At 51.3% G+C, this 57081-nt stretch carries 58 protein-coding genes (1 of these 58 only partly in view); 31 read left to right on the top strand and 27 right to left on the bottom strand.

Annotated features, from left to right (window positions below; translation table 11 throughout):
- Window positions 1–182: 182 nt before the first annotated feature.
- The 3 genes from AGRI_RS11580 to lepB all read left to right on the top strand — a co-directional run bounded on the left by AGRI_RS11580 (window position 183) and on the right by lepB (window position 1968).
- Window positions 183–893 (top strand): SIMPL domain-containing protein, encoded by a 711-nt coding sequence (locus AGRI_RS11580; RefSeq protein ID WP_008985124.1) that lies wholly within the window; start codon window positions 183–185, stop codon window positions 891–893.
- An 86-nt stretch (window positions 894–979) separates the two neighbouring features.
- Window positions 980–1189 (top strand): hypothetical protein, encoded by a 210-nt coding sequence (locus AGRI_RS11585; protein WP_008950694.1) that lies wholly within the window; start codon window positions 980–982, stop codon window positions 1187–1189.
- A 47-nt stretch (window positions 1190–1236) separates the two neighbouring features.
- Window positions 1237–1968, top strand: a complete 732-nt coding sequence (gene lepB / locus AGRI_RS11590) for a signal peptidase I (protein WP_008985125.1) — start codon at window positions 1237–1239, stop codon at window positions 1966–1968.
- 261 nt (window positions 1969–2229) lie between these two features.
- On the opposite strand, the gene AGRI_RS11595 is transcribed toward lepB, so the two are convergent.
- The 4 genes from AGRI_RS11595 to AGRI_RS11610 all read right to left on the bottom strand — a co-directional run bounded on the left by AGRI_RS11595 (window position 2230) and on the right by AGRI_RS11610 (window position 5204).
- Window positions 2230–3135, bottom strand: a complete 906-nt coding sequence (locus AGRI_RS11595; RefSeq protein WP_008609725.1) for a LysR substrate-binding domain-containing protein — start codon at window positions 3133–3135, stop codon at window positions 2230–2232.
- 195 nt (window positions 3136–3330) lie between these two features.
- A complete protein-coding gene (locus AGRI_RS11600) occupies window positions 3331–3873 on the bottom strand; it encodes a 1,2-dihydroxy-3-keto-5-methylthiopentene dioxygenase (RefSeq protein ID WP_008985126.1) in 543 nt (180 codons plus the stop codon).
- Window positions 3874–3888: 15 nt separating this feature from the next.
- A complete protein-coding gene (gene mtnC, locus AGRI_RS11605) occupies window positions 3889–4566 on the bottom strand; it encodes an acireductone synthase (protein WP_008985127.1) in 678 nt (225 codons plus the stop codon).
- Window positions 4563–5204 (bottom strand): methylthioribulose 1-phosphate dehydratase, encoded by a 642-nt coding sequence (locus AGRI_RS11610; RefSeq protein ID WP_008985128.1) that lies wholly within the window; start codon window positions 5202–5204, stop codon window positions 4563–4565. Before AGRI_RS11610 ends, mtnC begins: the two co-directional genes overlap by 4 nt.
- 134 nt (window positions 5205–5338) lie before the next feature.
- Between AGRI_RS11610 and AGRI_RS11615 the strand changes: the two genes are divergently transcribed.
- The 6 genes from AGRI_RS11615 to AGRI_RS11640 are packed head-to-tail and all read left to right on the top strand — an operon-like array spanning window position 5339 to window position 11196.
- The gene (locus tag AGRI_RS11615; protein WP_008985129.1) at window positions 5339–6517 is read left to right on the top strand and encodes a methionine aminotransferase; all 1179 of its coding nucleotides are present in this window, start codon (window positions 5339–5341) and stop codon (window positions 6515–6517) included.
- Window positions 6505–7296 carry an amidohydrolase gene (locus AGRI_RS11620; RefSeq protein WP_008985130.1) on the top strand — a complete coding sequence of 264 codons (792 nt, stop codon included), beginning with the start codon at window positions 6505–6507 and terminating at the stop codon, window positions 7294–7296. The genes AGRI_RS11615 and AGRI_RS11620 overlap by 13 nt, the downstream gene beginning before the upstream one ends.
- A 43-nt stretch (window positions 7297–7339) precedes the next feature.
- A complete protein-coding gene (locus tag AGRI_RS11625; protein ID WP_008985131.1) occupies window positions 7340–8515 on the top strand; it encodes an MFS transporter in 1176 nt (391 codons plus the stop codon).
- Window positions 8516–8571: 56 nt separating this feature from the next.
- Window positions 8572–9003 (top strand): cytidine deaminase, encoded by a 432-nt coding sequence (locus tag AGRI_RS11630; RefSeq protein ID WP_008950703.1) that lies wholly within the window; start codon window positions 8572–8574, stop codon window positions 9001–9003.
- Window positions 9004–10311: a thymidine phosphorylase gene (deoA, locus tag AGRI_RS11635; protein WP_008985133.1), complete on the top strand. Its 1308-nt coding sequence runs from the start codon at window positions 9004–9006 to the stop codon at window positions 10309–10311.
- Window positions 10312–10341: 30 nt separating this feature from the next.
- On the top strand, window positions 10342–11196 hold the full coding sequence (locus AGRI_RS11640) for a hypothetical protein (protein WP_008985134.1): 855 nt from the start codon (window positions 10342–10344) through the stop codon (window positions 11194–11196).
- A gap of 24 nt (window positions 11197–11220) precedes the next feature.
- Here the strand turns inward: AGRI_RS11640 and rho are convergent, their stop codons facing one another.
- Both rho and trxA read right to left on the bottom strand, forming a co-directional pair.
- The gene (gene rho / locus AGRI_RS11645) at window positions 11221–12486 is read right to left on the bottom strand and encodes a transcription termination factor Rho (protein ID WP_008609715.1); all 1266 of its coding nucleotides are present in this window, start codon (window positions 12484–12486) and stop codon (window positions 11221–11223) included.
- Window positions 12487–12680: 194 nt separating this feature from the next.
- The gene (gene trxA, locus AGRI_RS11650) at window positions 12681–13007 is read right to left on the bottom strand and encodes a thioredoxin TrxA (protein WP_008609714.1); all 327 of its coding nucleotides are present in this window, start codon (window positions 13005–13007) and stop codon (window positions 12681–12683) included.
- A gap of 101 nt (window positions 13008–13108) precedes the next feature.
- Here trxA and rhlB point away from each other — a divergent pair, with 101 nt between their 5' ends.
- Together rhlB and gppA are read left to right on the top strand one after the other, a co-directional pair.
- Window positions 13109–14392 (top strand): ATP-dependent RNA helicase RhlB, encoded by a 1284-nt coding sequence (gene rhlB / locus AGRI_RS11655; protein WP_008985135.1) that lies wholly within the window; start codon window positions 13109–13111, stop codon window positions 14390–14392.
- Window positions 14358–15902, top strand: coding sequence for a guanosine-5'-triphosphate,3'-diphosphate diphosphatase (gene gppA, locus AGRI_RS11660; protein WP_008985136.1), 1545 nt, complete (start codon window positions 14358–14360; stop codon window positions 15900–15902). The genes rhlB and gppA overlap by 35 nt, the downstream gene beginning before the upstream one ends.
- Window positions 15903–15912: 10 nt before the next feature.
- Here the strand turns inward: gppA and hemB are convergent, their stop codons facing one another.
- The 10 genes from hemB to AGRI_RS11710 all read right to left on the bottom strand — a co-directional run bounded on the left by hemB (window position 15913) and on the right by AGRI_RS11710 (window position 23705).
- A complete protein-coding gene (hemB, locus tag AGRI_RS11665; RefSeq protein ID WP_008985137.1) occupies window positions 15913–16920 on the bottom strand; it encodes a porphobilinogen synthase in 1008 nt (335 codons plus the stop codon).
- On the bottom strand, window positions 16921–17700 hold the full coding sequence (locus AGRI_RS11670; RefSeq protein ID WP_008985138.1) for a TatD family hydrolase: 780 nt from the start codon (window positions 17698–17700) through the stop codon (window positions 16921–16923).
- A 1-nt stretch (window position 17701) separates the two neighbouring features.
- Entirely contained in the window at window positions 17702–18181 is a 480-nt protein-coding gene (locus AGRI_RS11675; RefSeq protein ID WP_008985139.1) for a hypothetical protein, read from the bottom strand.
- Entirely contained in the window at window positions 18178–18930 is a 753-nt protein-coding gene (gene tatC, locus AGRI_RS11680; protein WP_008985140.1) for a twin-arginine translocase subunit TatC, read from the bottom strand. Before tatC ends, AGRI_RS11675 begins: the two co-directional genes overlap by 4 nt.
- Window positions 18908–19294 carry a Sec-independent protein translocase protein TatB gene (gene tatB / locus AGRI_RS11685; protein WP_008985141.1) on the bottom strand — a complete coding sequence of 129 codons (387 nt, stop codon included), beginning with the start codon at window positions 19292–19294 and terminating at the stop codon, window positions 18908–18910. The genes tatC and tatB overlap by 23 nt, the downstream gene beginning before the upstream one ends.
- Window positions 19295–19296: 2 nt before the next feature.
- The gene (gene tatA / locus AGRI_RS11690) at window positions 19297–19557 is read right to left on the bottom strand and encodes a twin-arginine translocase TatA/TatE family subunit (protein WP_008985142.1); all 261 of its coding nucleotides are present in this window, start codon (window positions 19555–19557) and stop codon (window positions 19297–19299) included.
- A gap of 34 nt (window positions 19558–19591) precedes the next feature.
- Complete coding sequence (gene ubiB / locus AGRI_RS11695) at window positions 19592–21220, bottom strand: ubiquinone biosynthesis regulatory protein kinase UbiB (protein ID WP_008985143.1); 1629 nt, start codon at window positions 21218–21220, stop codon at window positions 19592–19594.
- A complete protein-coding gene (locus tag AGRI_RS11700; protein WP_008985144.1) occupies window positions 21211–21828 on the bottom strand; it encodes a ubiquinone biosynthesis accessory factor UbiJ in 618 nt (205 codons plus the stop codon). Before AGRI_RS11700 ends, ubiB begins: the two co-directional genes overlap by 10 nt.
- On the bottom strand, window positions 21828–22583 hold the full coding sequence (ubiE, locus tag AGRI_RS11705; RefSeq protein ID WP_008985145.1) for a bifunctional demethylmenaquinone methyltransferase/2-methoxy-6-polyprenyl-1,4-benzoquinol methylase UbiE: 756 nt from the start codon (window positions 22581–22583) through the stop codon (window positions 21828–21830). Before ubiE ends, AGRI_RS11700 begins: the two co-directional genes overlap by 1 nt.
- A gap of 99 nt (window positions 22584–22682) precedes the next feature.
- Window positions 22683–23705: a GGDEF domain-containing protein gene (locus AGRI_RS11710; protein ID WP_008985146.1), complete on the bottom strand. Its 1023-nt coding sequence runs from the start codon at window positions 23703–23705 to the stop codon at window positions 22683–22685.
- Window positions 23706–23943: 238 nt separating this feature from the next.
- On the opposite strand from AGRI_RS11710, the gene AGRI_RS11715 reads away from it, so the two are divergent.
- A complete protein-coding gene (locus AGRI_RS11715) occupies window positions 23944–25680 on the top strand; it encodes a DUF885 domain-containing protein (protein ID WP_008985147.1) in 1737 nt (578 codons plus the stop codon).
- Between the two features lie 77 nt (window positions 25681–25757).
- Here AGRI_RS11715 and AGRI_RS11720 read toward each other — a convergent pair whose 3' ends face one another.
- On the bottom strand, window positions 25758–26000 hold the full coding sequence (locus tag AGRI_RS11720; protein WP_008985148.1) for a hypothetical protein: 243 nt from the start codon (window positions 25998–26000) through the stop codon (window positions 25758–25760).
- A 33-nt stretch (window positions 26001–26033) separates the two neighbouring features.
- Window positions 26034–26492 (bottom strand): EVE domain-containing protein, encoded by a 459-nt coding sequence (locus AGRI_RS11725; RefSeq protein WP_008985149.1) that lies wholly within the window; start codon window positions 26490–26492, stop codon window positions 26034–26036.
- 63 nt (window positions 26493–26555) lie between these two features.
- On the opposite strand from AGRI_RS11725, the gene tesB reads away from it, so the two are divergent.
- The gene (gene tesB / locus AGRI_RS11730; RefSeq protein ID WP_008985150.1) at window positions 26556–27425 is read left to right on the top strand and encodes an acyl-CoA thioesterase II; all 870 of its coding nucleotides are present in this window, start codon (window positions 26556–26558) and stop codon (window positions 27423–27425) included.
- Here tesB and plsB read toward each other — a convergent pair.
- Window positions 27422–29857, bottom strand: coding sequence for a glycerol-3-phosphate 1-O-acyltransferase PlsB (plsB, locus tag AGRI_RS11735; RefSeq protein WP_008985151.1), 2436 nt, complete (start codon window positions 29855–29857; stop codon window positions 27422–27424). The genes tesB and plsB overlap by 4 nt on opposite strands.
- 138 nt (window positions 29858–29995) lie before the next feature.
- Here plsB and lexA point away from each other — a divergent pair, with 138 nt between their 5' ends.
- The 5 genes from lexA to AGRI_RS11760 all read left to right on the top strand — a co-directional run bounded on the left by lexA (window position 29996) and on the right by AGRI_RS11760 (window position 35232).
- Window positions 29996–30616 (top strand): transcriptional repressor LexA, encoded by a 621-nt coding sequence (lexA, locus tag AGRI_RS11740; protein ID WP_040291913.1) that lies wholly within the window; start codon window positions 29996–29998, stop codon window positions 30614–30616.
- Between the two features lie 518 nt (window positions 30617–31134).
- On the top strand, window positions 31135–32205 hold the full coding sequence (coxB, locus tag AGRI_RS11745) for a cytochrome c oxidase subunit II (protein WP_008985153.1): 1071 nt from the start codon (window positions 31135–31137) through the stop codon (window positions 32203–32205).
- A gap of 3 nt (window positions 32206–32208) precedes the next feature.
- Window positions 32209–33789 carry a cytochrome c oxidase subunit I gene (gene ctaD, locus AGRI_RS11750; RefSeq protein ID WP_008985154.1) on the top strand — a complete coding sequence of 527 codons (1581 nt, stop codon included), beginning with the start codon at window positions 32209–32211 and terminating at the stop codon, window positions 33787–33789.
- An 8-nt stretch (window positions 33790–33797) separates the two neighbouring features.
- Window positions 33798–34352, top strand: coding sequence for a cytochrome c oxidase assembly protein (locus tag AGRI_RS11755; RefSeq protein ID WP_008985155.1), 555 nt, complete (start codon window positions 33798–33800; stop codon window positions 34350–34352).
- Window position 34353: 1 nt separating this feature from the next.
- Window positions 34354–35232: a cytochrome c oxidase subunit 3 gene (locus tag AGRI_RS11760; protein ID WP_008985156.1), complete on the top strand. Its 879-nt coding sequence runs from the start codon at window positions 34354–34356 to the stop codon at window positions 35230–35232.
- 5 nt (window positions 35233–35237) lie between these two features.
- Here the strand turns inward: AGRI_RS11760 and AGRI_RS11765 are convergent, their stop codons facing one another.
- Entirely contained in the window at window positions 35238–35447 is a 210-nt protein-coding gene (locus tag AGRI_RS11765) for a DUF2909 domain-containing protein (RefSeq protein WP_008985157.1), read from the bottom strand.
- 22 nt (window positions 35448–35469) lie between these two features.
- Here AGRI_RS11765 and AGRI_RS11770 point away from each other — a divergent pair, with 22 nt between their 5' ends.
- The 5 genes from AGRI_RS11770 to AGRI_RS11790 are packed head-to-tail and all read left to right on the top strand — an operon-like array spanning window position 35470 to window position 39236.
- The gene (locus AGRI_RS11770; protein WP_008985158.1) at window positions 35470–36207 is read left to right on the top strand and encodes an SURF1 family protein; all 738 of its coding nucleotides are present in this window, start codon (window positions 35470–35472) and stop codon (window positions 36205–36207) included.
- Window positions 36194–36700, top strand: coding sequence for a hypothetical protein (locus AGRI_RS11775; RefSeq protein WP_008985159.1), 507 nt, complete (start codon window positions 36194–36196; stop codon window positions 36698–36700). Before AGRI_RS11770 ends, AGRI_RS11775 begins: the two co-directional genes overlap by 14 nt.
- The gene (locus AGRI_RS11780; protein WP_008985160.1) at window positions 36697–37689 is read left to right on the top strand and encodes a COX15/CtaA family protein; all 993 of its coding nucleotides are present in this window, start codon (window positions 36697–36699) and stop codon (window positions 37687–37689) included. The genes AGRI_RS11775 and AGRI_RS11780 overlap by 4 nt, the downstream gene beginning before the upstream one ends.
- A gap of 1 nt (window position 37690) precedes the next feature.
- Window positions 37691–38602: a heme o synthase gene (gene cyoE, locus AGRI_RS11785; protein ID WP_008985161.1), complete on the top strand. Its 912-nt coding sequence runs from the start codon at window positions 37691–37693 to the stop codon at window positions 38600–38602.
- Window positions 38592–39236 carry an SCO family protein gene (locus tag AGRI_RS11790; RefSeq protein WP_008985162.1) on the top strand — a complete coding sequence of 215 codons (645 nt, stop codon included), beginning with the start codon at window positions 38592–38594 and terminating at the stop codon, window positions 39234–39236. The genes cyoE and AGRI_RS11790 overlap by 11 nt, the downstream gene beginning before the upstream one ends.
- Here AGRI_RS11790 and AGRI_RS11795 read toward each other — a convergent pair.
- Both AGRI_RS11795 and nfuA read right to left on the bottom strand, forming a co-directional pair.
- Window positions 39233–40240 carry a polysaccharide deacetylase family protein gene (locus AGRI_RS11795; protein WP_008985163.1) on the bottom strand — a complete coding sequence of 336 codons (1008 nt, stop codon included), beginning with the start codon at window positions 40238–40240 and terminating at the stop codon, window positions 39233–39235. The genes AGRI_RS11790 and AGRI_RS11795 overlap by 4 nt on opposite strands.
- A 99-nt stretch (window positions 40241–40339) precedes the next feature.
- A complete protein-coding gene (nfuA, locus tag AGRI_RS11800) occupies window positions 40340–40918 on the bottom strand; it encodes a Fe-S biogenesis protein NfuA (protein WP_008985164.1) in 579 nt (192 codons plus the stop codon).
- A 126-nt stretch (window positions 40919–41044) separates the two neighbouring features.
- Between nfuA and AGRI_RS11805 the strand changes: the two genes are divergently transcribed.
- A complete protein-coding gene (locus AGRI_RS11805) occupies window positions 41045–43591 on the top strand; it encodes a M14 family metallopeptidase (RefSeq protein ID WP_008985165.1) in 2547 nt (848 codons plus the stop codon).
- Here AGRI_RS11805 and AGRI_RS11810 read toward each other — a convergent pair.
- Window positions 43576–44295: a ComF family protein gene (locus tag AGRI_RS11810; RefSeq protein WP_040291904.1), complete on the bottom strand. Its 720-nt coding sequence runs from the start codon at window positions 44293–44295 to the stop codon at window positions 43576–43578. The genes AGRI_RS11805 and AGRI_RS11810 overlap by 16 nt on opposite strands.
- A gap of 29 nt (window positions 44296–44324) precedes the next feature.
- Here AGRI_RS11810 and bioH point away from each other — a divergent pair, with 29 nt between their 5' ends.
- The 3 genes from bioH to AGRI_RS11825 all read left to right on the top strand — a co-directional run bounded on the left by bioH (window position 44325) and on the right by AGRI_RS11825 (window position 46358).
- The gene (gene bioH, locus AGRI_RS11815; protein ID WP_008985167.1) at window positions 44325–45080 is read left to right on the top strand and encodes a pimeloyl-ACP methyl ester esterase BioH; all 756 of its coding nucleotides are present in this window, start codon (window positions 44325–44327) and stop codon (window positions 45078–45080) included.
- 82 nt (window positions 45081–45162) lie between these two features.
- Window positions 45163–45477, top strand: a complete 315-nt coding sequence (locus AGRI_RS11820; RefSeq protein WP_008985168.1) for a hypothetical protein — start codon at window positions 45163–45165, stop codon at window positions 45475–45477.
- A gap of 5 nt (window positions 45478–45482) precedes the next feature.
- Entirely contained in the window at window positions 45483–46358 is an 876-nt protein-coding gene (locus AGRI_RS11825) for a putative metalloprotease CJM1_0395 family protein (RefSeq protein WP_008985169.1), read from the top strand.
- Window positions 46359–46402: 44 nt separating this feature from the next.
- On the opposite strand, the gene AGRI_RS11830 is transcribed toward AGRI_RS11825, so the two are convergent.
- Together AGRI_RS11830 and greB are read right to left on the bottom strand one after the other, a co-directional pair.
- Entirely contained in the window at window positions 46403–48724 is a 2322-nt protein-coding gene (locus AGRI_RS11830; protein WP_008985170.1) for a Tex family protein, read from the bottom strand.
- Between the two features lie 48 nt (window positions 48725–48772).
- A complete protein-coding gene (greB, locus tag AGRI_RS11835) occupies window positions 48773–49276 on the bottom strand; it encodes a transcription elongation factor GreB (RefSeq protein ID WP_008985171.1) in 504 nt (167 codons plus the stop codon).
- 165 nt (window positions 49277–49441) lie between these two features.
- On the opposite strand from greB, the gene AGRI_RS11840 reads away from it, so the two are divergent.
- The 4 genes from AGRI_RS11840 (at window position 49442) to AGRI_RS11855 (ending at window position 55833) form a co-directional block, all read left to right on the top strand.
- Window positions 49442–49657 (top strand): hypothetical protein, encoded by a 216-nt coding sequence (locus tag AGRI_RS11840; RefSeq protein ID WP_237713079.1) that lies wholly within the window; start codon window positions 49442–49444, stop codon window positions 49655–49657.
- 116 nt (window positions 49658–49773) lie between these two features.
- Window positions 49774–50496 (top strand): osmolarity response regulator transcription factor OmpR, encoded by a 723-nt coding sequence (ompR, locus tag AGRI_RS11845; protein ID WP_008985173.1) that lies wholly within the window; start codon window positions 49774–49776, stop codon window positions 50494–50496.
- Window positions 50496–51803, top strand: coding sequence for a two-component system sensor histidine kinase EnvZ (gene envZ, locus AGRI_RS11850; protein WP_008985174.1), 1308 nt, complete (start codon window positions 50496–50498; stop codon window positions 51801–51803). The genes ompR and envZ overlap by 1 nt, the downstream gene beginning before the upstream one ends.
- 286 nt (window positions 51804–52089) lie before the next feature.
- Window positions 52090–55833, top strand: coding sequence for a S8 family serine peptidase (locus tag AGRI_RS11855; protein WP_008985175.1), 3744 nt, complete (start codon window positions 52090–52092; stop codon window positions 55831–55833).
- Window positions 55834–55969: 136 nt separating this feature from the next.
- On the opposite strand, the gene hslO is transcribed toward AGRI_RS11855, so the two are convergent.
- On the bottom strand, window positions 55970–56812 hold the full coding sequence (hslO, locus tag AGRI_RS11860) for an Hsp33 family molecular chaperone HslO (protein WP_008985176.1): 843 nt from the start codon (window positions 56810–56812) through the stop codon (window positions 55970–55972).
- A 10-nt stretch (window positions 56813–56822) separates the two neighbouring features.
- Window positions 56823–57081, bottom strand: partial view of a ribosome-associated heat shock protein Hsp15 gene (gene hslR, locus AGRI_RS11865; RefSeq protein WP_008985177.1) — the 3' portion only. It continues 155 nt past the right edge of the window; the window shows 259 of its 414 coding nt (coding positions 156–414); the start codon falls outside the window, past its right edge; it ends in the stop codon at window positions 56823–56825.

Here is a 57081-nt window from a genome sequence, read left to right on the forward strand (position 1 = left end):
GCAGTGAAACGCCAGCCAAACGCTGCCCGTAAGGGTTCGCGCTGGCGGCGCTTTGCTCTTTGTCACTCGTCACTTATTTAGAATACTAAACTGCGCTCCNCGTTTCGCGATCAAAGCGCCGCCAGTGCGAACAAAATCTAAGCAGAAAACGTCAACACGCCCTAGCAATAAGGAGAATGAAGATGCAAAGCAAGGCAGCAACAATACTGGGTTTTAGCCTGATACTCGGGCTGGCGGCACTGGGATTTCTGGTGCAGCAAATGGCGGTAAAATTTAAAGAATATGAGCGGGTGGTCAATGTAAAAGGCCTGGCCGAGCAGGAAGTGGCAGCCGATACCGTAATTTGGCCGATCCAGTTTACGGTGGCCGATAATCAGCTGGGCAGCTTATTTGAAACCCTGGAGCAGCAAAGCGGCCTAATTACGGCGTTTTTGCAACAGGGCGGTGTCGAGGCCAGTGCCATCAGCCGTGCCGCGCCTAATGTGATTGATAAAAAGGCGCAGCAGTATGGTGAAGGCGATCGGGCGGAGTTTCGCTATATCGCCAGCCAGACGCTAACGGTTTACAGTAAGGATGTGGCAAAGATCCGCGGCTTAATCAGTGCTATCGGGCAACTGGGACGTCAGGGTATTGTCTTTAATCAGGATCCTTACCAGAACCGGGTGGAATATAGCTTTACGGCACTGAATGAGCTAAAGCCACAGATGATTGAGGAAGCGACCAAGCAAGCGCGCGAAGTGGCGTTAAAATTTGCGCAGGATTCACAAAGCCAGCTGGGCAAAATCAAAACCGCGTCGCAGGGGCAGTTTTCGATTAGCGACCGGGATGCCAATACACCCCATATTAAAAAGGTACGCGTAGTGACCACAGTTGAGTATTATCTGTCGGATTAGCCCGGAATTAGCGCAGCTATGGCTTACAACAGGGTACAACTAAGCCATAATCCGCATGCTGAGCTTAGAGGGAATGGAGGAATGCAATGGAATTGTTCACCCTGTTTGCATTGATTGTCGTTATCAGTTTCAGCTTGGCCTGGCTGATCAAACGACGCCTTGGCGTGAAATTATTCGCCCCGCTGCCTGAATATGACAAGGGTTGGAAAAATATGTTAGCAGCGGCTTTACCAGCCATTTTAGCCGCGATTTCTTTGGTGCTAAGTTATTATATTAACTCGCTGCTTTGGTCGTGAGCTTGTGTTGCTAATTGAGATAGGTCTTTTTAGCTAAAGGAGTTAGCTTGTTTAGAAAAAGTCGTACGCAGCATTTCTTTATTTTAAATATCCTAATTTGGTTTGGGTTTTTGCTGAGTTTGCGGCTGTTTCAGCTCGGCGATAGCCCACAGCAGCTGCAAAGCTGGAGTTACCTGGGGATCGCTTTGCTCGCTGCGCAGGGTATTGCTTTTGCCTTACGCAAAAATATTTTGGCTGGTATTGGCTATTATATCTCTGCGGTTCTGTTGCTGGTCATCTTTATGGCTACCGGGGCTATCGGTTACGTCCTTGGCAAGGCATCAGGTCCATCTGCCCTGCCGTTGGTAACAAAAGGAGATCTGGTTATTGGCCGGACCTTTGCGCTTTCATTTCAGGCTGGTGTGATGGTAAGAGCGGAAATTGATGGTAAGAGCATGATAAAGAGAATTCATGGCGTACCGGGAGATCGGATTACCATCTGCGACGGCTTGGTATACGTCAATGATATTGCCTATCAGCAGGTTAATAATTGGGTGGGTTTTCGATTTGAAAACGCTGCGCAGTGTCAAAGAGAGTACCGTAAGCTGCAACTCGCCGCGGATGAATATTTTGTGTTAGGGGATAACACTAACCAAAGCCGGGATTCCAGACAATATGGTCCAGTGCCGAAAACTGTGCTGTATGAAAATTTTCTGTATGCAATCCGCGATGATATGACGGTGCGGTATTTAACTGCCGTGTTTGTCGCTCCCGCAGAAGACAAAGGCGCAGGGCAGTAAGCCTTGCAACAATAAAGCCGGTTTGCGGTGCTAGTAGACAAAAAAAGGCCCGATTTATTCAATCGGGCTAAGACAAGGTAGACAGGTAAGGGTAGGTTACACCCTTCAACAACTTTAACCGCTGTATTCGAATCTCGAACACGGGTTAACTATAAGCCGTACCAAACAGCTGTACAAACGATAAAAAAACACCTGACAGGTTAAAAAAATTCATCTATGGAGGCGGAACTTTGCTTCAGTGAAAAGTGGCGGAAAATGCCGTTAGCTCGCGGGTTGCAGCGCTACTTCCGGGGTATTAAAGCTTTGCAGTACCCAGTCTATTAACAGCTTAATTTCCGGCCGCTCCGGATCCTCATTATGCTGCACCAGATAGTAACGGTCGCGGCTTAGTAAATCCTGTTCAAACAGCTTGACCAGGGCGCCGCTGCTAAACCAGGCGTGGCTGATCGGCATCGGGATCAGCGCCACCCCCAGACCTTGCTGCGCCGCCCGGGCTACGCTAAACATACTGTCCAGTTGAATAATTTGTTTCGGTTGAAACTGATGATAACCGACCCGCTCTGCCCATTGGTGCCAGGCTGTGGGCCGCGCCTGATGCAGGATCAGCGGTGTTTTCTCCAGCACCCGGTAGCCTTTGCCATGCAGCTTTTGAAACAAACTCGGGTTACAGGCCGGTATATAGCTAATGGGGAACAGATCGTAAGACAGCACATCCTGCGGCTTTTTGCCGGATAGCACTACCGACACATCGGTATATTTCGGGCTGTCGCGCCGTGATTTCACCGTTTCCAGCGTCAGGTTTATATTCGGATATTGTTCCGACCAGCCGCGCAAGCGCGGGACAAAGAGCTCACTGGCAAAGAACTCCGGCATCGAGATACTGACTTCTTTGGTGCGCTCTACCTGGCTAAACTGGTTAATGGTTTGGCTAAGTTGCTCCAACAGCGGCTTAATGGCGTGATAAAACTGTTTACCGCTTTCGGTTAATTCAATGGCGCGGGTTTTGCGCTCAAATAAACTCAGGTTCAGGTTATCTTCCAGCTGTTTGATCTGATGACTTACCGCAGACGGCGTCAGGTACAGCTGTTTCGCCGTTTCTTTAAAGCTAAGGCATTCTGCGGCAACACAGAAACAGCGCAAGCCTCGCAGCGGTGTTTGCAAAGACATATCAACTTACCCGGGTATCAGCATCAACGCGAAGTATAGGAAACTAGTATGACAAAATTACTGCAAGAGCTAAACCATAATTAAAAGTGATTTACTTTCAGTTGGTTAAGCTAGCTTATCTAGCCCTTTTATCAATGTTGCACCATTTTGCAGCATCTTACTGCGGCAAAATGGTGTCTGGTGGCGGCTTATCGCCTAATCTAACAGCGGAAATTGTCGGGCCAGAGTGGTGCCGGTAAAGTGCGCCACCCAACCCGCCGGGTTATTAAACAGCCGGATAGCGGTAAAATCCGGGGCGCTGCCCATATCAAACCAATGCGGGGTATTGGCCGGCACACTGATCAGATCATTCTGCTGGCACAACACCTGATAGACCTGCTCACCTAAATGCAGGCAGAACAAGCCCTGACCACGGACAAAAAACCGCACTTCATCTTCGCTATGGATATGCTCATCCAGAAACTTCTGCCGTAGCGCGTCCTTATCCGGATGCGCCGGGTGCAGCGAAATCACGTCCACGGTCTGATAGCCTTGCTCTGCTTTTAGTCGGCTGATATCGGCGGCATAGGCTGAGAGCACCTGTTCGCTACTGCTGCCGGCGCTGATTGGCGCTGCGGCTTGCCATTGTTCAAAGCGAATGCCCTGTTGCTGCAATTTCGCGGCGATCTCAGCGGCGTCGCTACTGCTAAATCGCGCTTGCTGGGGCTGGCTCAGGTCGAAGATTTGTAAACGGCTCATCTAACTTTCCACCTCTTATTGCACCTCAATCTGATAAAAATTTTCGGCCCGCTGGTGCTGGCTGGGCGCTTGCTGCTCCCGGATCAGTTGCACTGTGGCAATGCCAAGCTTGGCGGCGGCGTCGAGCTCGGCAGCTACATCGGATAAAAACAGCACCTGATTGGGCGGTAGCTGTAAATGCTGCAGGATAGCCGCATAGCTGGCGATCTCCTGCTTAGCGCCGATGCGGGTATCAAAGTAGCCGCTGAACAGCGGCCGCAGATCACCTGCCTCGCTGTACTGGAACAGCAGCTGTTGCGCCTGCACTGAGCCGGAGCTGTATACATAAAGTTGGATGCCCTGCTGTTGCCAGTGGCGCAGTTGCGCGGCGGCATCCGGATAAATATGGCCCTGAAAATGGCCTTGCTGATAACCATGCTGCCAAACCATGCCTTGCAGAGTTTTTAGCGGTGTCAGTTTTTTATCGGCAGCGATCCAGTCCAGCAGGGCGGCAATACAGTCGTCGGTGCTGGCGGCCGGCTGGCCCAGCAGGCGCCGGATGGCATCCAGTTCTGCTGCCACCGCCGGCTGCTGTTGCTCACGCTGAATAAAGGCCGGTAAATGCGCTTTGGCATACGGAAACAAGATGTCGGTGACAAAGCTGATGCGGCTGGTGGTGCCTTCAATATCGGTAATAATGGCGCGGTAGTTCACGGTAAGCCTGTTAATTTAATACGTTCCAGTTCGCAGTGTATAAGAAATTCCCAACCCTCCAAATGCCTTTTTGCCTGCTCCAGGCTGTGGCCCCAGGCATAAAGACCATGGCCGCGTACCAGCAGTGCAAACGGCAAGGGTTTTTGCTGCCAGCGTTGGCGCAGCTGTTTCGCCAGGGCCGGGATATCCTGCGTATTATCAAATACCGCCAGTGGCAATAACTGCTGGTGACTTTTAATGCCGGTGATGGCTTTTTGCATCTCGTAGCCGCTAAACAGATAGCTGTCGGCCTGCACCAGACGCGAAAATACGGTGGCATGTACTGAGTGGGTATGCAGCACTGCTTTAATGGCCGGATCCAGCCGGTACAATTCGGCGTGCAAGGCGGTTTCTGCTGATGGCGTTCCGTGCGGACTGGACAGCTGTTCATCCTGCCAGCTTACCGGCAGCAGATCTTGCGGGCTGAGTTCGCCTTTATCTTTGCCGGAGGCGGTGACCAGGGCGCTGTTTTCGCCCTGACGAATGGAGAAATTACCGCCGGTGGCGGGCACCCAATGCCGGCTGGCGATCCAGCGGCCAAGGCTGCAGAGCGCAATGGCGTTCGGGTTAAGCTGATGCACATGGGCTGTATTATTCATGCTACTGACCTGGTTATTCGCTGCGATTCGTCGCTATTTATTGCCTGACGCGGTTAAATATTATAACCATTAAGGCGTTTATACGCTTGAGCGTTTAGATGTCTATACTTGAAACCTGCCAAATGATAGCATTGATGCCGGTTTTCGCAACTTTTTCAGCCCTTATGTCGATAGTTTCCAAGTTACCCGCGGTGGGCACCACCATCTTCAGTCAGATGTCGCAGTTAGCGGCAGAGCAGCAAGCCATTAATTTATCACAGGGTTTTCCCGATTTTGCTGCCGATAGCCAGCTTTTGGCCGCGCTGGCCAGGCACAGTAGTGCTGGCTTAAACCAATATGCGCCGATGCCGGGTGTTCCCTTGTTACTGCAGCAAATTGCGGCCCTGACCGCACGCTGTTATGGCCGAACTCTGGATGAGAGCCGTGAGATCATCGTCACCAGCGGCGCCACTGAGGCCTTATTTGTCGCGATCCAGATGCTGGTGCAGCCGGGTGACGAGGTACTCCTGTTTGACCCGGCATACGACAGCTATAGCCCGGCTATTCAGTTGGCCGGTGGTGTACCGGTGCATTTGCGTTTAGAGGCGCCGGATTATCGGGTTGACTGGCAGCAGGTGGCGACACGGCTCACGCCGCGTACCAAGTTGATTATCGTCAATAGCCCGCATAATCCAACCGGAATGGTATTTAGCCATGCAGACTGGCTGGCCTTGCAGCACTTGGTTACCCAGCATGGCCTGTATTGTCTTAGTGACGAAGTTTACGAGCATATGGTGTACGATGCGGCGCCGCGGCTGAGCGCGAATTGTTTTGCGGAACTGGCGGCACGTTCGGTTATTGTGTCATCCTTTGGTAAAACCTTTCATGTTACCGGCTGGAAACTCGGTTATGCGGTGGCGCCAGCCGCGCTGATGACAGAGTTTCGGAAAATTCATCAGTATGTCACCTTCTCCAGTTTTACGCCGGCGCAATATGCGATCGCCGAGATGCTGCGCGAACAGCCGCAGCAGGTGACCGAGCTGGCGGCGTTTTACCAGCACAAGCGCGATCAGTTCCGCCAGGCGTTAAGCGCTAGTCGTTTCAGCTTGTTACCTTGTCAGGGTACTTATTTTCAGCTGCTGGACTATAGCGCCATTGCGCCAGAGCTGGATGACCTCAGTTTTTGCCGTTATCTGACCATCGAGCATAAAGTGGCGGCGATCCCGCTGTCGGTATTTTATCAGCATGGGTCCAATGCACGGATAATCCGGCTGTGTTTTGCCAAGCAGGATACGACACTGGCTCAGGCCGCGGAGGTGTTATGCCGGCTGTGATGGCACCCAAGCTAAGGGTAGCGATGCTGCAAACCGAACTGGTATGGCAGGATACTGCGGCTAACCTGCAGGCGCTGTCGCGGCAACTGGCCGCCGCCCCGGCCGCAGACTTGCTGGTATTGCCGGAAATGTTTGCCAGTGGTTTTAGTATGGACAGTGCCCGTATCGCCGAGCATGAGCCCGGGCCGGCCCTAAACTGGCTTAAGCAGCAGGCGGCGCACTTTCAAAGCGCCATTGCCGGCTCGCTGGCGGTTCGCACCGCTGACGGTCACTATGTGAACCGGCTGTATTTTGTCACCCCGGATGGTGCGGTACAGTCCTATGATAAACGCCATTTATTCCGCATGGCCGGTGAGCATCAGGCTTATGCGGCCGGACAGCAGCGGGTCATTGTTAACTGGCAAGGTTGGCGTATCTTATTGCAGGTCTGTTATGACCTGCGCTTTCCGGTATTTAGCCGCAACCTTGGCGATTATGATGCCATAATCTATGTCGCAAACTGGCCGGCGTCGCGCAGCCGCGCCTGGTGGTTATTGTTGCAGGCCCGGGCGATTGAAAATCAGGCCTATGTATTTGGCTGCAACCGGGTAGGGCAGGATGCTAATGGTCTTAATTACCGCGGCGATAGCCTGATTGTCGATTATCTGGGCCAGCCGCTGGCTGAGCTGGCGCCTGAGCAGAGCGGCATCCTTTATGCCGAGGCCGATCTGGCGGCGTTACAGCAGTTCCGGCAGCAGTTTCCTGCGGCGCTGGATGCCGATGCTTTCGAATTACGTTAGTGCCAAACCGCAGCTGCGGTAAGCTGGCACAGGGAGTTTAGCGATGTCGCGTGCTGCACCGACTGCCGTGATCTTTAGCGGTTTCTTTATCCTCGGTAACCTGATTATCCTGTGGGGCTTGCTGCTGCCTGATTTGGCGGCAGAGCTGGCGCTATCGAAAAGCCTTAGCGGTCTGTTCTTTAGTCTGATGTCGGCTGGCACCATACTCGGTGCCGTGCTGGGCGGTAAGTATGCGCAGAAGTTTCAGTTTTTAAAGCTATTCGCGGCACTGGCGCTGTTGTCCGCCTGTTGGTTACTACTGATCTCGCTGGTTAACGACTGGCGCTATTTACTGCTGCTGATCACTCTGATTGGCATGACCTATTCCATTATGTTTACCATTGGTCATACGCTGATCGCCCGCTTATTTGCTAACCGCAGGGCGGCGATGATGGGGCTGATGGACTTTATGTTTAGTCTTGGCACCCTTACCGCGCCCCTGTGGGTAGTACTGCTGTTCCGCTACCTGGATGACTGGCGCTGGCCGCTACGGATCCTTGCTGTTGGCCTGGTTGTTATTGCCTGTTACAGCTATTGGGCGGCTTCAAGATTACCGGCTTTGGCGCAGCCGGCACGCAGCGGCGCCAGAAGTTTGTCTTACACGGCATTATTACGCCAGCCACTGTTTTTACTGCTACTACTGGTGATGATTGGTTATGGCGCGGCGGAGTGGGGCCAGGGTAACTGGTTTGTCAGCTATGCGGTAACCGGCCTCGGTTTACAGGCTGAGCAAAGCCGGTTACTGCTGGCCTGGTTTACCGGCGGTATGGTGCTGAGCCGGCTGGGCTTTGCGCTCTTGCTGCGTTGGCTAACGGCAAGCCAGTTGTTACTGTTGTTAGGTATCCTGACCGTCAGTGGTGCTTTGTTGGTAAAGCTGGGAGCGACAGTTGCGCTGCTCGGGGTAGGAAATTTATTGCTGGGTCTGGGGATTGGCGCTATTTTCCCATTGATGCTGGCCACAGTGATGGATCTGGATAGTGACAATGGCCCGGTACTGTCCGGTATTGCCAGCATTGGCAGTGCGGTTGGTTTCCAGTTTGCCGGACTCCTAACCGGGCTTTGGGCCGAACAAGCCGGCATCGTTAATGCGTTCTGGCTGGTGCCACTGGCCAGTTTCTGGTTATTGCTGACCCTGCTCGTGTTTTGTCGACTACTGGCGGCACGCGTAAGCAGGGCTTGACCGGCAACGGATTCGCGGCAACACTATATGCCCATTGGTTAACCGGGTTTCAAATAGTGAAACAACTCGATTGGGCAGCCCTGCAACAGGCTGCCAAAGATGCCGCCGCGCAGGCTTATGCGCCCTATAGTCAGTTTCCGGTTGGTGTGGCAGTACTGGCCGAAAATGGTCAGATCTTCACCGGCTGTAATGTTGAAAACGCCTCTTACGGCGGTACGGTCTGCGCCGAGCGCAATGCCATCGCCGCCGCCGTGGTGGCCGGCCAACGCCGCTTTCAGGCGTTAATGGTATATACCCCGCAAACGAAACTTACACCGCCCTGTGGTATTTGCCGGCAGGTGATCGCCGAATTCTTTTTACCAGACAGTCCGATCGCCAGTTGTAATCATTTAGGCCAGCAACAGAGCTGGAGTTTGCAGCAATTATTGCCGGATGCGTTTACGCCAACCTATCTGGCAGCCAGCACAAAAATTGAAAAGGATGTTTAAATGGCCATTCCACAGGAAATTATTAAACGTAAACGCAATGGTGGCGTGTTAAACGAAGCCGAGATCCGGCAGTTTGTGCAGGGGCTGACCGACGACAGCTTTAGCGATAGCCAGGCTGCGGCGCTGGCGATGGCGATTTATTTAAATGGCATGACGGTACCGGAAACGGTAGCACTGACGCTGGCCATGCGCGACTCCGGTACTGTATTACAATGGCCGGGCCTGAATGGTCCGGTGGTGGATAAACACAGTACTGGCGGTGTCGGTGACAAGGTGACCCTGATGCTGGCGCCGATGGTTGCGGCCTGTGGCGCCTTTATGCCCAGTATTGCCGGGCGCGGCCTCGGGCACACCGGTGGTACCGTCGATAAACTGGAAGCTATACCGGGCTATAGCTGTACGCAACCCCTGACGAAAATTCGCCAGCTGTTACCTGAGCTGGGCTGTGTCATTGTCGGCCAGAGCAGTGAACTAGCGCCGGCCGATCGCCGGCTCTATGGGATTCGCGATGTGACGGCGACAGTGGAATCCATTCCACTGATTACCGCCTCGATTTTATCGAAAAAGCTGTCCGAAGGGCTGGATGCACTGGTGATGGATGTCAAAGTCGGTAACGGTGCCATTATGGCCACGGCACAGGATGCCAGTGCCTTAGCCCACAGTATTGTTAACACGGCAACTGGCGCCGGTGTCGCCACCCGGGCGCTGATTACTGATATGAATCAGATCCTCGGTACCACCGCCGGTAATGCGCTGGAAGTGGTGGAAACGCTGGATTATCTGACCGGTAAATACCGCGAACCACGGTTACACCAGCTGACGCTGGAGTTGGGTGCCAATATGCTGCTGCTCGGTAAACGCTATCAGGATAAGGCCGCCGCCATCGCTGCGCTGGAAAATAGTCTGAGCAGTGGTAAAGCCGCTGAAATCTTTGCCAAAATGGTCAGTGCCTTGGGAGGGCCGGCAGATTTACTGGAGCGGCCTGATAACTATCTGGCGCAGGCGCCGGTGGTTGTTCCGGTACTGGCTCCACAAACGGGTAAACTGGTCTATACTGACACCGTTGGCTTAGGGATGGCGGTGGTACGTTTGGGCGGCGGTCGCTCACACCCGGCGCAACAAATTGATCCGGCAGTGGGTTTTAGCAACATTGTTGCCGCGGGCACTAAGGTTAGCGCCGGCGAGCCGATTGCGATGGTGCATGCAGCGACTAGCGAGGCTGCCGCTGTAGCACAGGCGGAATATCTGGCAGCTTGCCGGTTTGAGGGTTTTCAGCCAACGCCGCTTATTCATCAGGTGATAGGCTAAGTTTATGTTGGCAGCTAAGAGGGATTTTCTGTGTATCAGGGTTTGGTTTTATCGTTGCTGATGGGGCTCTCGCTGCCAGAGCGTCCGACGGTGATCTGGCTGCAAACGGATTGGGCGCCACATCAAATTGTGGAAGGCCCTATGCGCGGTCAGGGAACTTTCGATGTGCTACAGCAACGGGTGACGGCGTTATTGCCGCAATATAGCCATCAGGATCGGCTAATTAGCCTTGGGCGCGTCGAAGTGTTTTTCCAGCAGCCGCGGGAAACGGTTTGTATCACCGGCTCCTTATATACAGCGGAGCGAGCCAGCAACCGCTATTATTCATTACCGATGGCGGTTGGGCCGGGCTTTTCAATAAACTATGTCCGCGGTAGTCGGGTCGCCGCCTATGTTAATGATTCTCTGCAAATTGATATCAAGAAGCTGGTCCAGGATGAGAAGTTATTAGGCGCCTACCAGCCCAATCGTTATTATCCGCAGGTGATGCAACCGATCTTAGCGAACACGGCTAACCACTTAATCAAAACCGAATTTACCAGCGAACTCAATGCTGCCGCCTTACTGATTTCTAAGCGTGTTGATTATGTGGTTGAGTATCCGGAACGGATGCAATTTTATCAACGCGAGCTGCAGCAAACAGCAGAGATCGAAAGCGCCGCGTTGCAAGGCGCGTCGGCTGATTCAGTATCTTATATCACTTGCAGTCAAACGGAGCTGGGAAAACAGCTTATAGCCGATATTAATCAGGTATTGCCACAAATCTGGTTAGCGCCTGACTTCAAAGACGTGCTGTTTTATTGGTTGGACGATAATGCAAAGCAGGTGCTGTCGGCGAAATTTAGCGAAATCCAGCAACAAATGGCAGAAAAAAACCGGCCTTAAGCCGGTTTTTTGTAGCTGACAGAATTAAGATTTCTGCCGCTTCATCGCGTCGAAAAACTCATCGTTGGTTTTGGTCATCGACAATTTATCGATCAGGAATTCCATGCAATCTGTCTCATCCATCGGGTTGAGGATCTTGCGTAAAATCCACATTTTTTGCAGCTCTTCCGGTGACGCCAATAACTCTTCACGACGGGTACCAGAGCGGTTAAAGTCGATAGCAGGGAATACGCGGCGCTCAGCAATTTTGCGCGACAGGTGTAATTCCATATTACCGGTACCTTTAAACTCCTCGTAGATAACCTCATCCATTTTCGAGCCGGTATCAACCAACGCCGTCGCGATAATGGTCAGGCTGCCACCTTCTTCGACATTACGGGCAGCACCGAAGAAGCGTTTTGGTTTATGCAGGGCGTTGGCATCCACACCACCGGTTAATACCTTGCCGGAGCTTGGGATCACGGTGTTATAAGCACGGGCTAAACGGGTAATGGAGTCGAGCAGGATAATCACATCTTTTTTGTGTTCAACCAAGCGCTTGGCTTTTTCAATCACCATCTCCGCCACCTGGACGTGACGGCTGGCTGGTTCATCAAACGTTGAGGCAACCACTTCACCTTTTACCAAGCGCTGCATCTCGGTGACTTCTTCCGGACGTTCGTCAATCAACAGCACCATCAGCACACATTCGGGGTGATTGGCGGCGATCGATTGCGCAATATTTTGCAGCAAAATCGTTTTACCGGCTTTCGGCGGGGCCACAATCAAGCCGCGCTGGCCACGGCCAATCGGTGCTGCCAGATCTAATACCCGGGCCGTGATATCTTCACGGCTGCCATTACCCCGCTCCATCCGCAGGCGTGAATTGGCATGCAGCGGCGTTAAGTTTTCAAACAGGATCTTATTACGGGCCTGCTCTGGTTTACCAAAGTTCACTTCGCTGACTTTTAACAGCGCGAAATAACGCTCGCCTTCTTTGGGTGGACGAATTAAACCAGAAATACTGTCGCCGGTGCGTAAGTTAAAACGACGGATCTGACTCGGTGAGACGTAGATATCGTCCGGGCCGGCCAAATAAGAGCTGTCAGAGGAACGTAGAAAACCGAAGCCGTCTTGCAGGATTTCCAGCACGCCGTCACCGTAAATTTCTTCACCATTTTTGGCGTGAGCTTTCAGGATAGCGAAAATGATATCTTGCTTACGCAGACGAGCCATATTTTCCTGGCCCATAGACTCAGCTAGCTCAACCAGTTCGCTAATTGGCTTCAGTTTCAGTTCTGTTAAATGCATATTTGATGGGTTCTTGTTGGTAAAAACAGAGTAAAAGCTTATCGGTTCGATAAAAATAAGGGATTGAAGTTGGTTTTTTCGACAGACAAGCGTGGTTCAGGACTTTTGCTATTGCACACAATAGCAGCTGATTATCACTGCGTCCAGCAGACAATAGAAAAAGGCGTACAAAAATACGCCTTTTCCATCCAAATTTAGATATTGCTATCCAGGAACTGCTTTAACTGGGTTTTTGACAGCGCGCCAACCTTGGTTGCTGCAACCTGGCCATTTTTAAACAGCAGCAGAGTTGGAATACCACGGATACCAAATTTAGGTGGTGTATTTGGGTTTTGGTCGATATTGACCTTAGCAACTGTCACTTTGCCAGCGTATTCTGTCGCAACGTCATCCAGAATAGGGGCGATCATTTTACATGGGCCACACCACTCTGCCCAGAAGTCTACCAGTACTGGTGCTTCTGCTTTTAACACGTCAGTCTCAAAACTGTCGTCAGAAACCTGTAAAATATGTTCGCTCATCTATTTCTCCGTTCAGGCTGTGCAGTTACACTGCAAATATCTATTATCAATTTAATCGCGGCTGTTTCTTATTGCAAGCGTAACAGTTATGCTAGGCAGGTATGAATAAAACACACTTAACATCGCATAAATTCGCCGATTTCGCATTGGCACCTCAGGTTCTTGACGCGTTAAACGCGCAAGGTTACGGTTATTGTACGCCAATTCAAGCCCAATGTTTACCTCTGGCGCTGGCCGGTAAAGATATTGCCGGACAGGCACAAACCGGCACGGGTAAAACACTGGCTTTCTTAACGGCAACCTTCCATTATCTGTTAACCCATGAGCCCAAAGGCTCCGGTCAACCGCGTGCCATTATAATGGCTCCTACGCGGGAACTGGCGGTTCAGATCCATAATGATGCCGTAATGCTGGCGCAAAAATCCAATCTGCGACTTGGTTTGATTTATGGGGGCGAAGGCTACGATTCTCAACGCCAGGCGCTGGAGCAGGGCGTAGATATTTTAATTGGCACTACTGGCCGGCTGATCGATTACCTGAAACAAGGCTTGTACGATTTGTCGCAAATCCAGGTCGTGGTGCTGGATGAAGCGGATCGGATGTTTGATCTTGGCTTTATCAAAGATATCCGCTTTATGTTTAACCGGATGCCGCCAGCGACTGAACGTCTAAGTTTATTATTTTCTGCGACGCTGTCCTATAAAGTGCAGGAACTGGCGTTTGAGAAGATGAATCAGCCGGTACATATCCATATCGCGCCGGAAGAAATGACCGGTAGCCGGATCAGTGAAGAACTGTTCTATCCGGCGCATGAACATAAGATGCCGCTGTTGCTAACGCTGTTGGAAGAAGAATGGCCGGATAAAGCCATTGTGTTTGCTAATACCAAGCATGCCTGTGAAGATGTCTATCATTGGTTAGACGCCGACGGCCATCGGGTTGGCTTATTAACCGGTGATGTGATCCAGAAAAAACGGCTGAAAATCCTCGATGATTTTACTACCGGCAAACTGGATATTCTGGTGGCGACCGATGTTGCCGCCCGTGGTTTGCACATCCCGAAAGTCAGCCATGTTTTTAACTATGATTTGCCGGATGACTGCGAAGACTATGTACATCGTATTGGCCGAACTGGTCGTGCCGGCGAGAGTGGTAAGGCGATCAGTTTTGCCTGTGAACGCTACGCATTAAACCTGACAGCGATTGAAGACTATATCAAACATCCTATTGCCGTTACCCAATATGATGTAACAGCGTTACTGACGGATCTGACCCCACCTAAACCCAGGATCAGAAGACGTCCCGGACAAGCTCGCACCGGAGGCAGAAGTAGTAGCGGACGTACAAGTAATGGCCCAAGATCTCCGCGAAGCCGACCTCGTTAAATCAGAGCATTCACCCTCTGCTACCGTACCGCATAGTGATATCTATGCGGTAATTGATCTCGGCTCCAACAGTTTCCATATGCTAATGGTCAAGGTCGTCGGTGGCTCGGTACAGGTGATTGGCCGGGTTAAACGTAAAGTCCGCCTGGCGGCCGGATTAAATGATAGCTTAGTGTTAAGCCACAAAGCGATGAAGCGCGGTTGGGAATGCCTGGCATTATTCGCAGAGCGACTGCAAGATATCCCCGCGCAAAATATCCGTATCGTTGGTACCGCAACACTGCGCTTAGCCCGCAATGTTGCCACCTTTCTAAAAGAAGCAGAAGCCATTCTTGGTCAGCAAGTGCAAGTGATTAGCGGCGAAGACGAAGCGCGAATCATTTATCTCGGTGTCGCCCATACCTCAAACAGTGACAGTAACCGGTTGGTGATTGATATCGGGGGCGCCAGTACCGAGATGGTCATTGGTCAGGGTTTTACGCCTAAGGTGTTGGCCAGCCTGAATATGGGTTGTGTCACCTATTTAGAGCGCTATTTTGCTGATCAGGAGCTGACGGAGCAGAACTTTCTGGCAGCAATCAGTGCAGCAGAGTCAGAGACCCAGACGATAACGACCCGATTCCGGCAGGAGAGTTGGCAGTTGGCGGTCGGGGCGTCCGGTACCGTCCAGGCGGTGCAGGAAATCCTGGTTGCGCAAGGTAAGGACGAAGTCATTACGCTACAAAAACTGGATGATATTATGCAGCAAGTCATTGCCTGCGTTCATCTGGAGCGCTTGAACATTACCGGTTTAGCACAAGAGCGCAAGCAAGTTTTTCCGTCCGGGCTGGCGATCCTAATTGCCTTGTTCCGGCAACTCGATATTCAGGGAATGACGCTGTCCGGCGGCGCGCTGCGTGAGGGTGTGTTGTACAGTATGTTGCCGCAGTTGCAGGATACTAATGTGCGGCACCGGACCGTTAACAGCCTGATGATTCGCTATTTTATCGATCGGCAACATGCAGAGCGCGTTGCGGAGATGGCGCTGGAGCTGGCAACACAGCTGCAAAATCGCTGGGATCTGCAAAAGTTTGAAGGCATGAGTATGTTGCGTAGCAGCGCCATGCTGCATGAACTTGGGCTGCTCATTGAATACAAGAATCACCACCATCATGGTGCTTATATTATCAGCCACTCAGATTTGCCGGGTTTTACCCGGGCGCAGCAGCAACTGGTAATGGCATTGGTGCATAATCACCGTGCAGAGATAATGCCGGAAGTATTAGCCAGACAAACCATGACGTCAGTGATGTTGGCTGGGCGCCTCACGCGGATCCTGCGTTTAGCCGTAATTTTATCGATGCGTCGCCGGCACGAGGCTTTGCCGCAAGTCAGACTGTCAGTACACAACGAGTGTTTGAATTTGAGTTTACCGGCGGGCTGGCTCGAGCAACACCCGCTGATGCGGGCGGAGCTGGAGCAGGAAGTGCAGTACCAGCAGCAGGCTGGCTGGGTACTGACTATTAACTAAGGTGCTGCCGTCAGGCGCCCTGTTTTAACCAAATCGCAACTTTTTTGGCGAAGTAGGTCAAGATGCCGTCGGCGCCGGCGCGTTTAAACGCCAGTAACGACTCCATAATCACCGGTTGCTCGGCCAGCCAGCCATTCTGAATGGCTGCCATATGCATCGCATATTCACCGCTGACCTGATAGGCAAAGGTCGGTACACCAAATTCGTCTTTTACCCGCCGTACTATGTCCAGATAAGGCATACCCGGCTTGACCATCACCATATCGGCACCTTCTTCCAGATCCTGCGCCACTTCATGCAGGGCTTCGTTGCTATTTGCCGGATCCATCTGATAGGTTTTTTTATTGCCACCTTTTAAATTACCGGCAGAGCCTACCGCATCGCGGAACGGGCCATAGTAGCTGGAGGCATATTTAGCAGAGTACGCCAGAATACGGGTATTGACGAAACCGGCGTCTTCCAGGGCTTCGCGGATAGCGCCAATCCGGCCGTCCATCATATCCGATGGCGCAACAATATCAGCACCGGCAGCCGCATGTGATAGCGCCTGTTTTACCAGCGCTGCAGTGGTAACATCATTTAGCACATAACCGTTATCATCAATAATACCGTCCTGGCCATGGGTAGTATAAGGATCTAAGGCCACATCAGTGATAATACCCAGTTCCGGTACCTGCTGTTTCAGCAGTTTTATTGCCCGCTGCACCAGTGCATCTGGCTGCCAGGCTTCTTCAGCGTTTAATGACTTCTTCGCTGCCGGCACCACCGGGAACAGGGCAATAGCCGGAATACCGAGTGCGACCAGCTCTTTTGCTTCTGCAAGCAACAGATCAAGGCTCAGGCGTTCAATGCCCGGCATAGAAGCGATGCTTTCACGTTGCTGCTCACCCTCGAGAATAAACATCGGATAAATCAAATCATCGACAGTCAGTTTATGCTCTGCCATCAGGCGACGGCTAAAGTCCTGTTCGCGCATCCGGCGTGGCCGACTGGCAGGGAAATAACGATTACTGTGCATTTACGTCTCCTGAAGTTGAAACAGCCGACAACTGTTGGCAACAGTCTGTGCGGCGAGCGTCGCCAGATCTCGCCCGGTCAGTCGGGCGACCTCTGCGGCGATAGCGGGCAGTAGCGCCGGTGTATTACGTTTGGGTCTTGGTCTGATCGTTCTGGGGACTAAATATGGGGCATCGGTCTCCAGGATCAAGCGATCTTCAGGAATATAGGTCACCGCCTGTTGCAATGCCTGGCCGCGACGTTCATCACATAGCCAGCCGGTGATACCGATATAAAGTCCCAGATCGAGATAAACTTTTAATTGCGCTAAGTCGCCGGTAAAGCAATGGGCTATACCTCGGCTAACCGGTTGTTCGCGCAGCATAGCGACCTGTGTGCTGAAGGCGTCACGCTCATGCAGATACACCGCTTTATCATATTGTGCTGCCAGTTGCAGCTGCTCGGCAAAGACCTGCTGCTGTGCATGGCGGGGTGAGAAATCGCGATTGAAATCCAGACCGCATTCGCCGATGGCAACCATCTGAGGTATGGCAAGCAGAGTTTTCAGCTCGGCTAACCAGGCGTTTGTCGTTTGTGCTGCTTGATGGGGATGTACACCCGCGGTGGCATAGCAACTGCTGTGTTGTTGGCAGAAACTCAGGTTAAGCTGACTTTCTGCCAGATCACTGCTGATCAGTAACAGGCCGTCGATACCAGCGGCCTGCGCTTCGGTGACGAGCTGCGCTTCTTGTCCGGCAAACTGTGGACTAAACAAATTTACACCGGCATCAAACCAGCGCATCTTAGTTGCTACGCACCACTTTCAGAGTACGGTTACTGCCGTCTTTACCCAGATAAAAGGCACCGAGTAAGCCGCGTTTAATATAGATACGCTCGCCGGTTTGCAGTGGGAACTGCCCTGAGCCATTCTGGCGCCAGATTTGGCCGTTATCGAGGGTGATAATCAGCTCTTTACGCGGACTGAAACTGATGTCACTCACAGTTGCGTAAAGCTGATCGACCGGATCGGCAGCAACCTGGCGGTGTTCCTTACCAAAATTATCTTCAGGTGGATTCGTTACTGCACGGGCGCGCTCGGCGGCTTGTGGTGCTGGTGAGCCCGCGGTACGGGTATTGATTTCGTCATAGCAAACTAAGCGCTTTAAGGCATTTTGCTCGGTACGACATTGTTCAAGCTGGCTGGCTAGGGTGCTTTGTGCGTGCAGCAGTGGGCTACTGCACAATAAGATCAATAAAGTTGATGCAGAAAGCAGTATTTTCATGGTTCTTGTTCCTGGGTTTGGTCATCAGTACTCGGCTGATAAAAACGGCTGAGCCAAAGACCCGCCTCGAAGAGTAGCCACATCGGAATGGCCAATAAGGTTTGTGATAACACATCAGGTGGTGTCAGCAGCATGCCGAGAATAAAGGCTCCGACAATGATATACGGTCGTTTCTCGGCCAGCGCTTCACGGCTAATGCTGCCACTCCAGACTAACAGCAGGATGGCGATGGGGATTTCAAAGGATAAGCCAAAGGCAAAAAACAGTTTGAGCACGAAATCCAGGTAACTACTGATATCGGTGGCGATCGTTACGCCCTCAGGGGCGACGCTGGTAAAGAACGCAAAAATAAGTGGAAACACAATAAAATAGGCGAAAGCAATACCGGCATAAAACAGCAGGGTGCTGCTAAAGACTAATGGCGCCATCAGGCGCTTTTCCCTGCTGTACAGTGCCGGGGCGATAAACTGCCAGACCTGCCATAAAATGTAGGGAATAGCCAAACAAATTGCGACAATAAAGGTCAGTTTAAAGGGTGCAAAAAACGGCGCGGCAACATCAGTGGCAATCATACTGGTGCCTTCCGGTAATACGGCTAATAAGGGTTCAGCCAGCAAGGCGTAAATATCACGGGCGAAATACGCGATGGCGACAAACACCAACAGTACCGCTGCGACACAGCGTAACAATCGGTTGCGTAACTCAATCAGATGACCTAACAGGCTATTAGGATCGGGTTTTGTCTTCATCTTTTACAACGGTCTCGTTAGCCGGTGTTTGCGTAATTGCAGCCGGTCCGGTAGTGGCTTCCGGCAGTGCTGAAGCAGCAGGTTGAGTCGGGGGGCGCACTGAATTCGCTGCCTCGGTCAGTTCTTTTAGTGCCGCCGATTCCTCCGGCGTTAGATTGACCAGTCCTTTTTCCTCAGCTTGTTTTAATTTTTGATGCAGTTCGTGTACCCGCAGATTGTCGCTGAGTTCTGCCTGCATTTGCTGACCGAACTGTTTTATGCCACGCACTGTTTTTACGGTACTACGAATAGCGCCTGGTAAGCGCTCCGGGCCCAGCACCAACAGTGCAACCACTGCAACGACCAGTAATTCCCAGAAACCCATAATCAGAGCTTATCTTTTTCAACGTTGGCTGCGTTATGCTTGGCCGTCTCGGAAGACATTTCCTGCTGCTTGGGTAACTGCTGCGGTTTTTCGTCTGGTACAGCAGGTTCGGTTGGCTCTTCATCTTTAATTGAGCTACGGAAACCTTTAATGGCTGAGCCGAGATCGGAACCGATACCGCGCAATTTCTTCGTGCCAAACAGCAGCACAATAATGGCCAGAACAATCAGAAGTTGCCAGATACTGATACCACCAAAACCCATGTCTTGTTCCTCGTAAGTTATAGGTTGATGCCGCTTAGCGGCACCAGGCTTTAATTGCCAGAGCAATAGTGGCAATCCCTAAGGGTATTGCCAGCCAACCCTGCGGTGTAGTGAGCGCTATACTAGCACTAATCAGGCAAGCTGCTGCAAGCACAGCGTTAATTATTTGCCCTTTCGCCCGCTGTTGTTGCTGTTGTAGAGCTTGCAGCTGCAGCAGTAGGGCTTGTTGTTGTTTCGGCCCTTGCTCCAGATAACGATGCAGTAACTCTGGCATCTGGGGCAGTTTTTCCGCCCAGAACGGTAAATTTTCTTTCACTTGGCGCCAGACCGCGGGCAGGCCAACCTGTTGTCTGACCCAATTCTCTAAAAAGGGTTTTGCTGTCTTCCATAAATCCAGCTGCGGATATAACTGGCGGCCAAGCCCTTCGATATAGAGCAGCGTTTTTTGCAGTAGTACTAATTGTGGTTGCACCTGCATCTCAAAACGTCTGGCGGTATTAAACAGATTGAGGAGCACATGGCCAAAGGATATTTCCGCCAGTGGCTTTTGGAAAATCGGCTCACAGACAGTGCGAATCGCGCTTTCAAATTCTTCTACCTTGGTATGGGCAGGCACCCAACCTGAATCTAAGTGTAGCTGAGCTACTTTACGATAATCGCGATTAAAAAAGGCGACAAAATTTTCGGCCAGGTAACGTTTATCTGCCGCATTCAGAGTGCCGACAATGCCACAATCGATCCCAATATATTTGGGGTTATCCGGATGCTCACGCGAGACAAAAATATTGCCGGGGTGCATATCGGCATGAAAAAAGCTATCGCGAAACACCTGGGTAAAGAAGACTTCGACGCCGCGCTTAGCCAGTAACTCCATATTGGTACCCTGGGCTTCCAGCGCGGCGATATCGGATACCGGAATGCCATAGATACGTTCCATCACCATCACGTTGTGACGGCAATGGTCAGCGTAAACAAAGGGGATGTACAGCGAGTCAGAGCCCTCGAAATTACGGCGCAGTTGGATCGCATTAGCAGACTCACGTTGCAAGTCCAGCTCATCCAATATGGTTTTACGATACTCTGAAACCACCTCGCGAGGTCTTAACCTTTTGCCATCTGGTAAAAACCTGGCAGCCATCGCTGCCAGGCTATCCATCAGGGCCAAATCAGCCAGAATTTGCTTCTGAATGCCAGGGCGAATCACTTTGATTACCACGGCAGTGTCAGTGCCGTCTGCCAGCCGCAGTTTGGCGGTATGCACTTGAGCGATAGAAGCAGACGCTAGCGGTTGGACGGCAAAGTCAGTAAATAAGTCGCTGATATGATTGATTTCTAATGCCTTTTCAATTAATGCCTGCGCTTGTTCGCCGGGAAAGGGTGCGACCTTGTCCTGTAAAATCGCCAGTTCATCTGCCAGCTCAGCAGGGAGCAGATCGCGCCGGGTAGATAACATCTGGCCGAATTTAATCCATACCGGCCCCAGACTCTGTAAAGCGAGGCGGAGTCTTGCAGCGGGCCGCTGTTCAGGATAGCGGTTTTTTAACCAGAAAAAACAACGTCGCGCGGCTTTGGCGTACCAGGGTTGCCATTGCGCCGGGATCAATTCATCCAGGCCATATTCGAGTAAGGTTTTTTGGATTTGATAAAAGCGGCCTAAACGCACTCTGACTCCTGCACCTGTTGTAGTTGGCGCCGTAGCAGCTCGACACGGCCCGTTAGCTTGCTCAGATCCTGGCTAAATAACTCATATTCAGCCCGTACCGGGGTCAGTTTTAACTCGTCCTGCACCAACTCCATCTGACTTTGCTGTAGCTGCTGCCATTTCAGACTACAGTAACTTTGCAGTTGCTGGAGTAGCCGTACCAGTTTATGAGTAGCGGCATCACCTACATAGCCGGCCAGGGCACCCTGCCAATCAGGATTAAGTTGCTGCAGAAAATTAGCGTATTGCTGCGCCAGCTGCAAATCGCCTTCGATCTGTAGCGCATCGCTTTTAATTAACCGGGTGAGTTGACTGGGGTCGCCGAGTAACCGCAGGCTGGCCAAGTCAGTACTAATCCGGCAATCGACCGCTTCGTCGTGCTGGTTGAAAAGTAAGCTATCGGTACCGGCGCTTATGACCAGCGTTAGTTTGAGTTCTTTTAGCGCAAACCCCAGCTGAGTACCTTGCAGTTGCCGCAGCTTGGGCTGGCAAGCCGGATCTAAAGCAATCGCCTTACGGCTCAGCTGTTCGGCCAGGGCGCAGACTAACTGGGGCAGTAACGGGAGCATCAGAATTTATAACCCCGGTGCAGTGCTACGATACCACCGGTAAGGTTATGGTAGCTGACTTCGGCAAAACCCGCGTCCTGCATCATTTGTTTCAGGGTCTCCTGATCCGGATGCATGCGGATAGATTCGGCCAGGTACTGATAACTCTCTTTATCATTCGCGATCAGTTGCCCCATAAATGGCAGAATGCGGAACGAATACAGATCATAGGCTTTGCTGAGTACTTCGCTTTGTGGCTTGGAAAACTCCAGCACCAAGAGGCGGCCACCGGGCTTTAACACCCGGAAGATAGAACGCAAGGCGGCATCTTTATCGGTAACGTTACGCAAGCCAAAGCCGATCGATACAATATCAAAGCTATTGTCGGCGAAAGGCAGAGCTTCGGCGTTAGCCTGGACAAACTCGATATTTGTGACTAACCCCAGATCACGCAGTTTATCCCGGCCGACGTTTAACATTGATTCATTAATATCGGCCAATACGACCTTACCAGTTGGCCCGACACGTTTCGAGAACAGCGCAGTGATGTCACCGGTACCGCCGGCAAGATCTAACACCTGCTGGCCCGGCCGTACACCGCTGGAATCGATAGTGAAACGTTTCCACAGGCGGTGAATCCCCATCGACATCACATCATTCATAATGTCGTATTTAGCTGCTACCGAATGAAAAACATCGGCGACCATCGCCACCTTTTGTTCTTTAGGTACCGATTTAAAGCCAAAGTGGGTAGTGTTGTTGCTGGGTTCAGTCATAACAGCGCCTGATTAGAATTAACAGGCGGCTAGTGTAAAAGATAATACTGGCTGAGCCAACAAGCTGAACAGAAAGGCTGCAAAAATATGCGGTCAGATTTAAATTGCTGCCAGCATGGCCTCATTCGCAACCTGATTGCGGCCACGCTGTTTAGCCAGCTGTAACACATTATTGGTGCGGGACAGGAATTGGTACCAGTTTTCTGACGCCTGATACAGCGCAACGCCCAGCGAAATGGTAATTTTAGGCAGGCTTTTTTTGTCGCGCGCCGACACAAAGCGCAGTTTTTCGACCCCTTTGCGCACCTGTTCTGCAATTTCAGCTGCGGTTCGAAGATCAACATCAGGCAGTAACAGCAGGAATTCTTCGCCACCGGCACGCACAGGCATACCACTTTCCTGTACGTAGCTACGGACCTTTTTCGCTACTTTGGACAGGATGATATCACCAATAGTTTGGCCATAATCCTGATTAAAGCGGGCAAAGTGATCAAGGTCAACGGCGATCGCAGCGATACGGCGATCGGGTTGTTCGCTTAGCCAGAGCTCCACTTGATTTTGCATGGCAACCCTGTTGTATAAACCGGTGAGGGGATCTTGCAAGCGCTGTTGTTTCAGTTGCTCCAACTCGTCCCGTAACTGATGGCTTTGTTGGTTAGCGACTACCAGCTGCTGGTTAAGTTGCTGCTGTTGTTTACGATAGGCGAGAGTAACCTGCTTTAACTCAGCTAATGCCGGCGGCATCGGCTGGGCGTCTTGTTCCAGCTTAAAAACGGTATGGTCGAGCTGATCGATAAAATTCTCGGTGGCTTCGGCAGCAAGATCGGTATAACCAGACAAACGGCTGACCATGCCAGAAACATCACGAAGCAGCTGCTCTTGTTGCTGCTGCTCAGGTAGCAGGTAGCGGTTATACAGCTCCGCCATAATAAAGTCGTCAAACCTGGCTTTGGCAGCCAGTTTTTGTTCAATGGCTTCACAAAGCTCATTGTTATTACCGCTGATATACTCGTAGCCAACCGTATAATTGGTCGGATGCGCGGCGAGCTGGTTGTGCTTGAGAAAAGCACTAACCTGCGCAGCTTTGTCCAAAGCTTGCTGCAACGAATCCTTATACTTCATACCGGGCAACCAGGCTCCATCAGCGCGATGTTATTATTATTTCGGTTCTATACTACGTGATTAAAGATTACAGGCAATATCTTTTCCAGATAATTTGTCAGAATAGTCTAAATTAACAGCAATACTGCGTTAGCCGTAGCGTGAGAATCACGATAGAGTGCTGATTTTGTGAGGTCCAACGACCTGTATCTTAGGATGGTTAAAGGTACAATCGATAAAAATAACTAAGGAAACCCTGATGCAAAAACTGCAAAAGCCACTTAGCATGCTCGCGGCAGTATTACTGCTGGCAGGCTGTGCCAGCCAATCAACCGCGCCGACGCCCCCAACATTCAGTGAACTCGCGTCTCAGATCTGGCAAGCCGAGACTGCACTGAGAACTCCGGCCGCAGGCACCCTGACGGATATGTCAGCGCCGGCCCTGGCCGCCCGACAGCAACAACGATTGGCGTTACAACAACAATTACTGGCGATTGATCTGACAACGCTGAATGAACAAGACAAGATTAATCATGCGATTCTCAGCTATCGGCTGGCTGATGAAATCGATCAATATCGTTTTAATGGTCATTTAATGCCGTTGACCTCTGAGTCAGGCTTTCATACTTCGCTCGCTTTTAGTTTTCAGCGCAACAATTTGCGTCAGGCAGAGGATTATCAACAGTATTTACAGCGTTTGGCTGCTGTGCCGCAGTACATGGAGCAACAAATTGCGCTGATGCGCGAGGGGCTGGCAAAAGGGATCACTCAGCCACGTATTGTGCTGGAAGGTTTCGAGCAAAGTATCGTGTCTTATATTGCCACCCCGGAACAAAGTGTTTTTTTTCAACCACTGTTACGAAAGTCTGATGCGATCGCCGAGCAGCAGTGGCAGTCATTCCGTCAGCAAGCTGCTGAGTTGATTACACAGGCGGTCAATCCGGCTTATCAGGCGTTTTATGATTTTATGGTGCAGCAATATTTGCCCGGGGCCCGACAGGATATAGCCGCCAGCAATTTGCCAGATGGTGCCGCGTTTTACCAAAACCGCCTGGAGCATTACACCACCTTAAAGCTGACACCGCAGCAGGTGCATGACATCGGCTTGACTGAGGTAAAACGGATCCGTGCTGAGATGCAGCAGGTGATCGATAGTCTGGGTTTTGAAGGTAGCTTTGCGGATTTTGTGCGTTTTTTGCGTGAGGACCCGCGTTTCTATCCGCAATCAGCCGATGAATTACTGCGTTACGCGGCATGGTTGTCGAAGCGGGCTGATGCTCAACTGCCGCGGTTCTTCAATTTGCTGCCCCGCACCCCTTATGGCGTAACCGAAGTCCCGGCTGAGATAGCCCCGAAATATACGACGGGCCGTTATTCTGGCGCCGCCCGGGACGATCAGGCTGGTTATTATTGGGTCAACACCTATGCGTTAAATCGGCGTCCTTTATATGAAATGGAAGCCTTGACGCTGCATGAGGCGGTACCTGGTCATCATTTACAAATCTCACTGGCTCGTGAGCAGGGCGATTTGCCTGATTACCGACGCACTTTTTATACCTCTGCTTTTGGTGAGGGTTGGGGCCTATATGCGGAATACCTGGGCTTAGAGATGGGTTTCTATCAGGACCCTTACAGTAATTTCGGTCGTCTGACTTATGAGATGTGGCGCGCGGCCCGTCTGGTCGTAGATACTGGCATGCATAGTCTGGGGTGGAGTCGGCAGCAGGCCATCGACTTTTTAGCGGAGAATACCGCCTTGTCGATGCATAATGTGCAAACTGAAATTGACCGTTATATTAGTTGGCCAGCGCAAGCTTTGTCCTACAAGCTGGGTGAATTGACGATTCGCCGCTTACGGCAGGAAGCTGAGCAGCAGCTGGGAGACAGGTTCGATGTGCGGGCTTTCCACAATGTGGTGCTGGGTAATGGCAGTGTACCACTGGCAGTACTGGAGCAGCAGGTGCAGCAGTATATCAAACAGGCACAAGCAAATTAACCAAAGCATAACGCCGGCATTTGCCGGCGTTATGTCGCTCCAAACCAGAAAGTCCACAACGGCTGTGGCTGTCACAATCAGTGTCTGAGGACTATCTTAGGCTCGGTATCAATCAGACCATCGTGGTCAATCGCCGCCAACTTGCCATCGTAATCTAACACTGCCAGTTTACCACTGGTCATATTTCTGACAAATCGCAACTGATATCCGTAGCGTTGCAACTCTGCGGCAGAAAACTTCTGCGCTAAATTGAGCTGATTCCAAAAATAATTAAGGTCCTTGTCCGTCTGGCGCCTTTCTTCTACTTGGATTGCTAGCATTTTTGGCTCCGAAACCAAAGGGATCACGGCGAACTACTGTAAGGCCAGTAAGTCGCACCACTGTTGAGCCGTCACTGGCATTACCGATAATCTGCTGCCTTTTTGTACAAGCGGCAACTCTGCCATCTTAGCGGAGCTTTTTATTTTGTCCAGTGTTATCAGGTGAGATAGTTTACTAACGTAAACCAAATCTACTGCCACCCAAGTCGGCTGAGCTACTGTTGCCTTGGCATCGTAATACACACTACGGCTGTCAAATTGACTGGGATCAGCATAAGCTGCTCGTACCACTTTAACAATACCTGCAACACCAAGATGTTTGCAACTGGAATGATAAATCAGTACCTGATCCCCCAGCGCAACGCCGTCCCGCAAGTAATTGCGCGCCTGATAATTGCGCACCCCCTCCCACACTATCGGTTGTTGCGGATTACGCGCAAAATCATCAATACTGCACTCGCTGGGTTCAGTTTTAAATAACCAATAGTTCATTTTGCCAGACTCCATCATTTACGGCAGAATAACAGTTCTTCGGGTGACTAAACAGGCTAGCTTATGAGTCAGGTACTGGCGAATTTATTATCTTTATTAAAATTAGAGACTATCGAGCTGGGTTTGTATCGGGGACAAAGTCAGGATCTGGGCTTTAAAGCCGTATTTGGGGGCCAGGTGATGGGGCAGGCATTGTCGGCGGCAAAAGAAACCTTGCCGGAAGAGCGTAAATTACACTCCTTTCACTCTTATTTTTTACGGCCTGGGGATGCTAGTAAGCCAATTGTCTATGAAGTAGAAGACATCCGCGATGGCAAAAGTTTTAGTACCCGCCGGGTTAGTGCGATTCAGTATGGTAAGCCGATTTTTTACATGACAGCCTCGTTTCAGATTGAAGAGCAGGGCTTTGAGCATCAGTTACCGATGCCACAGGTACCAGGCCCGGATGAGCTGGTGTCCGATTTAGATTTTTATCAGCAGCATGCGGCGCAGATCCCGGAAAAACTCCGCAGTAAATTTATCTGTGAAAAGCCGATCGAAATGCGGCCGGTGGATTTTCAGAATCCTTTCTCACCGGCGGTCAGTGCGCCTAAGCGCTATGTTTGGTTTAAAGCTAACGGCAATATGCCGGACGATCATCGGGTGCATAAATATCTGCTCGCCTATGCCTCTGATTTTAATTTTTTGCCGACGGCGCTGCAGCCGCACGGCCGTTCTTTTATGGCGAAAAATATGCAGGTTGCGACTATCGACCATGCGATGTGGTTTCATCACGATTTCCGCTTTGACGATTGGTTACTTTACGCGGTCGATAGCCCGGCAGCCTCAGGTGGCCGGGGCTTGGTGCAGGGCCAGTTTTTTACCCGTGATGGTAAACTGGTTGCGACTACCATTCAGCAAGGTGTGATTCGCGAGTACCATGAAGGCGGCTAGTCGCGGGGCATAATGCTGTAGATACTCTGTAGCACTTCATTACGCAGTAGCAGATTGACGCTGGTCGCCAGTTTCGACAACTCGGGTGTGGCTCTGACCCGGTTGTCCTGGTCCGGTTGGCTGTAACCTTCCAGTTTTAACGCCTGGCTCAGGGTGGCAAACAGATTCTTGTCGTAATATTCCGGTGCGTTAATGCCATGCAAAGTCAGCAACCGCTGTGCAAGTTGTTGGCTTTGCTGCTCCAGCTCACTGCGCTGCAGTGGTCCATGCGCGTGCAGCAGGTTAAATACCATGGCATAGCGTTGCAAGGTGTGTTCGGCATTATGTGCCAGCAGATCCAGCATAAAGTACTCACGGCTATGTTGCGGCGGCACCAGAAAGCGTTGCTCCTGCTGCTGTAACATTCCAGCCTGCACTAACTGTTGTAACAGTTGTTTGCTGTAGTTGCTAATTGATGGCACATATAAAAACAGTTCATGACGCAGTAAACCATAAAGCTGTTCAACCATCGCCAGTAGCTGTTGTTGTGATTGTTCCTGCTGCCGTAGCACGGCTGAGGCTAACAGCGCCGGGATGATAAACAGATGCAAAATGTTATTACGGTAATAACTCATCTGCACCGCATGTTGCGGGCTCAGGCTCACCAGTTCACCAAAACTGTCTGTGGCTAACTGAATTTTCTGCATCTTGGCGGCATGTGCAATCATTTGGGCTGGCGTTTGCTCTGGCAAACTGACATTCGCGTGATATGGCACCATACGCTGTAAGTTCAAATAGACTTCGAGTTGCCGCTCTAACTCCTGCCGAGTCAAACTTTGCTTGTCACTGGCTAATAAGCACAATGCAATCAGGTTAATGCTGTTTAACGCCGCCGCCTGGTTAATATGACGCATAATCTGCTCTGACAGTTTAGCGACCACCGGATTTAGCCATTGCGGTTTTGGCGCTTCTAACGGGTTAATTTCGGTTTTCCAGTCCGGTGCCTGCTGATTCAGATAATGGTTCAGCGAAATCGGTTCACCAAAATTGACATAGCCATAACCATAATCGCGCAAATTGCGAATGGCTTTCAGCACGCCAAATACCGACTCTTTCTGCTTACCCGAGCCCTGCAATTCGCTGAGGTAAGTATTCACCTCCATAACGTGCTCATAGCCCAGATACACCGGCACCAGGGTGACGGGGCGGTCAATACCGCGCAGCATCGACTGCACGGTCATCGCAAGCATGCCGGTTTTTGGCTGTAACAACCGACCGGTGCGGCTGCGACCGCCCTCAGTGTAGTATTTCACGGCGTAGCCTTTCATAAACAACAGGCTGAGGTATTCGCGAAACACCGCCGAATAAAGCTTATTACCGCTAAAGCTGCGGCGGATAAAAAAGGCGCCTCCGCGGCGAAAAATGGTCCCGGCGGGCCAGAAGTTCAGGTTAATACCGGCGGCGATATGCGGTGGTACCAGACCCTGGTGGTAGATAATGTAGCTTAACAGCAGATAATCCATATGGCTGCGATGGCAGGGTACATACACGATTTCGTGACCTTTCTGCGCCAGATCGCGTAACTTGTCGGCATTGGTAACCTTAATGCCGTAATACAATTTCTGCCACAGCCAGCTGAGAATACGGTCGCCAAAGCGCAGAGTCGAGGTGCGATAGTCGGCAGCGATTTCCTGCAACAGTTTACGTGCTTCCTGTTGCGCTGCCTGATAGCTGATTTTTTTACTACTGGCCTCGTCGGCAATGGCTTGCTTTAACGCCGGTGACGCCAGCAGGGCATTGAATAACTGCGCTCTGCCGATCAGTTTCGGACCCGTTGCGGCCAACCGCTGCCGGTAAAAATGGATCCGCGACATGCGCAGCAATTTGCGGGCAATCTCCTGTTCGGCACCAAACTGCGCCGCCATTTGCTGCAGGTCGACCGGCTTACTTAACCGTACCAGAGTATGGCGGCCAGAAATCAGTACGATTAACAGCTTTGCCAGCCAGTTCGGGGCATGAGCTTCGCCAAGCAACCATTTTATACTGTTTTCTTTCCCCGGCGCCCGTCCCCAGAGGATGGCTGCGGGTATTAACTGCGCCTGCAACTTTGGATTAGCCAGATGAGCGGCCAACAGCTGCTGGCCTTGTTGTAATGCCCGGGTTTTGCCTCGACCGCCAATCAATTGATGCGGCTGTTCCAGAAACAGCGTGCGTGGCAGTGATTGCTCATCCAGCCTGACCCGGCTTAATGGGTCAGGTAAGTCCAGGACGCGGCAAACCCGGCGCAGTGTCGCCAGATCAGAGGCGGACTCAGTATGGCAAATATAGAATAATGGCCGGTCAGTGCAGATCTGCAGCTCATGGATTGGATTATCCGGTACGATTTTAAACTTTACCAGTAGCCGGATCGGCCAACTTAACAGTTTGGTAAACAGCGACAAGCCTGACAACATAACCTTACTGACCTGAAAAAATGGGCGCTAAGAATAGCATAGCTGATCGGTGAGGCAAATTTTGCTGCGGCAGAAAACTTGGCAAGCTGAAAAAGACTGTATATACTCACAGTAAATACTGTATGGGTAGCCAGCATGATTAGACCATTAACGCCACGTCAGGCAGAAATTCTGCAACTGATTAAAGATTATCAAAGTGAAACCGGGATGCCGCCAACCCGCGCTGAGATTGCTGTGCGTCTGGGTTTTAAATCGGCGAATGCCGCCGAAGAGCATTTAAAAGCGTTGGCAAAAAAAGGCGTGATTGCGATGTTGCCCGGTACGTCCAGAGGGATCCGGCTGATTGAAGATGACACTGCACCGGAACAGTTGGGATTACCCTTAATCGGTAAGGTCGCTGCTGGTCAGCCGATTTTAGCGGCAGAACATGTACAGGATCACTATCAGATTGATGCAAACCTGTTTAAGCCGCATGCGGATTTCCTGCTACGGGTGCAAGGGATGAGTATGCAGGATATCGGCATTCTGGATGGTGATTTACTGGCCGTACATAAAACACATCAGGCGCAGCCTGGGCAAGTGATCGTGGCCCGCGTTGATGACGAAGTCACCGTGAAACGTTTTCAGCGCGATGGCCATCAAGTATTGTTGTTACCGGAAAATCCGGATTTTCAGGTGATAAAAGTCGATTTACGGCAGCAGCATTTCGCCGTGGAAGGCCTGGCAGTTGGCGTGATCCGTAACGGCAGCTGGTTATAATTCCACCTGTTCTCAATAAGTTATTTTCCCCAAAGCACTGGTATGACCATTTGGTTTTATCGGTGCTTTTGCATTTTAGGGGTTTACATAATTCAATTCCTGGACAATTCTTAGACGGTAGCTGGTGAAAAAATAACAACAGGTGTGCCACTACTGATTTCAGCGCTAGCCTCGAAATCAACCCAAAAAACAATAACAAGAATAAAATTGCGAAACTTATTTACCCAATAGCATTGACGATGCGGGTAGGCGGCAACTGAATGCATCCTCAGGAACATAGTAGTCCTATGTGACTGGGGTAAGTGAAGGCAGCTAACACCCCCGTATCTTCAAGGAAGAAGGGTATAGCACATAGATTCGGTTGGGTGGGTAGTAAAAAAACCGTGTAGTTCTGTGTACTTAGTTTCTGCAATTTGCTTTGCAAATGACAGAGGAGAAGTACAGTGACAAACGCGCGTTGTCTGCTTTGGTCGCTGCCGACCCTGCTTTTTGCCGCATCGGCAAACGCATCAAAATCCATGCCTTTAAATATGACCAAAGGCGCCACTGAAATCAGTCAGCAGGTTTACGACCTGCATATGACCATATTTTGGATTTGCTGTGTTATCGGTGCTGTGGTGTTTGGGATCATGTTCTGGTCCATCATTCGCCATCGTAAAGCCAGGGGAGTGCAGCCAGCTCAGTTCCATGAGAGCACTAAGGTTGAAATTCTATGGACTGCCATTCCGGTAGTCATCCTGATCGGTATGGCGATTCCCGCGACTAAAACCCTGATTGCGATGGAGGATACCTCTGCGGCAGATGTCACGGTATTGGTGACTGGCTCGCAGTGGAAGTGGCATTACAAATACCTGGAACATGACCTGGAGTATTTCTCACTGCTGGCCACCCCGCGCGAACAAATCGCAAACAAATTAGCGAAAGGTGAAAACTACCTGCTGGAAGTTGACCGGCCGCTGGTGATTCCAACCGGTAAAAAAGTGCGTTTTCTGATGACCTCGGATGATGTGATTCACTCCTGGTGGGTACCTGCCTTTGCCATAAAAAAAGATGCCAATCCTGGCTTTATTAACGAAGCCTGGACCCGGGTCGATGAACCGGGCATTTATCGTGGGCAATGTGCCGAGTTGTGCGGTAAAGACCACGGCTTTATGCCAGTGGTGGTGATTGCCAAGACCCCCGAAGATTATCTGGCATGGGTGGCACAGGAAGAGAGCCGGATCGCTGCCGAAAAAGCGGCCGAGCGCGAATTGCTGGCGATGAATATGGATATGGCGGAGCTGATGGCAACCGGTGAAAAAGTTTATCAAGGTTGGTGTGTCGCTTGCCATCAACCGACTGGTGGTGGCTTACCCGGTATCTTTCCGGCGCTGAAAGGCAGTCAGTTAATTTTGAATGACCGCCAGGCGCACATTGAAATCATCGTCAACGGCAAGGCTGGTACCGCAATGCAGGCTTTTGGCAAACAGCTGAGTTTAAAAGAGTTGGCGGCGGTTATTACTTACACCCGTAACGCTTTTGACAATAACACCGGGGATGCCGTGCAAGCTGCCGATGTCTACGCCGTACAGCAGGGCAAGGGAGAATAACCAATGTCAGCTATTACACATGATCATGACCACGAGCATGACCACAAACCCAGCGGTATAAAACGCTGGCTGTATACTACCAACCATAAAGACATCGGTACCATGTATCTGGTGTTTGCACTGCTGATGTTCTTTATCGGCGGCAGTATGGCGATGGTGATCCGCTTAGAGTTGTTCCAACCTGGTATGCAGTTCGTCGAGCCACAGTTTTTTAACCAGATGACCACAGTACATGGTCTGATAATGGTATTCGGTGCTGTGATGCCGGCCTTTACCGGCCTGGCGAACTGGATGATTCCGATGATGATTGGCGCGCCGGATATGGCGTTGCCACGGATGAATAACTGGAGCTTCTGGATCCTGCCTTTTGCCTTCCTGATCCTGCTGCTGAGTTTATTTATGCCAGGCGGCGGGCCGGACTTCGGCTGGACCTTCTATGCACCACTGTCTACAACCTATAGTAACGACAGCACTGCCTTGTTTGTATTCTCAGTGCATATCATGGGTATTTCGTCGATTATGGGCGCGATTAACGTGATCGTAACCATCTGGAATATGCGGGCACCCGGTATGACCTGGATGAAGATGCCGCTGTTTGTCTGGACCTGGTTTATTACCGCTTTCCTGCTAATTATGGTGATGCCGGTGTTGGCTGGCGCCGTTACCATGGTGCTGACAGACAAGTATTTTGGTACCAGTTTCTTCGATGCCGCCGGTGGTGGCGACCCGGTACTGTTCCAGCATATTTTCTGGTTCTTCGGCCATCCTGAAGTTTACATTATGATTTTGCCGGCCTTTGGGATTGTCTCAGCAATCATCCCTACCTTTGCCCGCAAGCCTCTGTTTGGTTATGCTTCGATGGTGTATGCCACCGCCAGTATTGCCATTCTGTCGTTCCTGGTATGGGCGCACCATATGTTCACTACCGGGATGCCGGTATTTGCCACCCTGTTCTTTATGTACTGTACGATGCTGATCGCAGTGCCGACCGGGGTGAAGGTGTTTAACTGGGTAGCAACGATGTGGCGCGGTGCTATGACCTTTGAAGTGCCGATGATGTTTGCGCTGGCTTTTATTGTGCTCTTTACCATCGGTGGTTTCTCCGGGCTGATGCTGGCGATTACACCGGCAGACTTCCAATATCACGACACCTATTTTGTGGTGGCGCATTTCCACTATGTGCTGGTAACCGGCGCGGTGTTCTCGATTATCGCTGCGGCCTATTACTGGTTGCCGAAATGGACCGGGCATATGTATGACGAGCGCCTCGGACAATTACATTTCTGGTGTTCACTGATTTCGGTCAATCTGCTGTTCTTCCCGATGCACTTTGTCGGTCTGGCTGGTATGCCAAGACGGATCCCGGATTATGCGCTGCAGTTCGCTGACTTTAACGCCTTTATCAGTGTGGGTGGCTTCCTGTTCGGGTTGTCACAACTGATTTTCGTCTGGGTATTGGTGAAATGTGCCCGTGGCGGTGAGAAAGCGACGGCTCAGGTATGGGAAGGTGCCGAAGGTCTGGAGTGGCAGGTGCCATCGCCGGCACCTTATCACACCTTTGAAACGCCACCGGAAGTGAAATAGGAGGCCTTATGCAGTTACATCGGACCCTGGTAACGAAATTACTGTTGGTTACGGCGCTGATGTTCGGTTTTGGCTTTGCGCTGGTACCACTGTATGACGTGTTCTGTGAGGTAACCGGGATCAACGGTAAAACGTCAAATGTGCCGGCAACGGCACTGGTTGATGGTGTTGATACCAGCCGTGAAATTACTATCGAATTTCTGGCGCGGCCGAATAAGGATATGCCGTGGATTTTTAAACCGGAGATCCGTCGTCTGACGGTGCATCCGGGAGAAGTTCATGTGATGAATTATTTTGCTGAGAATCCGACCGCGCAGATGATCGTGGGCCAGGCGGTACCTTCAGTATCGCCTGGGCAAGCCGCACTGTACCTGCATAAGATTGAATGTTTCTGTTTTACCCAGCAGCAACTGGCAGCCGGCCGTAATATGCTGATGCCAGTGCAGTTTTACGTTGACCCGGCGCTGCCTGCCCAATTCAGCACTATTACGCTGAACTATACGCTGTACGATGTGACCGCGAATTGGCAGGGCAACGCCGCTACCGAAAATCTTGGGGAATAAGATGAGTAAAACGTACGAAAGATATTATGTGCCGGCACAAAGCCCCTGGCCGATTGTCGGCGCCATTGCTCTGTTTTGCATTGCTTTTGGTGCGGGTCACCTCGTTATTGATATGAGCAAGCAACAAAGCGGTTTTGGCGGTTGGTTACTACTGGCTGGCTTTGCCATTTTAGTTTTTATGTTAGTCGGCTGGTTCAGAAACATCATTGAGGAATCGATGTCGGGTCTGTACAGCAGTCAGATGGACCGGTCATTCCGTCAGGGGATGAGCTGGTTTATCGTGTCGGAAGTGATGTTCTTTATGGCGTTTTTCGGCGCACTGTTTTATGGCCGGGTGATCGCGATGGAATGGCTGGGCGGGGCCAGTAATAATGCCATGACTTTCGCCATCCTGTGGCCGGATTTCGAACCGGTATGGCCACTGGTGAAAACCCCGGGTGGTATTGAGACCCAGGCGATGCCGGCTTGGGGCTTACCGGCGATTAATACCGCTATCCTGCTGATTTCCTCTGTCACTCTGCACTTTGCTCACACGGGTTTGGAACAGAACAAGCGCGGGCAGCTAAAAGGCATGTTGTTTCTGACTTTAGTGCTTGGCGTGATCTTCCTGTGCCTGCAAGGCTACGAATATGTGCATGCCTACCGTGACCTGGGGCTGCGGCTTGACTCGGGTTTCTATGGCAACACCTTCTATCTGCTAACGGGTTTTCACGGTTTGCACGTGACCCTGGGGGCGCTAATCTTGTTCTTTGTGTTCCTACGGGTATTAAAAGGCCACTTTACGCCTGAAAAGCACTTTGCGTTTCAGGCGGGTGCCTGGTACTGGCACTTTGTTGATGTGGTTTGGCTGTGCCTGTTTGTGTTTGTTTATGTGCTTTAAATCTTTTAGTAAGGCCGTGGGTTGGGCGTAATCAAGCCCAGCGCCATGGCCACTAAAATCAGCACCAAAATCACCGCCGAGTACAACACACGGCGACCAAGAAAATGAGACATGGGCAAGGTGCTGTCTTGCTGCCGCAGCATCGCCACCCCCGCCCTGACCAGGTTAATGACGATAAAGAGCAGTAGTGCGCAAATAATGATTTTAATAAGCATAAGGTACTCCGGAGTCTGACTGATGCAGTTTAAGTTGTTCGGTCAATTATTTAAGGTTAATCGGGTCTGGCTATTAATTACTCTGACCGCTTTTGCCATTTTGATCAAGTTGTCCCATTGGCAGTGGCAGCGGGCTGCCGAAAAATCGCTGCAATTGCAGCAGATCGCTGCTATTCAGCAACAGGGTGCGCTCAGTGGTCATCAACTGTTGGCGCAGGGAGCCGCTCAACTGGATGGCGCCATGCTGGTGGATACCGCTTACTGGCTGCCACCCTATATTTGGTTGCTGGATAATCAAATCCTTAATGGCCGGGTTGGCTATGATGTGATAATACCGATGCAGTTTGCTGACAACAGTACACTGGTATTGGTTAACCTCGGCTGGCTGGCTGCCGGCGACAGCCGCCAGCTGTTGCCGGAGCCGCAGATCCCCGCGCAGCTTGAACTTGAAGCCCTGGTACGCAGTGAGCCGGCCAACACCTTATTGCTTGGCCAGAATCTGGAGGGCAGCAGCAGTTACCCGATGCGGATGCAGCAAATTGACTATGCTCTGCTGCAGCAACAATTACCCTTGTCTCTGTATCCGGCCGTGCTGTATCAGCAGCGAGCCTCTGATTTTATGCCACATTACCAGCCAGTGGTGATGCCGCCACAAAAACATCGTGGTTACGCCTTACAGTGGTTTGGTTTAGCTGTCGCCGTATTAATGGTCGCGCTGGCGGCCAGTTGGCACCGGGAGAATGAAAATGAACAAGAATAAATTTCTGCTGTTGTTTGTATTGTGTTGCGCCTTGCCGTTAGTGCTGGCGAAACTGGTGCTGGAGTTTGGCTGGTTTAATGCCGGTTCTTCCAGTCGCGGTGCTTGGTTAACTGAAGAAGTGTATTTACTGCCCGATGCCAGCAAGGTACCAAAACACTGGCGTATTGTCGTGGTGGCTGAAGACTGCAGTCAGCCTTGTCAGCAGGCATTGCATACGGTGAAGCAGCTTTATGTCGGGTTGGGACGCAAACAAACTCAGGTGCAGCCAGTCTATCTGGGGGCGACCAGCCTGGCGGATTATCCGATGTTTACCCAGCCGAAGCCGTTAACTAGCCTGACAACTTTGCAGCAAAAAATTGTGCTGGTTGACCAGCGTGGCCTGGCGTTACTGACTTACCCGTTGCCGGAGCAGGCTGCCCAGATGGCCGATACGGCTAAAGCGATCCGTGCCGATTTAATGAAACTGATGAACTACGATAGGACCAGCGTATGACACTACAAAAAAAATTAATCACGCTGACGTTAGTCTGGACCATGCTGGTGATTATTCTGGGAGCCTATACCCGGTTAACCGATGCGGGTTTAGGGTGCCCGGACTGGCCAGGTTGCTATGGTTTTCTGAAGGTGCCGCATAAGCCGGAGAAAATGCAAATTGCCGCCGAGCGCTTTCCGGAGCGGCCGCTGGAGCACGCCAAAGCCTGGAATGAGATGATTCACCGTTATCTGGCCGGTACCCTGGGTCTGTTGATTGCAGCCCTGGCCGTAATGCACTGGCGGCGGCAACAAAGTGGCCGCTTGTTACCAAGCGCTTTATTGTTAATTGTGATCTTTCAGGCCACGCTGGGGGCCTGGACCGTGACCATGGGCTTATTGCCGATCGTGGTGCTGGCACACCTGATGTTTGGCTTTACGTTATTCAGTTTGCTGGCGCTATACTGGCTGCAGCAAAGGCCGGCCTGGCGCAGTCAGGATCAGCGCTTAAAACCCCTATTACCGCTGGCACTGCTCAGCTTATTGGTCGTCACCTTACAAATTGCTCTGGGCGGTTGGACCGCCGCCAATTATGCAGCCCTGGCCTGTATTGATTTACCGTTTTGTGAAGCGGGTTGGAGTAACCGGCTGGCTTTTACCGAAGCCTTTGATTTACATCTGGGGCATGATGATTATGAATATGGCGTGATGTCGCAGGATGCACGGGCGACGATCCATGTGCTGCACCGCTTGGGTGCCATCGTCACCACTCTGGTAGTGGCCAGCTTTGCCTGGCGGCTTTACCGGCAGGCGCAAGAGCAACTGATGCGTCGTTTGGCGCTGGCGTTAGCAGCGGTGTTGGCATTACAACTGACGCTGGGTTTACTCAATATCGTGCTGCACTTACCTTTACTAAATGCCGTGGCACATAACTTTGTTGGTGCGAATTTACTGATGCTTTCGGTGGTAATTTGCTACCAGATCGCTTACCCCAAGCCGCAGGAGGCATAAGATGGCAACCGCAATTTTAACAGGACAGTTTAGCCGGCGCTGGCGTGATTACCTGGAGTTAACCAAGCCAAAGGTGGTCGCGTTATTAGTACTAACGGCCTGGGTGGGCATGGTGTTAGCGAGTGAACAATTAGCGGATTGGTCGTTGCTACTGAGTGCGACTATTGGCATTGGCCTGCTTTCTGCAGCGGCGGCGGCGTTAAATCATGTTGTCGATCAACAGATTGATGCCAAAATGGCGCGCACCCATAGCCGGCCGGTAGCGCGGGGTCGCATTAGCAGTAAGCAAGCGATTATTTTTGCGACGAGTCTGGCCGCCTCGGGCTTTACCTTGCTGTACCTGGCGGTAAATCCACTGACTGCCTGGTTAACGCTACTGAGCTTATTTGGTTATGCCGTGGTCTACACCATGTTTCTGAAGCGGGCTACGCCACAAAATATCGTGATCGGTGGTTTAGCAGGTGCCATGCCGCCCTTATTGGGTTGGACTGCCGTAACCGGTGAGTTGCATGGCTATGCGTTGTTATTAGTGATGATTATTTTTACCTGGACACCGCCGCATTTCTGGGCGTTAGCGATTCACCGGCGGGATGATTATGCCAGGGTGAATATGCCAATGTTACCGGTCACCCATGGTATTGAATTTACCAAGAGCGCTATCTTGTTGTATACCTTGTTATTATGCCTGGTATGCTTGTTACCTTATATCGTGGGTATGACCGGAGCTATCTATTTGCTGGGAAGTACTTTGCTGAATCTGCGGTTTTTGCAATATGCCTGGAAACTGAAGTTTGCCGCCGGACCAGAGACAGCAATGGCAACCTTTAAGTTTTCTATTCTGCATTTAATGGTACTCTTCCTGCTACTACTGGTCGACCATTACTTTAAGGTGTTAGCTCTGTATGTGGCGTAAGTTGATTTATCTGTTATTGGCGGTAGTAGCAATATTGGCAGGGAGTTTTAGCTATCTGTTATGGCAAAAGCCGGCCGAGCCAGCAATGGCGCTGGTGTATCCGCAGGCCCGTAATCTGCTTGAGTTTCAATTGATCGATCAACACGGTCAGCAAGTCGGGCGTGAACAGTTATATCAACAGTGGACACTGGCGTTTGTTGGTTATACCTATTGCCCGGATATCTGCCCGCTGACATTGGCTAAATTGGCCGGGGTACAGCCTGAACTGGCGGCCATGGTTAGGGAGCCGTTAAAGATATGGTTTATTTCTGTCGATCCGCAGCGGGATACACCAGAGCAAATCAATAATTATGTTAATTATTTTCAGCAACCGGCGGTACTGGGTCTGACCGCAGGTCATGATCAGCTATTTCCTTTTGTACGGCAACTCGGTTTGATGTATGCCCTCAATACTAATGCTGAGGGCAACTATCTGGTTGATCACAGTGCGTCAGTGGTGTTGATAAACCCGCAAGGCCAAATTGCAGCGATGTTTAAACCGGATATCGCGGTCGGCCAGGTGCCGGTGATTGATACCGAACAGCTGCTGGCCGATTTTCCGCTGGTGCTGGTGCAGTTAGGCTATCAACCCTAATTTAACCAGGGCTGGGAATACCAGTAAAAGTAACCTTTTTTGCTAAGCGAGGGCGCGGTGCAATTGTAGCGGCTGCGTCCGCGATTCAGCGCTTTACTGGCTTTCACTTCAAAAGTATTGTCATTTAACCAGACCGGCTCCAAGACCTCAGCGCCGGCGAAACAACGTAATTGTTGTTTACGGAAATCGGTGATATCAAGTTGCAGGCGTAAGGTTGGCGGGTTGGCGCTAATCACCTGGTCAGCTGCTAGATAATCCGTGATCGGGAAGGCCAAAGTCCTTAGCTTTTGTGCCAGATCTTTTAAATCGGCATACTGACCGGCCGCTGGATAGCGCGGGATACGGGTCAGTTTGGTTAAAGGCCCAATGGCGCCGGACTGCTGGCCGATACCAATAAAGCCTAACTCTTGTACCAGCTGCTCCAGCTTGGCGCTAAATTCGCCATAGGGGTAAGCCAGCCACTGATGATTTTGGCCCGTCTCTTCTTTGATCCGTCGTTCGGCATCCAGAATACTTTGCCGCATCCGCTTTAACCAGTCCGCTTCGGACTCACCAGGCTCAGGTCGGGCCATATGCTCGTGCCACATCGCATGATTAGCGACCAGCACGCCATCTTCAGACATTTGTTTGATTTGTTGCCAGTTCATTACCGGGCCGGTACCTTTATCAATGTCACCCGGGCTGATAAAGATGGTGTACGGATAACCGAACTCCTGCAGGATCGGATGGGCGGTTGTAAAATTATTTTCGTAGCTGTCATCAAAGGTAATGACGACTGCATTATCCGCAATCGGTTTGCCACTTTTGAGCTGGTCTATCAGGACGTCGAGGCCTATGACCTGGAAATGATTATCACGCAGATACTGCAGATGACCACGAAACTCTGCAGCGGTTACGGAGCTGACTCTTGGCGTATCCTCTGCCACGTGGTGATAAATTAACATCACAGCCGCTGACGCAGGCAGACTTAATAATAGTAAACAGCAGAGCAGTAACACGCGCATAAGCTAACCCCGGAATTGCGTTTGATTACACCTCTGACCGGTAACTTAGTCAGAGGTGCAGTTTATCGGGGCAGTTATAGCATAAAAGCAGGATGGTTTTTAGTAGTAAGAGTGCTCACCACGCTGATGCTCGGTGATATCCTTCACGCCGGCCAGCTCGCCGCTGAAGCGGTTTAACAACTCTTTTTCGATCCCTTCTTTTAAGGTCAGATCAACTTGTGAACAGCCATTACAACCACCACCGAATTGCAGCACGGCAACGCCACTATCGGTAATTTCCATCACACTAACCCGGCCGCCATGATTAGCCAGCTGCGGGTTGATCTCACTGTCGATCACATACTGGACGCGCTCCATCAGCGGGGCATTGTCACTCACCTTGCGTACTTTGGCATTCGGCGCTTTTAATGTCAGCTGTGAACCCATCTGATCGGTCACAAAGTCGATTTCGGCGTCCAATAAAAACGGCTTGCTTTCTTCATCAACGATGGCATCAAAGCCAGTGAAGTTTAACCGGATGTCAGTATCCTCAACGGCATCTGCCGGGCAGTAAGAAACGCCACATTCCGCTTGTGCCGTGCCCGGATTGACCACGAATACCCGGATGTTAGTGCCTGCCGGTTGCTTCTCCAGCAGTTTGGCAAAGTGTGCCTGAGCCTGTTCTGAAATCGTAATCATCGTAGTACCTGACTAAATTACTAGGTTATGTTGCTATCATACTCCTCCTACCGCGGCGATGCCAGCCCTGCTTGAGTTTTGTAACAGTTTCTGGCTAACTTAGCCGCGGATCCGGGGAGAGTGTTAATGAGAAAATTGTTAGCTGTTGTCCTGCTTTGCAGCATTTGGCAAGCGCAGGCAAACTATTTTAATGAAACGGTCGCGACCAATGTACCCACGCCAGAGCAAGTGTTTGGCTTTGAGGTGGGAGAGTGGCATGCCCGCCATGATCAGATTCAGCGTTACTTCGAACAATTAGCCAGCCAGTCTGAACGCGCTCAGTTGGAAGTAATAGGGTACAGCCATGAACAGCGGCCTTTACTGCAATTGGTGGTGTCATCACCCGAAAATCTGGCCAGGCTGGACCAAATTCGCAGCCAGCACTTAGCCCAGGTTCGGGGCAGTGCTGCGGTCAGCGATAACAGTCCGGTGGTGATTTGGTTGGGTTATGGTGTGCATGGCAATGAACCCAGTGCAGCCAATGCAGCAGTGGTGCTGGCGCACTACCTGACCGCCAGCAATAACCCGGAAGTGCAGCAGTGGTTACAGCAGGCCGTTATTCTGATTCAGCCCAGTTTAAACCCGGACGGCCATGATCGTTTTGCGCTTTGGGCCAATATGCATCGTGGCAAAATGCCGGTTGCCGATCCGCAACACCGCGAACATATTGAGCCGTGGCCAAATGGCCGGCCAAACCATTATTGGTTTGATTTAAATCGCGACTGGCTGTTGTTGCAGCATCCGGAGAGTCAGGCCCGGATCGCCCAGTTCCATAAATGGCAGCCGAATATCGTCGGTGATTTCCATGAAATGGGCACCAACTCCAGCTATTTTTTCCAACCCGGGATCCCGAGCCGTAATTATCCGCTGACACCGGAGCGTAATTTCGAACTGACCCGAATTCTGGCGGGCTTCCATGCTGAAGCCTTTGATCAACGTGGCCAGTTGTACTACACCGAAGAAAGTTTTGATGATTTTTATGTCGGTAAGGGCTCAACTTACCCCGATATTACCGGCAGTGTCGGGATTCTGTTTGAACAGGCCAGCAGCCGCGGCCACGTGCAGGAATCGATCAATGGTTTGTTGACTTTTGCTGCAACGATAAAAAACCAGTTTGACGCATCCTTATCTACCATTCGCGGTGCGGTTGCGAATCGCCGGGCATTGCTCAGTTATCAGCAGGAGTTTTTTCAATCCGCCGCTCAGCAAGCAAGAGCGGAGCGCGCCAAAGGCTATATTCTGACTGAGAGCCAGGACCGCAGTCGTCTGGAGTCGCTGTTGCAGTTGCTGAATCAGCACCAGATTGCGGTCTATCCGCTAACCGCTGACTGGCAATATGAACAACGTACCTTCCGCGCCGGCCAGAGCTATTATGTGCCATTACAACAAACCCAGTACCGGTTGTTAAAAGCGGCATTTAGTACCGATAAAAACTTTAATGATAATACCTTTTACGATGTCTCGGCCTGGACCTTGCCCTATGCCTACAATATTGACTTTACTGAGATAAATCGTGAGCCTGCCCGGGCAGCCTCTGAGCAGCCCTGGCAACCACAACCGCGGGTGCGCAGCCAGAATCTGCAGGCCGGTGGTTATGCATATGTCATAAATTGGCAGGATCAGCTGGCACCGGTGATGTTGCAGGCGATGCTGGCTGACGGGCTGGTGGTGCGGGCAGCCCTGGGTGATTTTACCGGCACCACGCCACAAGGTAGTCGTGGCTTTAAAGCGGGTGCTATGGTGGTACCAGCCGGCTTGCAGCAGCATCCAGACTGGTTTTTCCGGTTACAAAAAGTACAGGAGCGTTTTAATCTGCCGGTGTATACCCTGACCACCGGCCTGACCAACCGTGGCAGTGATCTGGGTAGTAATAATTTTACCCCGGTGAAAATGCCACAGGTCTTGGTCGTCGCCGGGCCGGGGGTTAACTCTACAGAAGCTGGCGAACTCTGGTATAACCTGGAGCGTCTGGCTGGTATTTCGCCTACGTTGGCTGAGCCGGAGCGCTTGTCGCGATTAAACCTGAGTCGTTATACCCATATTGTTCTGCCGGACGGTGATTATCGTGGTTGGAAAGAGGCGGAAGTGACACAGCTGCGGCAGTGGGTGCAACAAGGTGGGGTGCTCTGGGGGCAAAAACGTGGCGCAGCCTGGCTGGTGGACGCTAAGCTATTACAGGCTGGGGTTTGGTCGACACAGGAGATGAACAGGCTGATCCCACAAAATGAGTTGCGCTACGCTGATAAAGAACAACTGGCCGGTCAGCAACGTATTGCCGGGGCGATTTTTAGTGCGGAATTGGATCTGAGTCATCCCTTGACGTTCGGTATTCCACGCCGCGAGTTACCGGTATTTAAAAACAGTAATCTGCTGCTGCAACCGAGTCAGGCGCCTTTTGTCAATGTCGCGACCTACAGTGCTCAACCACATTTAGCGGGTTACACCGCTGGCGAGTATCTTCCTCGCATTGCCCAGGGGGCGGCTTTAGTCGCACACAATCTGGGGCAGGGCCGGGTTATTGGCATGACGGATAATCCGGTATTTCGTGGTTATTTCAAAGGTTCCAGTCGTTTACTGATTAATGCGATGTATCTGAGTCATGGTTTTAGCGCCAGTAGTCAAACTGAGGAGTGATGTTCGGTAGGCGTTACAGCCAGAGTCCAGAGGCTGATCTGCTGCACGCCATGCCGTTTTAACAACCGACAGAGTTGATTTGCGGTACTGCCGGTCGTCACCACATCGTCAACCAGCGCCAGGTGTTTCGGCAAGGGAGCCGCAGTGGTAACACGAAATGCCTGCTGCAAGTTCAGCAGGCGTTGCTGCCGGGTTAAACCCAGTTGCGGCCGGGTGAAACGGCTGCGCTCTAAACAATGCAGTAGCGGGAGTTGCAGGGTGCGTGCCGCTGACTCGGCAAGTAAACGCGCTTGATTAAAACCACGCTGCCGCTCTCTGCTGGTGGCCATCGGTACATAGGTTATGGCATCAGGCAAAGGATGTTGTTGCTGATAACGCTGTAATAGCGCGCTGAATTCTTGTTGTAACAATAAACCGGCAAAGGGGTCCTGCTGGAATTTCCAGCGACTGATCCAGTATTGATATGGTTGCTGATACCAACTCAGGCTGAGCAGGTGCTGAAAGTCGGTTTGACCAAGCCCGGCACTGACGGCCGGTAGAAATAGCAAATTGAAGTGGCATAGCGCGTAAGGGAAATCCGGCAGTGCGGAACGGCATGCCTCACAGAGCATAAAATGATGTTGCCGGACAGGCAGACTACACCAAAGACATGGCGACGGTAAGAGTTGTTGCCAGGCCCGGCGGCACAGTTCTATAAGGTTCATTTTTCACCTTTCGTTTACATGAGATGAGTATGGCAGAGCAGCAACAGAACCCCAAACCGACACTAGTGTTATTGCATGGCTGGGGACTTAATCAGGGGGTTTGGTCGGATATCAAACAACAACTGGCTGCGGATTTCCGGATACTGACACCTGATCTGCCCGGATTCGGCCAGAATCAGCAATTTCCGGCAGATTACCAGTTGTCGGCAGTCGTTAGACAGTTGGCGGCGCAGATCCCCGAGCAAAGTTATGTTTTTGGCTGGTCGCTGGGTGGGTTAATCGCGATTGCACTGGCGGCTGCGTTTCCGCAACAAGTGCGGCAGTTGGCGCTGATTGCGGCTACACCGAAGTTTCTTGCTACGCCGGACTGGCCAGGGATGCGCGCTGAGGTTATGCAACAATTCTCCAGCGCGCTAATGGTGAATTTGCCACAAACAATCCAGCGATTTCTGGCGATTCAGGCAATGGGGTCTGAGCATGCGAGGCACGATATTCTAAAGTTGCGCGAGAGTATTGCGGCCTATCCGCCACCGCAAGCACAAGCTGTAGCTCTGGCTCTAACCTTGCTGGCGCAGACTGACCTGCGGCAGACATTCGCGGAACTAACGCTACCGATAGTTGGTTGTTATGGTCGCCTCGATTCATTGGTGCCTGTGTCGGTGGTGCAAATGCTGCAAGCATTACAACCGCAGGCCCGTTTTACTGTCTTACCGAAGGCATCGCATGCGCCTTTTATTTCACATCCGGCTGAATTTTGCAGCTGGTTACGCAGTGTTGTGCAATAAAACGGCGGGATTGCTTTTCTTTTGGGTGGAACTGGTCGATAATTAAGCACTCTAATAAGCAAATTCCTAAGAGGGCTTGGTTATGCAAATTCAATCTGCATTTGGCGCCGGCCTGCAAGGCTTACAACGGGCGTCCAATGGTATTAGCGAAGAAACGCTAAATATTAACCGGCAGACTACACTAAACCGCCAACAGCAACAGCAGCAAGTTGACGCCGCGCAGGATCAGCAGGCCCAAGTTGACGCGACAGCGCGGCCACAGCAAGCAGCACCGGCAACTGATGTGACTCAGTCATTGGTTCGTTTAGAACAGCAGGAACTGTCGGCACAGGCTAATGTTCGTAGTTTACGCACGGCAGACGAAATGCTCGGTAGTATCATCGATATTCGGGTGTAGCGTCGATGCAAATCACCTCCTACTATCCCAATGTCAGTATTAACACCGCGAACCCGGCAACGGAGCAGGCGCGGCGGGAAATGCTGCGCCGGGAACCGGTGGAGCCAATCAGAGAGTTGGAAAAGGGCGCGGCCGAGCGTCCGTTAAGCACAGATGATCGGCAGCGTAGCGCGCCGAACAATACCAACGTACCCTTGTACGATGCTAACGGTAAGGAAACCGAAACCCAACAAGCGGTTAGTGGTGAACAGGGAGAACGTGGCGAGCGGGAGGATAGCCCGGAGCGTCGTCAGCAATCCGAGCAGGAACAACAGCAGCAACAGGCTGAGCAGCGTGAGATCCGTGAGTTACAAGCCCGGGATCAGGAAGTGCGTACTCATGAACAGGCACACGCGACAGTGGGTGGCCGTTATGCCGGTGCGCCAAGTTATGAGTATCAACAAGGTCCGGATGGCAAACGCTATGCCGTTGGTGGCGAGGTGCAGATTGATGTAGCGCCGATACCCGGCGATCCAGCTGCAACCATTCAAAAAATGCAGCAGGTTAAAGCAGCAGCCCTGGCACCGGCAGAACCCTCAGCGGCAGATCGTAGTGTTGCCAGTACGGCGCAGCAGCGTTTAATAGCAGCACAAGCTGAGCTGATTGCCAGTAAGGCACCGCAAGCTCAGCAAAACGAAACGCGCCCAGTTGATAACGATAATAAGCAACAATTGCAGGACGCTGAGGCAGCGGGAACCGCAAGCCCAGACGCCGCTATTGTATTACCGCAACGTGAACGTCTGGAATTGCCGCCGCTGATGGCCAAACGCAGCCAGGTGATTGAGAATTTTTATCAGCTGGCAACTGAACCGGCACAGCGGCCATTACGGCTGCAGGTTTAATCCAGCCGCAGCAGCCATTCCGGTTTTTCCTGCGCAGACTTACCCTACTTTTTAAATTTCGCTAAGGCAGCCGCCAGGGCATTACCCATGGCCGCATTGCCTTGTTCCTGTTTTGGCGTCTGGCTGGCTTTATTGCTGCCCGAGCTGCGCTCTGGCCGACCCTTGCCAGCAGTCGAAACATTGCTGTCGCCGTTGCTGCGGGCCAGTTCATCCATCCGCATGGTCAGGGCGATACGTTTTCTGGCCTGATCGACTTCCAATACTTTCACTTTAACAATATCGCCGGCTTTGACCACCTGATGCGGATCGCTGACAAACTTATCGGCCAGCGAGGAGATATGGACCAGGCCATCCTGATGCACGCCGATATCAACAAAGGCACCAAAGTTGGTGACGTTAGTGACCACCCCTTCCAGCAACATACCGGGTTTGAGATCGGCCAGGGTTTCCACCCCGTCTTTAAAGTTCGCCATTTGAAATTCCGGCCGTGGATCGCGACCGGGCTTGTCCAGCTCTTTTAGAATGTCGGCGATAGTCAGTAAGCCAAAATGGTCATCGACAAATTGCCGGGCATCGATTTGTTTCAGGAAGCTGCTGTTGCCAATCAGCTGCTCGACACTTTTCTGATGCGCGGCAACAATTTTCTCGACCAGTGGGTAGGCTTCGGGGTGCACACACGAGGCATCCAGTGGGTTAGTGCCGTTATTAATGCGTAAAAAGCCGGCGGCCTGCTCATAGGCTTTCGGCCCCAGACGCGGTACCTTTAACAACTGGCTGCGACTGGTAAAGCGGCCATGTTGATCGCGATACTGCACAATATTTTGTGCCAGCGTTTTGTTCAGGCCGGCCACCCGGGCCAGTAATGCCGCTGAAGCGGTATTCAAATCGACACCGACGGCGTTTACGCAGTCTTCTACTACGGCATCCAGCGATTTGGTTAGTAAGCTCTGGTTCACATCATGCTGATACTGGCCAACGCCAATGGCTTTAGGTTCAATTTTTACCAGCTCGGCCAACGGGTCCTGTAAGCGGCGACCAATCGAGACGGCGCCCCGCAATGATACATCCAGCTGCGGAAATTCCAGCGCCGCCAACTCCGATGCCGAATACACCGAGGCGCCGGCTTCGGACACCATTACCTTGCTGATCCGCTGACCGGGCAGCGTCTTAATCACCTCAGCAGCCAGTTTATCGGTCTCCCGCGAGGCGGTACCATTACCCACGGCAATCAGCTCAATCTGGTAGGCCTTGCACAAGGCCGACAGGACCTGAACGGATTTATCCCATTGATTCTGGGGCGCATGCGGGTAGATGGTGGTGTGATTTAACAGCTTGCCGGTTTCATCAATGGCCGTGACCTTTACACCGGTACGCAGTCCCGGGTCCAGCGCCAGAGTCGGGCGCATGCCGGCTGGCGCGGCCATCAGCAAATCTTTCAGGTTACGGGCGAATACCCGGATCGCTTCGGCTTCTGCCCGTTCCCGCAGTTCGCTCAATAAATCATTTTCCAGATGCAGCTGTAGTTTTACCTTCCAGGTCCACTGTACAACGGTGCGCAGGAAGGCATCAGCAGGACGGTCCAACTGCCGGATCTGAAATTGCTCAGCGACCATTTGTTCACAGACGGCGTGTGGTTGTTCACTCAGTTCAGGCAGTAACTGCAGGTTAAGTATGCCTTCGTTGCGCCCCCGGAACATGGCCAGCGCCCGGTGCGAAGGCACCTGTTTCAGTGCTTCGCTGTGTTCGAAGTAGTCGCTGAACTTGGCACCTTCCTGCTCCTTACCAGCAACAACCCGGCTTTGCAGCACAGCATGCTGACTCAGATGGGCGCGCAAACGGGCCAGCAAGTCGGCGTCTTCAGCGAATTGCTCCATCAGAATATATTTGGCGCCCTCTAATACGGCTTTGACATCGGCATAACCGGCCTCAGCGTTCAGATAGGCGAGTGCTTCCTGTTCCGGTTGCCGTGTTGGCTCTGAGAGCAACAGCAGTGCCAGCGGCTGAATGCCGGCCTCAATAGCTAACTGGCCCTTGGTACGTCTTTTGGTTTTATAGGGTAAATACAAGTCTTCGAGTCGGGTTTTATTATCCGCGGCGCGAATTTGCTGTTCCAGTTCGGTAGTGAGTTTGCCCTGCTCGGCGATGGTATTTAAGATCACCTGGCGCCGCTCTTCCAGTTCTCGCAAATAGCTCAGGCGCTGATCCAGGGTACGCAGCTGGGTGTCGTCCAGGGCGCCGGTGACTTCCTTACGGTAACGGGCAATAAAAGGCACAGTGGCGCCTTCATCCAGTAAGGCAATGGCCGCGGCAACCTGCTCCGGGCGGGCGGCGATTTCAGTAGCAATTTGATTAATCAGCATAGACATAACACTAAATTCCTGTAACGGTTTGGCGCAGCGATTGAGTTTAAAGCCTTAACTAGGCTGGGTTGGCTGCGGATAGTCGATAGCCACAATGTACCAGTCTTTTGGGCCATTTGGGGTGGAAACCGTGGCCACATCATCGACCTGTTTTTTCAGTAAGGCGCGGGCCATAGGGGCGTCGATCGAGATATAGTCTTTGCGGCCGTAGATTTCATCCGGGCCGACAATGCGAAATTTCAGGCTATTGCCATCATCATCTTCCAATTCGACCCAGGCGCCAAAGAACACCCGGCCGGCTTGCTGTGGTGAGTAATCGACAATATTCAGCTCCTCCAGCCGTTTGCGTAAAAAGCGCAGCCGACTGTCAATTTGCCGAAGTAATCTCTTATTGTAGGTGTAGTCGGCATTCTCAGAGCGATCGCCAAGGCTGGCGGCCCAACTGACAATACGGGTGATCTCCGGCCTTTTTTTAAACCAGAGCTCATCATGCTCTGCTTTCAGTTGCTGGTAGCCTTCGCGGGTAATCAGCAGAGTTTTACTGTTACTGCGTTTCAATGGTGTTTAACATTCCTGCGCCTAAAGCTATGACTGATTATCAGCTATAGTCCGGCGCAGCGTAAAGCTTTTTAGCCAGTAACTGGATTTTGCTGTTTGAAATTCAAACAAGTTTCGTTGGCGTCTTGCCGGAACCTGGTTAAACTTTAATCGGGGTAGCTCAGCATGAGAGAAACTGTGATGAAAATGCGCAATAAAATTTTGGGTTTACTGTCACTACTCGTCGTGACCGGGTGTAGTACTACACCACACCAGACCACACGGGCACAGGTCGATGAGAACTATATTAATCAGGTTGAAGCGGCAGCGAAGAAAAATAGCTTAAGCCCACGGATTTACTGGGTGAACCCGCCATTAAAAAAGGAACCCGCTGAACAATAAGCCTAGGTCGCTTAACGCTGAAAAATTTTGTAACACTGTTTATACCGCCAGCGTGATGCATCGGCGGTTTTTTCGTTTATAGTGACCTGAATATCATCAGGAATAAGGATAGTGCTGTGGTCACTGAAACAACCAAAATTCTGGTCGTCGACGATGACTTGCGTCTACGTTCATTATTAGAGCGCTACCTGGTCGAACAAGGCTATCAGGTGCGCAGCGTTGCCAATTATGAGCAGATGCAGCGGTTGATGGAGCGGGAACATTTTCACTTGCTGGTGTTGGATTTAATGCTGCCCGGCGAGGACGGTTTATCGATTTGCCGAAAGTTGCGGCAACAGGACAATGAAATTCCGATTATTATGCTAACCGCCAAAGGTGACGAGGTAGATCGGATTATCGGATTGGAAATGGGAGCTGATGATTATCTGCCCAAGCCATTTAATCCGCGGGAGTTATTGGCCAGGATCCGTGCCGTACTGCGGCGTAAAACCAAGGAAGCCCCCGGCGCACCCAGTCAGGAAGAAAGCATTATTGAATTTGGTCCCTTTCGCTTCAATCTCGCAACCCGTGAAATGTTCCGGGGGCAACAGCAGCTGCCGTTAACCAGTGGTGAATATGCGGTACTAAAGGTCTTAGTCAGTCATCCAAGAGAACCCTTATCACGTGATAAACTGATGAATCAGGCGCGAGGTCGCGATTATTCAGCGATGGAACGCAGCATTGATGTTCAGGTATCACGCTTGAGAAGAATGTTGGAAGATGATGCTGCCAATCCACGGTATATTCAAACCGTTTGGGGATTGGGCTATGTGTTTGTGCCAGATGGTAATCTTGGCTGATGAGGCTGTTACCGCGTAGCGCTTTTGGGCAAACAGTTTTTTTAATCGGTATTATGTTACTGATTAATCAGGTTGTATCTTACCTTTCTGTGGCATTTTATGTCATCAAACCCAGCACACAGCAAATTAGTCATTTGATTGCCAAGCAAGTGGAGTTAGCCCTACCTGCTGAACTTGAACCACCCTTAGCCGCTGCCTTGTCGGCGCAACTGCAGCAGAGAACCGGAGTTAAGCTCTATGATGAAGCCGAAGCTCTGCAGCATGGCCTGGCTGAGGCAACCTACTATGGCTACTTCTCGCAGCAACTTTCCGATGCGCTGCAACGACAGGCTGAGGTCAGAATTTCACAGACTGACAATTTCGTGTTTTGGGTGAAACCGCAGCCAGAGTCAGAATTCTGGGTGCGTGTGCCACTGGCTGGGCTGGATGAAGCCAGTTTTCCGCTGTTAACCTTTTATTTGCTGATGATTGGTGCGCTGAGTGTGCTCGGCGGCTGGACATTGGCGCGGCATTTAAACCGACCGTTACAAAAACTACAGCAGGCAGCATTGCAGGTCGGTCATGGTGAGTTTCCCCCACCGTTACCGGAGCATGAAGGTGCGACTGAGATTTTAGCCGTAACCAAGGCCTTTAATTATATGTCGCAGGGAATTAAACAATTGGAAGAGGATCGGGCTCTGTTGATGGCTGGAGTATCGCATGACTTGCGGACACCGCTAACCCGTATCCGGTTGGCTTCTGAGATGATGAGTGAGCAGGATAGTTGGATCCGGGATGGCATTATCAATGATATTGAGGATATGAATGCCATTATTGACCAATTTATTGATTACCTGCGGCACCACAAACAAGAAGAACCGCAGTGGTTAAGTTTGAATGAGTTGGTAAGTGACGTAGTACAAGCTGAACAGGTGCAACAACGGCAGATTGCTACCCATTTTGCCCCGGATTTGCCGCTAATTGCTTTACGGCGCCTGGCGATAAAACGGGTGTTGAATAATTTGCTGGAAAATGCCCTACGCTACAGTGATGGTGACATTGAGATCCGTACCGGTTTTGATAAAGCCGGCAAACGTATTTATCTGGAAGTGCGGGACCACGGTCCTGGTATTCCTGAGCACCGGATGCAAGCGATGTTTACCCCCTTTGTTCAGGGCGATGAGGCGAGGGGCAGCGGTGGTTCTGGCCTCGGACTGGCAATTATCAAAAAAATTATCAGTACTCACCGTGGCGAGGTGAAATTGCACAATCACCCGCAAGGTGGTTTGGTTGTTACTGTAACTTTACCGCTTAAAACTGAACTTTAACCAAGCCGCAAGGATTCACTACTCATACACAAATGTAAAAATTAAATTACACCTGGTGTTGATTGGTGTCATTAAATTTTACAGTCACCTGATTTTTCTGTATCACCTTTAGCCAAAGCTGTGTTAAAAACAGGGAATGAGACGTTGTCTCAGTGGGGTTCAGGCTCTCACCCTGACTCTGGCTGTTCGATGCTGAAGCATCAGATTTAAAGCGGCCGTTCAAAAAAATAAGCCCTTGTCCCGGGTAAAACAATAAGAGTTTTGAAGGAGTAACACTTTGGTGAATATGAAAAAAACAATGCTAGCCTCCGCAGTGGGTCTGGCAATCTCCGGCGCTGCGCATGCCGGTATTGAACAAATCAGAGCCGCTCACGGCCAAAGCGTACACGAAATTTATGCCAATCAAGTCGCGGTTAGTCTGGATGAGCAAACTGAGCAACCCAGCGCCTGGTTAATTTTATTAAATGCCCCGGCATCCAGCGATGCCTTACAAGGCGAAGTATTTAATCAACAGCTGGCAGCACAGAATGTGGCAACCGCGGAAACCCTGCAACGGGAAGTGAGTTATCAGCTGCGTACTTTAGATGCCGATGCAGAGGTATTGTTACAGACTAAACATTTAGCTGCTGGTTTAGTTGTGACGGCATCACCCCAGGCGCTAGATGCCCTGCGGCAAAGCGCTGCTGTTAGCAAAATTCTACCGATCTATGACAGCAAGCCAATGGTCGCCGACAGCGCAGAATATATTCGCGCAGTACAAACGGTTGAATCAGGCAAAGCGACTGGTGAAGGTATTAAAGTTGCTATTCTGGACTCTGGTGTCGATTATACTCATGCTGCCTTAGGTGGTCCGGGCACTGCCGAGGCTTATGCAGCAGCCTTATCAGACCAAACCAGCACTCCGGCTTGGCCGATTGGTCAGGTGATCGGTGGTTACGATTTCTTACGCAACGACCCAAATCCTATTGATGATGTCCGTTTAGCAGGTGCTGGTCACGGTACTTCGGTAGCGCACTCGGTTGCCGGTATTGCCCCGAAAGTGGCGTTTTATGCCTATACCGTCTGTACTAACACTTGTCCTGGCGTGGCGCAATTACGCGCTTTAGAAGCGGCCATGGATCCAAATGGTGATGGTAATCTGGAAGACCGCGTTGATATTATAAATATGTCATTGGGTGGCCAGTTCGGCTCGACCCAAGCCATGTCTGGCACACAGTTCTTGATTCAACGTGCTGTTACACTGGGTACCAATATGGTGATCTCAGCCGGTAACGACGGTAATGTGCCGTTCCGTGTGGGTGGCCCTAGTACTACGCCGAATGCGCTGTCAGTTGGTGCCATGACGCATCCGGCAGCCGCTGTCGGTGTATTTGAAGAAGCAACCATTGACGGTGAAACTGCTGTAATGGTTGCCGCCGCGTTTAATCGTACTCTGAATTTAGAGTTTAGCTCAGCAACCACGCCGTTGGTGGTGGTTCCGGGTGAATATATCGCCTGTGAAGCCTTAGCAGAAGATGTTGACCTGACTGGTAAAGCGGTTTTAGTGTCGCGCGGTGTTTGCGCCTTTACCGAGAAAGTTAAAGTTGCTCAGCAACGTGGTGCGGCTTTTGTGATTATTGCTAACAGTAACCCGGGTGAAGCTCCAATCATTGCCGGCGGTGAGGACCCTGAGGTTACTATTCCGGCGGTAATGATTACCAAAGAAGTCGGTGATGCTATTAAAGCTAAGCTGGAGGCAGGTGATGTAGTCAGTTATAGCATTCGTTCCGTTGGCAAGTCTGGTGCCGGTGCTATTGCTAACTTTACCTCTCGCGGCCCGGCAATGGATGGCTTATTGAAGCCTGAAATTACTGCACCGGGTGTCGACATCGACGTTGCCCGCGTTGGTACTGGTACGGGCTCTGCTCTGGTTAATGGTACTTCGTTCTCGGGTCCGATAACAGCCGGTGCCGTGGCGCTGGTTCGCGGTGCCTTGCCAGACCGTAGCGCGCTGGAAGTTAAAGCAACCCTAATGAATACTGCCAATTTAACCGTGCATCGTGAGCCAATTGCTATTAATCCAAATGCCAAGCTGGCTTCAATCAGCCAAATCGGTGCTGGCTTAGTTGATGTGGAAAAAGCAGTGAACTCGCCGGTGGCGGCCTGGGTTAACGAGCCGCAGTTTGATACTGGCCAGGCAGCATTGTCTTTTGGTTTGCAATCGCTAAGCGAAGTGAGCAGTATGACCAAAACGGTTACACTGAAAAACTTTAGTAGTAGCAATAAAACTTATAATCTGCGTGTGCAGGACCGCTATTCGGATAAAACCGCCACAGGTGCGCTGAGCTGGAATTTCCCGGCTTCTGTTACGGTACCGGCAAATCAGACAGTACAATTTGATGTAACCCTGACCGTTGATCCAGCTAAGCTACCTGATTTTGTGCTGACAAATGGTGTCTACTGGGCACCTCTGAACGCAGCAACACAAATGGATGCGGTGGAGTTTGACGGTGCGCTGGTCTTTAACGATCCGAGCACCAGTGGCGATCACGATTTACATCTGGTCTATCATTTGATTCCAAAAGCTGTTGGCCAGCTACAACTATCTGGTGAGATGGTAAATGATCAGATTGCTACTAAGGTTAACAACGTAGGGGCAATTCCGGTTGCGCCGTTCGCTTCAACACTAGTTGCAACGTCTTCCGCCAATCCAGCCATTAACCCAATTCACGATATCCGGGCCGTGACCTTTGATATCGCTGAAGCAGACTTCTGTGCCTCGGGTTATGCACTGTATCCAACGATCCATCTGGCAGAAGGGGTGACGCATCTGCTACAGGGTAACTATGCGATTGATATCGATATCGATAATGACGGCGTATATAACCATACTATGAATACCTTGTTATTGACGCGGTTGGGTGCTGCCTATGCCGGCAGCCCGGGTGTAATGGTGTCGTTTAATACTGTGTATAACACCACCAGCGGTTTCTTTGGTGACGTGTTACATTTCTCTGGCAGTAAACAAGTCACACTGGAAGCTTGTTTTAACCATGTTGGTTTAACGGCTGCCGATCTTGGTCGTACGATCAGTGCACGTTTCCGGACCAATCCTGACTCGTTCTCTTTAAGTTACAACCCGGCACTGACTGCGGATCAGGTTACTGCAGCGGTGACTTTGTTACCGTCCCCGGCCGTAACACTTACCCGCTCTTTAGCGGATAACCAAGGTCCTGCTAACGAGGCGGAAGATGATAACAACGTGACGGAGTTGGCACCGGGTGAGTCTGCTTACCTGCAGCGTCCTGCCGGTGATAATCGCAGTTTCGTGCTGTTATCTGCACAGGCTGAAGCTGCTGCTGTGGCAAACTATGCTGCGCCATTGGCACAACCGGTCGTACATGCAGATGGCAATTTCAACGTGAATGAAAATACGGCTGCCGGTACGGTCATCGGTCAAATCGGTGCGACGGCGGATTTCCGTACGGCTATCACCGAGTTTGTGGTACTGGCAAGTTCTACGTCTGCCATTCGGGTTGAGACTGATGGCCGTATCGTGGTCGCCGACGGAGCAACGCTAAACTATGAAGCCGGCATGACTGGTGCCAGCTTTGAAGTGGCTGTTTTAGATAGCAGCGGTCAGGTGTCAGCTCCGGTAACTATTAATGTTGCAGTTAATAACGTGCCTGATGAAACGCCGGTACTGACGTCTACAGTTACCATGAGCAGTCTGGCTTCAGGTACTGCTGCTGGCACTGTCGTAGGTACGGTCTCGGTTCAGGTACGTGAAGCTGGGGCAACCTTGGTTGGTGTTACGTCCAGCAACCCACTGTTTGCGGTACAAAATGGCCAGATTATCCTGACACGTTCACCCTCTAAAGCCGATGCAGGTACGCAAAGCTTTACTTTGACAGCTCGCGACTCAGCAGGTTTACAGGCTACAGCGACTGGTCAGGTGACCTTTACGCACAAGTCAAGTGGCGGTAGTGCAGGTTGGTTAGGTCTGCTGCTATTACCATTGCTGTGGTTACGGCGCCGGACTAAAGCCTGATTAGGCTGACGCACAGCCCACTGTCAGCCCACTGTCGTGGGCTGTAGCAAAGCAAAAAACCACCGCTTCGACGGTGGTTTTTTTATAGCTCGTTTTTAGCTTTTCACACTTAAGTCAGAATAATTAAGTGTAGACTTTAAAGTTGGTCGTAAATCAGTTGTAAGTCATTCGCACTAAAGTGATATGACGCATTACAATATTCACAGGCCATGTCTAAGCCACCCAGAGCCAGTTGTTCAGCCACTACAGCCCGTCCCAGACTAAATAACGCCGATTCACATTTTTGCTTGGAGCAACCGCAGACAAAGCTAATGTTTTGCGCTGGAAACACTTCAACCGATTCCTGATGGAACAAGCGGTGCAGCACGACCTCGGGTTCCAGATCCAGCAACTCTGCCGCAGTGATGGTATCGCTTAGTACCACCAAATCCGCAAAATCCTGCCGGGCTTTTTCCTGCTCTACCGGCAACACCTGCAACATCAAGCCTGCAGCGCGGTTATGTTGTTGGATGTCAGTGAAAATGTATAAGCGGGTCGGTAGCTGTTCTGATTGCGCGAAATACGCTTCCAGCGTTGAGGTCAGACTATCACCGGTTAACGGAATAATCCCCTGGTAGCGCTCACCTTGATTTGGCGTAATGGTCACCACCAGATAGCCATTACCGACCAGCTCACGAAAACTTTCCCCCGTCAGCTCGGCTTGCAAGCGAACCACGCCCCGGAAAGCCTGAGCGTGAGTACCATTTACCGCAGCAAAGCGTACCGGACCATCGCCTTGTAATTGTACTGCTATTTCGCCTTCAAACTTCAGGGTAGCGGTAAGCAGACTGGTTGCAACCACTAACTCAGCGAGTAGTTGTTTCACCGGTAGCGGATATTGGTGATGTTCAAGCATTTGATTCAGGCTTTGCTGCACATAGGCCAGCTCGCCCCGGACATGCTTTTGCTGAAATAAAAAACGGATTAATGCATCTGACATGCTGAAGTTCTCACTGCTGTGATTTTAATAAAAGTAATTGTCGGCGTTCTTTTTTATCCGGTTTCGTTTCCGGATGGGGCGCATACAGGGAGTTGGTTTTCCGTAACTCGGCGCGTTTTTGTCGCTCGGCAAGGCTTTCGGCGGTTTCCTGATACAACTGTTGTGCCAGCGGTGCAGCAAGCCGTTTGTCGCTGAGCGCCAATACAACGACAATCTTTTCGTCTGACCCCTGTGCCAAACGGATCGTCGCGCCGGGTTCCACCACCTTA

The organism is Alishewanella agri BL06 (assembly GCF_000272005.1).
Lineage (GTDB): Bacteria > Pseudomonadota > Gammaproteobacteria > Enterobacterales > Alteromonadaceae > Alishewanella > Alishewanella agri.

Excerpts from the sequence above, each read along its gene's own strand:
- AGRI_RS11580 (WP_008985124.1), top strand. The coding sequence starts at position 183 with ATGCAAAGCAAGGCAGCAACAATACTGGGTTTTAGCCTGATACTCGGG.
- AGRI_RS11585 (WP_008950694.1), top strand. The coding sequence starts at position 980 with ATGGAATTGTTCACCCTGTTTGCATTGATTGTCGTTATCAGTTTCAGC.
- AGRI_RS11595 (WP_008609725.1), bottom strand. The coding sequence starts at position 3,135 with ATGTCTTTGCAAACACCGCTGCGAGGCTTGCGCTGTTTCTGTGTTGCC.
- AGRI_RS11600 (WP_008985126.1), bottom strand. The coding sequence starts at position 3,873 with ATGAGCCGTTTACAAATCTTCGACCTGAGCCAGCCCCAGCAAGCGCGA.
- AGRI_RS11610 (WP_008985128.1), bottom strand. The coding sequence starts at position 5,204 with ATGAATAATACAGCCCATGTGCATCAGCTTAACCCGAACGCCATTGCG.
- AGRI_RS11615 (WP_008985129.1), top strand. The coding sequence starts at position 5,339 with ATGCCGGTTTTCGCAACTTTTTCAGCCCTTATGTCGATAGTTTCCAAG.
- AGRI_RS11620 (WP_008985130.1), top strand. The coding sequence starts at position 6,505 with ATGCCGGCTGTGATGGCACCCAAGCTAAGGGTAGCGATGCTGCAAACC.
- AGRI_RS11625 (WP_008985131.1), top strand. The coding sequence starts at position 7,340 with ATGTCGCGTGCTGCACCGACTGCCGTGATCTTTAGCGGTTTCTTTATC.
- deoA (WP_008985133.1), top strand. The coding sequence starts at position 9,004 with ATGGCCATTCCACAGGAAATTATTAAACGTAAACGCAATGGTGGCGTG.
- rho (WP_008609715.1), bottom strand. The coding sequence starts at position 12,486 with ATGCATTTAACAGAACTGAAACTGAAGCCAATTAGCGAACTGGTTGAG.
- trxA (WP_008609714.1), bottom strand. The coding sequence starts at position 13,007 with ATGAGCGAACATATTTTACAGGTTTCTGACGACAGTTTTGAGACTGAC.
- rhlB (WP_008985135.1), top strand. The coding sequence starts at position 13,109 with ATGAATAAAACACACTTAACATCGCATAAATTCGCCGATTTCGCATTG.
- gppA (WP_008985136.1), top strand. The coding sequence starts at position 14,358 with ATGGCCCAAGATCTCCGCGAAGCCGACCTCGTTAAATCAGAGCATTCA.
- hemB (WP_008985137.1), bottom strand. The coding sequence starts at position 16,920 with ATGCACAGTAATCGTTATTTCCCTGCCAGTCGGCCACGCCGGATGCGC.
- AGRI_RS11670 (WP_008985138.1), bottom strand. The coding sequence starts at position 17,700 with ATGCGCTGGTTTGATGCCGGTGTAAATTTGTTTAGTCCACAGTTTGCC.
- AGRI_RS11675 (WP_008985139.1), bottom strand. The coding sequence starts at position 18,181 with ATGAAAATACTGCTTTCTGCATCAACTTTATTGATCTTATTGTGCAGT.
- tatC (WP_008985140.1), bottom strand. The coding sequence starts at position 18,930 with ATGAAGACAAAACCCGATCCTAATAGCCTGTTAGGTCATCTGATTGAG.
- tatB (WP_008985141.1), bottom strand. The coding sequence starts at position 19,294 with ATGGGTTTCTGGGAATTACTGGTCGTTGCAGTGGTTGCACTGTTGGTG.
- tatA (WP_008985142.1), bottom strand. The coding sequence starts at position 19,557 with ATGGGTTTTGGTGGTATCAGTATCTGGCAACTTCTGATTGTTCTGGCC.
- AGRI_RS11700 (WP_008985144.1), bottom strand. The coding sequence starts at position 21,828 with ATGCTCCCGTTACTGCCCCAGTTAGTCTGCGCCCTGGCCGAACAGCTG.
- ubiE (WP_008985145.1), bottom strand. The coding sequence starts at position 22,583 with ATGACTGAACCCAGCAACAACACTACCCACTTTGGCTTTAAATCGGTA.
- AGRI_RS11710 (WP_008985146.1), bottom strand. The coding sequence starts at position 23,705 with ATGAAGTATAAGGATTCGTTGCAGCAAGCTTTGGACAAAGCTGCGCAG.
- AGRI_RS11715 (WP_008985147.1), top strand. The coding sequence starts at position 23,944 with ATGCAAAAACTGCAAAAGCCACTTAGCATGCTCGCGGCAGTATTACTG.
- AGRI_RS11720 (WP_008985148.1), bottom strand. The coding sequence starts at position 26,000 with ATGCTAGCAATCCAAGTAGAAGAAAGGCGCCAGACGGACAAGGACCTT.
- AGRI_RS11725 (WP_008985149.1), bottom strand. The coding sequence starts at position 26,492 with ATGAACTATTGGTTATTTAAAACTGAACCCAGCGAGTGCAGTATTGAT.
- tesB (WP_008985150.1), top strand. The coding sequence starts at position 26,556 with ATGAGTCAGGTACTGGCGAATTTATTATCTTTATTAAAATTAGAGACT.
- plsB (WP_008985151.1), bottom strand. The coding sequence starts at position 29,857 with ATGTTGTCAGGCTTGTCGCTGTTTACCAAACTGTTAAGTTGGCCGATC.
- coxB (WP_008985153.1), top strand. The coding sequence starts at position 31,135 with ATGCCTTTAAATATGACCAAAGGCGCCACTGAAATCAGTCAGCAGGTT.
- ctaD (WP_008985154.1), top strand. The coding sequence starts at position 32,209 with ATGTCAGCTATTACACATGATCATGACCACGAGCATGACCACAAACCC.
- AGRI_RS11755 (WP_008985155.1), top strand. The coding sequence starts at position 33,798 with ATGCAGTTACATCGGACCCTGGTAACGAAATTACTGTTGGTTACGGCG.
- AGRI_RS11760 (WP_008985156.1), top strand. The coding sequence starts at position 34,354 with ATGAGTAAAACGTACGAAAGATATTATGTGCCGGCACAAAGCCCCTGG.
- AGRI_RS11765 (WP_008985157.1), bottom strand. The coding sequence starts at position 35,447 with ATGCTTATTAAAATCATTATTTGCGCACTACTGCTCTTTATCGTCATT.
- AGRI_RS11770 (WP_008985158.1), top strand. The coding sequence starts at position 35,470 with ATGCAGTTTAAGTTGTTCGGTCAATTATTTAAGGTTAATCGGGTCTGG.
- AGRI_RS11775 (WP_008985159.1), top strand. The coding sequence starts at position 36,194 with ATGAACAAGAATAAATTTCTGCTGTTGTTTGTATTGTGTTGCGCCTTG.
- AGRI_RS11780 (WP_008985160.1), top strand. The coding sequence starts at position 36,697 with ATGACACTACAAAAAAAATTAATCACGCTGACGTTAGTCTGGACCATG.
- cyoE (WP_008985161.1), top strand. The coding sequence starts at position 37,691 with ATGGCAACCGCAATTTTAACAGGACAGTTTAGCCGGCGCTGGCGTGAT.
- AGRI_RS11790 (WP_008985162.1), top strand. The coding sequence starts at position 38,592 with ATGTGGCGTAAGTTGATTTATCTGTTATTGGCGGTAGTAGCAATATTG.
- AGRI_RS11795 (WP_008985163.1), bottom strand. The coding sequence starts at position 40,240 with ATGCGCGTGTTACTGCTCTGCTGTTTACTATTATTAAGTCTGCCTGCG.
- nfuA (WP_008985164.1), bottom strand. The coding sequence starts at position 40,918 with ATGATTACGATTTCAGAACAGGCTCAGGCACACTTTGCCAAACTGCTG.
- AGRI_RS11805 (WP_008985165.1), top strand. The coding sequence starts at position 41,045 with ATGAGAAAATTGTTAGCTGTTGTCCTGCTTTGCAGCATTTGGCAAGCG.
- AGRI_RS11810 (WP_040291904.1), bottom strand. The coding sequence starts at position 44,295 with ATGAACCTTATAGAACTGTGCCGCCGGGCCTGGCAACAACTCTTACCG.
- bioH (WP_008985167.1), top strand. The coding sequence starts at position 44,325 with ATGGCAGAGCAGCAACAGAACCCCAAACCGACACTAGTGTTATTGCAT.
- AGRI_RS11820 (WP_008985168.1), top strand. The coding sequence starts at position 45,163 with ATGCAAATTCAATCTGCATTTGGCGCCGGCCTGCAAGGCTTACAACGG.
- AGRI_RS11825 (WP_008985169.1), top strand. The coding sequence starts at position 45,483 with ATGCAAATCACCTCCTACTATCCCAATGTCAGTATTAACACCGCGAAC.
- AGRI_RS11830 (WP_008985170.1), bottom strand. The coding sequence starts at position 48,724 with ATGTCTATGCTGATTAATCAAATTGCTACTGAAATCGCCGCCCGCCCG.
- AGRI_RS11840 (WP_237713079.1), top strand. The coding sequence starts at position 49,442 with ATGAGAGAAACTGTGATGAAAATGCGCAATAAAATTTTGGGTTTACTG.
- envZ (WP_008985174.1), top strand. The coding sequence starts at position 50,496 with ATGAGGCTGTTACCGCGTAGCGCTTTTGGGCAAACAGTTTTTTTAATC.
- AGRI_RS11855 (WP_008985175.1), top strand. The coding sequence starts at position 52,090 with ATGAAAAAAACAATGCTAGCCTCCGCAGTGGGTCTGGCAATCTCCGGC.
- hslO (WP_008985176.1), bottom strand. The coding sequence starts at position 56,812 with ATGTCAGATGCATTAATCCGTTTTTTATTTCAGCAAAAGCATGTCCGG.